Origin of the sequence: Labrys okinawensis (assembly GCF_002982075.1) — a bacterium.
GTDB lineage: Bacteria > Pseudomonadota > Alphaproteobacteria > Rhizobiales > Labraceae > Labrys > Labrys okinawensis_A.
In genome coordinates, this window is record NZ_PUEJ01000001.1 from 449,043 (window position 1) to 505,357 (window position 56,315).

The window sequence follows — 56,315 nt, forward strand, 5'->3', positions numbered from 1 at the left end:
CTCCGCTCCGGATGCGAGTCGCGCCAGAAGGGAAGAGATGATGACTGCCTTGTTGCCGAACGTGGATCCCGACGGTCTCCTCGAATACTCGGTGGTCTTTACCGATCGCGCGCTCAACCACATGTCGCAGGTCTTCCAAGGTGTCATGCGGGACATCTCGCAAACGTTGCGCCGCGTCTACGGCGTGGAAGAAGCAGGGGGCGTGGCCCTGGTGCCCGGCGGCGGCACCTATGCGATGGAGGCGGTGGCACGCCAGCTCGCCCAGGACAAGAAGGTGCTGGTCATCCGCAATGGCTGGTTCTCCTATCGCTGGACGCAGATATTCGAGATGGGCGCCATCCCCACCGAAAGCATCGTGTTGAAGGCGCGCCAGACGCAGGCGGAATCGGGCGCGCGCCAGCAACCCTTCCAGCCCGTGCCGATCGAGGAGGCTGTGGCCGTCATCGAAGCGGAACGCCCGGCTATCGTCTTCGCGCCCCATGTGGAGACCGCCTCCGGCATCATGCTGCCGGACGGGTATTTGAAGGCAATCGCCGATGCGGCGCACAGGGTCGGGGCGCTCTTCGTCCTCGACTGCATCGCTTCGGGCTGTGTCTGGGTCGACATGAAAGAGATCGGCGTCGACGTGCTGATCTCGGCGCCGCAGAAGGGATGGAGCGCCTCTCCCTGCAGCGGCATCGTCATGCTGAGCGAAGCCGCTAAAGCGCAGGTGAAAGCCAGCACCAGCTCGTCCTTCGCCTGCGACTTGAAGAAGTGGCTGGAGATCATGGAGGCCTATGAGAAGGGTGGCCATGCCTATCATGCCACCTTGCCGACCGATGCCTTGCGCGGGTTCCGCGACGCCGTGCTGGAAACCGAGGCGAGGGGCTTCGAGAAGGTGAAGGCGGCGCAGCTCGAACTCGGGGCTCGCGTGCGCCAGCTCTTCGCCCAGCGCGGTTTTGCCAGCGTTGCCGCGCCGGGCTTCGGAGCACCCGGCGTCGTGGTCTGCTACACCGACGACCCCGGTATCAAGTCTGGTGCCAAATTCGTTGCGGTCGGCGTGCAGGCGGCCGCCGGCGTCCCTCTCATGTGCGACGAGCCCGCCGATTTCCAGACCTTCCGTATCGGCCTTTTCGGCCTCGACAAGCTCGCCGACATCCACCGCACAGTGGGCAATCTCGAACGGGCGCTGGGCGAGGTCGTGGGCACCGCGAACATCCGGTAGCCGCCAGGCGGGATTGCCTGCGGCGATCTGTCTCTCGAGGAGATCACGGCGACCGGTGAACGGCGGCAGGCGCGTGCTGAAAGTCGGGCAACTGCTGGCCGCAGCGGCCTCTCAAGAGATCGGCCGCATCCCGGACCACTTTCGAGATCTCGAGGAGTTGTTTGACGAGGGGGCTGGTCTTGCGCCAGATCATACCGATGGTGCGCGAGGGCTGGGGATCGGCGAAACGGGCGATGGAAACCTGCGCCGAGCGCGTTTCCATCGGCACGGCCATTTCCGGGATCAGGGTGACCCCGATGCCCGCCCCGACCATCTGCACGAGGGTCGACAGGGAGCTGCCGTCCAGCAATTCGCGCGTCCGCAGGGAGGGAACATTGCAGAAGGCCAGGGCCTGATCGCGGAAGCAATGGCCTTCCTCCAGCAGGAGCAGCCGCATTTCGCTGAGCATCTCCCGGTTCGGCACAGGCTTTCCCTCCTCTTCGCTCGGCCGCACCAGCACGAAGCTTTCGGTGAACAGGGCGACCTCGTTGAAGGAAGGTTCCGATACCGGCAGGGCGACGATGGCGGTGTCGAGGCGGCCGTCGATGAGCTCCTGGATCAGCCTGGGGGTCACGGTTTCGCGCACATGAATGTCTAGGCCCTCATGCGAGCGGGCGAGGTTGCCGATGAGGGTCGGCAGCAGATAGGGGGCAACGGTGGGAATGACGCCGATGCGCAGCGGCCCGACCAGTTGATCCTGCCAGGCCTGCGCCAAATCTCCCAACGCCTCGACCGCCCGCAGTATGTCGCGGGCCCGTGTGGCGAACTCGGTGCCGAAACTGGTGAGCCGGATCTGACGGGCGCCTCTTTCGAACAGGGCCAGGCCCAGGCCTTCTTCCAACTCCTTGATCTGCATCGACAGGGCCGGCTGGGAAATCGCGCAGGCATCCGCCGCCCGGCCGAAATGGCTGTGCCGGACCAGGGCCTCGACATAGCGCAGCTGCCGCAACGTCAGATTCTTCATAACCCAGCCTTATCACAACTATCGGAAAAGCTGACTTAAACTGATGATCAGACTCTAGTAAAGCTCTAAACGGGGACGGTGATGCGAGTCGAAGGCGACCCGAATCACGCATATGACCCCGCCAATGCCGCCCTGAGGGCGTACAGAATCCGGGTGGCCGCGATTAATGTCGTTTGCAAGATGTTCCTTTGCTGTGAGCGGCTGGCGCAAAGGCCGCGCCGCGCCCGGCATGCCACTCGTCCCGCCGGCCGTGACACGCACTTGTCGTTCTCAGACGTGATAGTTCCCGGCCAGGCATTTTTCATCAGCAAGTACCATTGGAGGCAATGATGGACGGAAGCGATACGCCGAACACGGGCAAGTGCCCGGTAGCGCATGGAGCGCGTCCCGGTTTTGAGGTTCGCTCGAACCGTGACTGGTGGCCGAACCAGCTGAACCTGAAGATCCTGCACCAGCATTCGAGCCTGTCCAATCCGATGGGCCGGGGCTTCAACTATGCCGAGGAGTTCAAGAAGCTCGACCTTGCGGCGGTGAAGCGGGATCTGTTCGCGCTGATGACGGATTCGCAGGAGTGGTGGCCGGCCGATTTCGGCCATTACGGCCCGCTCTTCATCCGCATGGCCTGGCACAGCGCCGGCACCTACCGCACCGGCGACGGTCGCGGTGGCGCGGGTGCGGGCCAGCAGCGCTTCGCTCCGCTCAACTCGTGGCCGGACAACGTCAATCTCGACAAGGCCCGCCGCCTGCTCTGGCCGATCAAGCGCAAATACGGCAACCGGATCTCCTGGGCCGACCTGATGATCCTGGCCGGCAATTGCGCCCTGGAATCGATGGGCTTCAAGACCTTCGGCTTTGCCGGCGGCCGCGAGGACGTGTGGGAGCCGGAAGAGGACGTCTACTGGGGCAGCGAGAATGTCTGGCTCGACGACAAGCGCTACAGCGGCGACCGCGATCTGGAGACCCCGCTCGCCGCCGTGCAGATGGGCCTGATCTATGTCAATCCCGAAGGGCCCAACGGCAATCCCGACCCGCTGGCGGCGGCCCGCGACATCCGCGAGACTTTCGCCCGCATGGCGATGAACGACGAGGAGACGGTGGCGCTGATCGCCGGCGGCCACACTTTCGGCAAGACCCATGGCGCGGGCGACGCCGCCAATGTCGGGCCGGAGCCGGAGGCGGCCGGCATCGAGCTGCAGGGCCTTGGCTGGCACAACCAGTTCGGCACCGGCAAGGGGGGCGACACCATCGGCTCGGGCCTGGAGGTGACCTGGACCTCGACGCCGACCAAATGGAGCAACAATTTCTTCTGGAACCTGTTCGGCTATGACTGGGAGCTGACCAAGAGCCCGGCGGGGGCCCATCAGTGGCAGCCCAAGCACGGCGCCGGTGCCGGCTCGGTGCCGGATGCGCATGACCGCTCCAAGCGCCATGCCCCTGCGATGCTGACCACGGACCTGGCGCTGCGCTTCGACCCGGCCTACGAGAAGATCTCCCGGCATTTCTTCGAGAACCCGGATGCCTTCGCCGACGCCTTCGCCCGGGCCTGGTTCAAGCTGACCCATCGCGACATGGGCCCGCGCGCCCGCTATCTCGGCCCGGAGGTTCCGGCCGAGGAGCTGATCTGGCAGGATCCGCTGCCGGCGGTGGACCATGCCCTGATCGACGAGCAGGACGCGGCCGAGCTCAAGGCCAGGATCCTGGCCTCGGGCCTGTCGACCGCCGAGCTGGTTTCCACCGCCTGGGCCTCGGCCTCGACCTTCCGCGGCTCCGACAAAAGGGGCGGGGCCAATGGCGCCCGCATCCGCCTGGCCCCGCAGAAGGACTGGGAGGTCAACCAGCCGGCGCAGCTGGCCAAGGTGCTCGGCGTGCTGGAGGAGATCCAGCAGGGCTTCAACGCGGCGCAGGCCGGCGGCAAGAAGATCTCGCTGGCCGACCTGATCGTGCTGGGCGGCAATGCCGCGGTCGAGCAGGCGGCCCGCAAGGCCGGCCAGGAGGTGGCGGTGCCCTTCGCGCCCGGCCGCACCGATGCGAGCCAGGAGCAGACCGATGTCGACGCCTTTGCGGTGCTCGAGCCGGTGGCGGACGGCTTCCGCAACTATCTGAAGACGACCTACAGCGTGCCGGCCGAGGGACTGCTGATCGACAAGGCCCAGCTCCTGGGCCTGACGGCGCCGGAGATGACGGTGCTGGTCGGGGGCCTGCGCGTGCTCGAGGCCAATGCCGGGGGCTCCCAGCATGGCGTGCTGACCGACCGGCCGGGCGCGCTGACCACCGACTTCTTCGTCAACCTCACCGACATGGGCACGGCCTGGAAGGCGACCTCGCCGGCCGAGGACGTGTTCGAGGGCCGCGATCGCGCCACGGGCGAGGTGAAGTGGACCGGCACCCGGGCCGACCTGGTGTTCGGCTCCAACTCCCAGCTGCGGGCGCTGGCCGAGGTCTATGCCAGCGACGATGCGAACGCCAAGTTCGTCACCGACTTCGTCGCAGCCTGGACAAAGGTCATGAACGCCGACCGCTTCGATCTGGCGTGACCTTCGGGTAAGGCGTTCGATACTGCGGATATCGCAGGTTTCAATGAGGCGGGGGCGGCGTTGGCCGCCCCCGCTTTCTTTTGCGAGATTGCCGCCTCGCATCCTCCGCCCCGCCACCTCCTGACAAGGAGTGGCGGCTCGTCATGGCTCGGCAGGGCAATTGGCGTCATCCGGGCGGCCAGTCTTTCCACCACCCGAACGAACAGGATTTCTACCCGTCCGGGCGTTTCCAACCGCGGCAAAACGCGGTCTGCTAAGCCAACCAGAAATCCCCAGAACGAAGCATTCGGGGGAAACGGGCGAAAGGCCGGTCTCGGCCTCAGCCTGCAGGATCATGGCTAGAGCGTTTCGCGATTGGAGGGAATTACCTCGAATCGCAAAGACGCATCGAAACAAAGAATTGGAGCAACAAGCGGTCAAACTTGAACGCGTTTGGCTCTGGCGAACGGGGGGGACGCGCCTTGGACGAGAGCAGGCCACTCAGCTTCCGCGAAGATGTTCGCAGCCTCCTGTTCAGGCTGCTCCTGTCGGTCGTCAGCGAACGCGAGCCCTCCCTGGCCGCTGTCCTCGCGGGCACCGAGCCGCTGGACACGCTCGACACGAAGCAGCGTATCTGCGCGCTGCAGGCGACGGGAATCTGGTTCCAGCTGGTCGCCATCGCCAACGAATTGCTGGCCATGCGGGCCCGGCGTGAGCTCGAGCAGGTCGGCGGCGCCGACGAGATCGTCGGCTCCTTTTCCAACGTGATGGGTGAGATCGCTTCGGCCGGCTATCCGGCCGAGGACGTGCAGGCAGCGCTCGACCGGTTGTGGGTGGGGCCGACGATGACGGCCCATCCGACCGAAGCCAAGCGCGTCACCGTTCTGGAGATCCATCGGCGCATTTACCGCAAGCTCACCGAGCTGGAACAGCATCGCTGGGCCCCGCGTGAGCGCGAGCAGCATGTCAACGACCTCGCAAGCGAGATCGAGCTGTTATGGATGTCCGGTGAATTGCGGCTCGAGCGCCCTTCGGTCGAGCGCGAAATTGCCTGGGGCCTCCACTTCTTCCGCGAGGTCATCTTCGAGGCGACACCCCGGATCTATGAGACAGCCCAGGAGGCCCTGGCCCGCCACTATCCCGAATATGATCTCAAGGTGCCGTCCTTCCTGCATTTTGCCTCCTGGATCGGCGGCGACCGCGACGGCAATCCCAACGTCACGGCCAAGACCACGGCCTATGCGCTCGATGCCTGCCGCCAGGCCATCATCGGCTGGTACATCCAGCAGGTCCGCCGCCTGGTGACGGTGCTCAGCGTCAGTGCCAATGTCGTCGACATTCCCGAGGAATTTGGCCAGGCCCTGGAGCGCCTTCTGCGTTCGACGGGCACGGCGTCGGCCGTCATGGCCCGCAATCCGGGCGAGCCCCTGCGCCAGTTCGCGGCGGGCATGCTGGAGCGCCTGCGCGCCATGCGCAGCGAGTCCATGGCAGAGCCCTATGTTCGCGCGGATGCCTTCAGTGCCGATCTCAGCGAGCTTGAAAGCGTTCTCGTCAAGCTCGGCGGCTCGCGGACGGCGCGGCGCCTCATTCGTCCCCTGCGCCAGCAGGTCGAGAGTTTCGGCTTCCGCACCGTTTCCCTCGACATCCGGCAGAATTCCACCGTGGTCAATCGCGTACTGGCCGAGCTGTTCGGCCAGATCGCGGGAAGCGAGGCGCCACAGCCTGAAACCGGCCAATGGAGCGCCCGCCTGCGGTCGGAGCTGCAATCGGGCAGGAGACCGGTTATTGACCGGGCGGCCTTGTCCGACGAAGCCCGGGAACTGCTCGACCTCTTCGATGTCATTCGCGAGGCGTCGTCCGATCCGAGCGCGAGCGCGATCGGCGCCTTCATCCTGTCGATGACACGATCCTGCGACGACCTGCTCGCGGTCTATCTCCTCGCGCAATATAGCGGGCTTGCCACTGTTGCCGACGGCAGCGGTACCATCAATCTGCGCGTGGTGCCGCTGTTCGAGACCATCGCGGATCTGCGGGCCGCCCCCGACATCCTCGACCAGCTGCTCGGGATTTCGATCGTGCGCCGGTCGATCCGCGAATTCGCCAACCGCCAGGAAGTCATGCTCGGCTATTCCGACTCGAACAAGGATGGCGGCTTCCTTGCTTCCAATTGGGAGTTGAGCAAGGCCCAGCGGCGCATCACCGCCCTCGGCCTCAAGCGCAAGGTCAAGATCAGCTTTTTCCATGGCCGCGGCGGCTCGGTCAGCCGCGGCGGGGCGCCCACAGGCCGAGCCATCGCGGCCCAGCCGGCCGGCACCATCGACGGAGTGATGCGGGTCACCGAGCAGGGTGAGGTGGTGTCCTCGAAATTCGCCAACCGCGGCACCGGCCTCTACCAGCTCGAAATCCTCGCCGCCAGCGTGTTCGCGCATTCGGTCAAGTCGCGCAATGAGAGCCAGCTTAAGGACAATCCCGAATTCAACGAGGCGCTGGAAGCCCTGACCGGCATGTCGCAGGCCACCTATTCCGGCCTGATCCGCGAGCCGGGCTTCATCGACTATTTCAACCAGGCGAGCCCGGTGGAGGAATTGTCGCTGCTCAAGATCGGCTCCCGGCCGGCCCGGCGCTTCGGCGCCCGCGACATCTCGGATCTGCGCGCCATCCCCTGGGTCTTCGCCTGGAGCCAGAACCGGCACCTGATCACCAACTGGTATGGCATCGGCAGCGCACTCAACTCTTTTGTCGGGGTGCGCGGCGATGCCGGGCTCGACCTCCTGCGCCAGATGTTCGAACGCTCCCGCTTCTTCCGGCTGATCGTCGACGAGGTCGACAAGGGCCTCTACCAGACGGACATGGAGATCGGGCGCCTCTATGCCGGGCTGGTACAGGACGCCGAGGTGGGGGATCGCATCTATCGCAAGATCGCTGCCGAATATGAGCTCACGCGCAAGATGATCGGGGAGGTCAATGGCGGGCTGATGCTGTCGGAGCGGTTTCCCTCCTTCAAGCGCCATTTCGACCAGACCCGGCCGCAGATGGATGCGATCCACCGCCTGCAGGTCCAGCTCTTGCGCGAAGTCCGCACCCAGAACGGCAAGTCCGCCAGCCCGAAGCGCGCGGTCAATGCCCTGCTTCTTTCGATCAACTGCATCTCGGCCGGGCTCGGTTGGACCGGCTGACGACGGCCATATCAGCGCCTGCGGGCGCCACAAGGGAGGAATTCATGGACAGCCCCATCACATCCGGCAGCACGGATACCGGCCATTTCTTTCACGATAGCCTGGCCAAAGCCGATCCGGCGGTCAGCGGCGCCATCGGCCGCGAGCTTCACCGCCAGCGCGAGGAGATCGAGCTGATCGCCTCGGAGAACATTGTCTCCAGGGCCGTGCTGGAGGCGCAGGGTTCCGTCCTTACCAACAAATATGCCGAGGGCTATCCCGGGCGGCGCTATTATGGCGGCTGCCAGCATGTCGACGAGGTCGAGGAACTTGCCCGCGGGCGGGCGCGACAGTTGTTCAACTGCTCCTTCGCCAATGTGCAGCCCAATTCCGGCAGCCAGGCCAATCAGGCGGTGTTCATGGCCCTGATGCAGCCGGGCGACACTTTCCTCGGCCTCAATCTGGCCGCCGGCGGGCACCTCACCCATGGGGCGCCGGTCAACCAGTCCGGCAAGTGGTTCAACGTGGTTTCCTATGGCGTCGACCCGCAGACGCATCGCATCGACCTCGATCAGGTGCGCGACCTTGCCAGGGCGCACCAGCCCAAGGTGATCCTGGCCGGTGGTTCGGCCTATCCGCGGATCATCGATTTCAAGGCTTTCCGCGAGATCGCCGACGAGATCGGGGCCAAACTGTTCGTCGACATGGCGCATTTCGCGGGCCTGGTCGCCGGCGGCGTTCACCCCAACCCGCTCGACCATGCCCATGTCGTGACCACGACGACCCATAAGACCCTGCGCGGCCCGCGCGGCGGCATGGTGCTGTCGAATGACGAGGAAATCGGCAAGAAGATCAATTCAGCGGTCTTCCCCGGGCTGCAGGGAGGTCCGCTGATGCATGTCATCGCTGCCAAGGCCGTGGCCTTCGGCGAGGCGCTGACGCCTGCGTTCAAGACCTATGCCGCCAATGTCGTCGAGAATGCCAAAGCCCTGGCGGAAGGCCTGTCCAGCGGTGGGGTCGACATCGTGTCGGGCGGTACCGACACCCATCTGATGTTGGTGGACCTGCGCCGCAAGAACCTCACCGGCAAAGCGGTCGAAGCCGCGCTCGGCCGCGCTCACATCACTTGCAACAAGAACGGCATTCCCTTCGATCCCCAGGGGCCGATGATCACCTCCGGCGTACGCCTGGGCACGCCGGCCTGCACGACGCGCGGCTTCATGGTCGAGGAATTCAAGGAGGTCGCCCGCCTCACATTGGCGGTGATCGACGGTCTCGCCACCAATGGCGAAGCGAGCAATGCCGCTGTGGAAGCCAGCGTGCGCGAGGCGGTGCACGGTCTGCTCGCCCGCTTCCCGATCTATGACTGAGCGATAACGTAACGAAAGGCCATGGCGAGTATCAGCGCCATGGCCTTGTCCCGCCGTCTCCGGCTTGGGTTTCTAGCTACGTATCCTCGACCGTGCCTGTGGGCTTCTCATGGCTGCAGCGCGATGTCGTCGGCCTTGGTGACGCGGGCGAGCAGCGGGAAAATGCGCTGGAAGGCGAAGGCGTGCATGTCGGCGGCGCGGCTCGTGCAGGCGTCCTCCACCAGCACGACGGCATAGCCGTGCTCGTGCGCAGCGCGGGCGGTCGACTCGACGCCGATATTGGTGGCGATGCCGCCGATCACCACGGTGGTAATGCCGCGCCTCCTCAGCTGCAGATCGAGCTCGGTACCGTAGAAAGAGCCCCATTGATGTTTGGTGATCCTGAGATCGGAGGGCTCGGCAAGACCCTCGGCCAGATCGGCCCAGCCTTCGGGAAAGCCGCCGGGCGGCATTCTCATGGGCTGGTCGACGGGCGCCTTGAGGGCATCGCCGCGATCGGCGGAAAAGGCGACATTGACGAGAATGACGGGCGCTCCGGCTGCGCGAAAGCGCTGGGCGAGTAGGCGTCCCCGGGCGAGCACGTCCGGGCCGGAATAGGGCTCGGCCGGTGTCGAGACAATTCCTTTCTGCAGATCGATCAGAATGAGGGCCGTGGTGCTGGCAGGCAAAGCAAGCATGGAATCGTCCTTTCGCCGAATTCCCGAGGCTCGCACTGGGTTGCGCGGTGACGGGAAGGCCGCTATCTATTTGAGGAATTACTCAAGCAAAGCATCTATTTGAGGATTGACTCAAATTTGTCAAGCCAGAAACGCAGAACCCTGGCGCCACAGCGTGAGGTCGGCCGCCAACGCGTGGCTGAACTCCTGGAGGCGGCGGCGGAGGTGATCCAGGAGCGTGGCTTCGAGGCGACCACGATGGCGGAGATCGCCCTGCGCGCCGATGCCCGCATCGGTTCGCTCTATCGTTTCTTCCCCAGCAAGGACGCGGTGGCGGACGCCCTGATGGATCGCTATGCGACGGTGCTTGCTGCAGCCTATGACGCTGTGCGCGACCAGGCAGGAAGCGCCACGCCGGAGCAACTGGCGGACATTCTGATCGAGCTCTTGGTGCAACTCCATCCCCAGGCACGCGCTGTCACAGCCTTGCTGGATTCCAGGACGGATTGGACGCAGATCCGCCTGCGCTTTCGCGCCCAGGCGCTCGCCGGCGTACGCGCCGCGCTGAAGGCCAACGCGCCCGGTTTGGCAGAGGCCGAGGCCGACGACATTGCTGCGGTGGTGCTCAACAATATGAAGACCATGGTCGGCATGATGCGCAAGGACGCGCCGACCACGCCGGGCGCGCCCGACCAGCTCAGATTGATGAACCGTCTCTATTTGGGGGCCAAGCTGACGCCGGCTCGGCCCTGACGATCAACAATCAAGACGAGGCAATGAACGGCAGATCTCTCCCGTGACACAAACGCGTCATGCCCATGAAATCTTAAGCGTCTAGCCTGATTTTGCTTGTCAACGCGACGGAACGCGCCGCAAGTACGATCCGGTTTGAGGATGCCGCGTCCATGCGTTCGAGAGTCTTGCCCGTTCTGGCTTTTCTTGGCTTTGCCGCCGGCCTGTCGGTGCTTGGCTCGCCCTCCTATGCCCAGCAGCGCTCCGACTATTCGGTGCTGAACTTCTCCTCGCAGCCAGGCGCCGGTCCTGACTGGATCGTGACCCTGGGCGCAGGGGTTCAGTACGGACCGACCTATGAAGGCGCGTCGAAGACCAGCGTGACCGTACTGCCCTCCGATTTCGACATCAGGCGGGCGGGGGAGGCACCCGGATGGGGCGCGCCTGATGACGCGTTCTCGTTTTCGGTGTTCGAGGGCCACGGCTTTGCCATCGGGCCTGCCGCCGATTTTCGTGGCGGCCGCTCGCGCTCGGATGAACGGGACCTTGCCGGGGTGCATACGGTCCCCGCGACGCTGGATGCGGGCCTCTTCATAGAATATTGGCTGATCGAGAACCAGCTGCGGGCCCGGACGGAAATACGCCAGGCCCTGCGGGCCGGGCAGGGGCTGGTCGCCGATTTCTCGGCCGATTGGGTGCAGCCCTATGACGCCTTCACCTTTTCCATCGGCCCGCGCCTGTCGGTCGGCAACGGGACCTATATGCGCTCTTCCTTCGGCGTGACGGAGCGCGATGCCGTGCGCAATGGGCTGGTGGTGCCCTACGACCCGTCGGCCGGGGTCAAGGCCTATGGCGCCCTGGCTTCGGTTTCCTATCAGTTCTCGCCGGCCTGGAAGGCGACGCTCTACGACAAATACGAGCGCCTGACGGGCGATGCGGCGGACAGCCCGGTCACCAAGCGTTTCGGTTCGCTCAATCAGAACACGGTCGGCCTCAGCCTGAGCTATTCCTTCGGCTTGAAGTTCCGTTAAGGCGCGATCCATGGAAGAGCTGCGCAGGAAGCCCGCCGGCGCGGCAGGCGGATAGGGGAAGCCCTCGACGCAAAGATCCGTATCACCCAGAGAGGGTGATCACTCGCCGGCGCGGGATTGGATCATCGGACTTCCGCCAGTTTGAGACGGGCTTCGAGGGCTGCGTGTGCTTCCTTCCGCTCGCTATAGCGGTTGGTGAGGTAATCGGAGGCATCGCGCGTCAGCAAAGTGAACTTGACCAGTTCTTCCATTACATCGACGACGCGCTCGTAATAAGGCGAGGGCTTCATGCGGCCATCGGGCGTGAACTCCTCATAAGCCTTGGCGACCGAGGACTGGTTGGGGATGGTGATCATCCGCATCCAGCGGCCGAGCACGCGCATCTGGTTGACAGCATTGAAGGATTGCGAGCCGCCAGAGACCTGCATGACGGCGAGCGTCTTGCCCTGGGTCGGGCGTACCGCTCCGATCGACAAGGGAATCCAATCGATCTGCGCCTTCATGATACCGGTCATGGCGCCGTGGCGCTCAGGGCTGCACCAGACCTGCCCCTCCGACCATTCCGACAATTCCCGCAATTCGCGAACCTTGGGATGATCTGCCGGCTCCGTGTCCGGCAGCGGCAAGCCATGGGGATCGAAGATCCGGGTCTCTGCGCCGAAATGCTTGAGCAGCCGTTCCGCTTCCAAGGTCAGCAGCCTGCTGTAGGAGCGGTCCCGCAGCGAGCCATAGAGCATCAGGATGCGTGGCGGATGTGTCGACGCCTTCGGTCGCAGACGATCGAGCGAAGGGGTCTCGACGCAATCAGCGGTGATGTTCGGTAGGTCATTGATCATCAACGGGGTCCTTGTGCGGCTGCCGCTGTGGAACCGCGTTCGTACCAAGCCTTGGACCGGTTCACGATCCAGACGACGGACAGCATGACCGGCACTTCGATCAGCACACCGACGACGGTTGCCAGGGCTGCACCGGAGTCGAAGCCGAACAGGCTGATGGCGGCGGCAACGGCGAGCTCGAAGAAGTTGGAGGCGCCGATCAGGGCCGAGGGGCCGGCGACGCAATGCTGCTCGCCTGCGATGCGATTGAGCAGATAGGCGAGCCCCGCATTGAAATAGACCTGGATCAGGATCGGCACGGCAAGCAGGGCGATCACCAGCGGTTGGGCGATGATCTGCTCGCCCTGGAAACCGAACAGCAAGACCAGCGTGGCGAGGAGCGCCAGCAGGGAGACGGGACCGATGCGCGCGAGAAAGCGCTCGAGCGCTGCCTGCCCTCCGGCCGCCAGCAGACAACGGCGGAGCCATTGCGCCACGATCACGGGAATGACGATGTAGAGCCCGACCGACAGGACGAGCGTGCCCCATGGCACGATGATCGCCGACAGGCCGAGCAGCAGGCCGACGATCGGCGCGAAGGCGACGACCATGATGGCATCGTTGAGCGCCACCTGGCTCAGGGTGAAATGCGGCTCGCCCTTGGTCAGGTTCGACCAGACGAACACCATGGCGGTGCAGGGCGCGGCCGCGAGAATGATCAGTCCGGCAATATAGCTGTCGATCTGGGCTGCCGGCAGGTAGGGCCGGAACAGCCAGCCGATGAACAGCCAGCCGAGCAGCGCCATCGAGAAAGGCTTGATGGCCCAGTTGATGAAAAGGGTGACGCCGATCCCGCGCCAATGCTGGCCGACTTCGCCCAGGACGGCGAAGTCGATCTTCAGAAGCATCGGGACGACCATCAGCCAGATCAGCCCGGCGACCGGCAGATTGACCTTGGCGATCTCGGCGGCGCCGATGGTTTGGAAAGCGGCCGGCATCAAATGGCCGAGCGCGATGCCGGCGAGGATGCAAAGGCCGACCCAGAGCGTCAGGTAGCGTTCGAATGTGGACATCTCAGAAGCTGATTTCGCGGGTCATCAGGACCGCGCTGGCGGGACAAAGGGATGAGGCCTGGCGCGTCGCCAGGATCGAGGCCGGGGCTTCGGTCCGCTCCACCGGCTTGAAACCGGCGCGGGAGAAGAAGTCGGGGGCCGATGTCGTCAGGAGCCAGGCGCGCTTTGCACCCGCCTCGCGGGCCCGGAACAGGAGCAGGGGCAGGATGTTGCGGCCGATCCTCTTTCCCCTGACCTCCGGCAAGACCACGACCGAACGTATAAGGACGTGCTCGCCCTGCAGCTCATAGCCGCCAAATCCGACCGGCCGTCCGCCGAGCGTTTCATAGGCGAAGAAGGTACGGCCGGGCTCGGCGAGATCGTCGGCCGGCAGATTTGCCGCTTGGAGGTTTGCCACCAGGGCCGGATCGGCCGGGGCTACCGGAGCGTCTTTCAGGAAAGGCACGCCCTCTTCCTTCTTGATCTCCGGCGGGGTTGTCATTGGAGGGAGGAGGTCGAGCACGACGTCGGACGGCCGGCAGAGTTTCACGCCAAGTGGGCTCACGACGATCGGGCGGTTGATCAGGATGGGATGGGCGATCATCGCATCCAGGAGCTGATCGTCCGTCAGATCTGGCCCATCCAATCCGAGTTCCGCATAGGGCGTGCCCTTCTGGCGGATGAGGTCCCGCACGTCGAAGCCCATTCGCGCGACGAGCTGCGCCAGCAGGGCGCGCGAAGGAGGCGTTTTCAGATATTCGATGACATGGGGCTCGATTCCCCATTGCCGGATCAAGGCCAGCGTGTTGCGCGAGGTGCCGCAATCCGGGTTGTGATAGACGACGATGTCCATGCTCGCCGTCACGCTGCGCTGTCGCGGGGCGAAGTTACCCCTTCGGATTGGCCGATCTCGATGAGCTGTGCGCGTAGCGAGGCCTTGTCCAGGCCGGCGACCGGCAGCGCAATGAAGGCGTTGATGCGGTTCTTCAGAAAACGCAGCGCCGTGACGAAAGCGGTTTCCTTCTCGATGTCGCTGCCTTCGGTGCGGGCCGGATCCTCGATGCCCCAATGGGCCGACATCGGGTGTCCGGGCCAGACCGGGCAGGTCTCGCCATGAGCGTCGTCGCAGACGGTGAAGATGAAATCCATCTGGGGGGCGTCCAGCCCGGCGAACTCGTCCCAGCTCTTCGAGCGCAGGCCGTCGATCGGATAGCCCGCCCGTTCCAGGCAATGCAGCGCGAAAGGATTGACGCTGCCTCTGGGCTTGCTTCCCGCCGAGAAGGCATTGAATCGACCTGCACCGTCCTTGCGGAGGATGCTTTCAGCCAGAATCGATCGTGCCGAATTGCCGGTGCACAGAAACAGCACATTGTAGACACGCGGGTCAGGCATGGGAGACATCCCTTCGGGGAGCACAGCAGGCGGAGAGCGAGGCAACGGCGGGATTGCAGACTTCCGGATGGCCCTGGCAGCAGTCGCGCATCAGGAACTCGATCAGGCCGGAGAGCGCCGGATAGGCCGCGCTGTAGAGGATCGAGCGCCCCTCGCGGCGTGACTCCACCAGGCCGGCCTGTTCGAGGTGGCCGAGGTGAAACGACATGCGCGAGGAGGAAGCGCCATCCATGGCCTCGCCGATCGCGCCGGCCGCCATGCCGTCCGGGCCAGCCGTCACCAGGAGCTTGACGATCCTCAGCCGGGTTTCCTGGGAGAGGGCGGCGAAGGCATCGAGGGCTTGCTTTTCGTCCATTCTTATCTCAACATCTCAAGACTCATTGAAATGATGGATACATCAAGATGACCGCTTCTGCCAGCCCATTGACGATCGAATTTGACGGCGATGCCTCGCTCGACGGTTTTCTCGCTGCGTTGAAGCCGCATGCCGGCAAGGCGCTGGTGCTGCATTATGGCGGGCGGACGATACGGCCCGGCTATCATGTCACCGAGGTCAAGGCGGGGGCATTCGCCACCCTGGACTGTGGAGGCAACCCGGATGCCTGGCGAGAAACCATCCTGCAGGTGGAGGACATCGAGGCGACCGGCGAGGGGGATTTCATGTCCGTCGCCAAATTCGAACGAATCCTGCAACGGGTCGCGGAAAGGGTGGATCTCCAAGCCGATGCCCGGCTCACCTTCGAGGTGGGCCAGCCCGGCGAACCCATGCGGATATTCGATGTCGGCGCGCTTGAAATCGCCGGCAGCGAGCGGATCGTCCTCAAACTCGAAGCGCGACCGGCCATTTGCAAGCCGCGCCATCGGCACGAGCGACGGGCCCGGGCAGCGGCATGCTGCAATTCGAATGCCACCGGCGCAGGGTGCTGCTAGGCCGAGGCACACCCTGCTTCGCATATCTCAGAAGGAATTGACGATCCGGCCGGCCCGAATGTCCCAGATCACGGTGCGCGCGTGGTCTTGCATGGCGCATTTGATCGCGGAGATCTGCATCACCACGGGCGGATCGCCGGCGCTTGAGCATCGTCCCGGGCGCCGGCGGCAGATCGGCCGCGCCTCCTTCCGAGGCCCGCTCAGGCCGCGCTTTCGAGTTGCTTGTCTACGGACGTATAATTTATGGCCGCCGGCGGATGCCGCTCGGCGATATAGTCGCGTGTCGTCGGCAGGGTCCGGTTGGATTTGGCAAGCTGGATCTGGAACACCACGAGGTCCTCGCAGCGGAAGGCGACCTCGGCGGCGGCAAGGTAATATTCCCACATCCGGCAGAAGCGCGCGTCGTAGAGCGCCTCTGCCTCGTCCCAGCGCGCCAGAAAGCGCTCGCGCCAGGCTTTCAGGGTCTCGGCGTAATGCAGGCGCAGCACCTCGACGTCGGTGACGATCAGACCGGCGCGTTCGATGGCCGGCAGGATCTCCGAAAGCGAGGGAATATAGCCGCCGGGGAAGATGTATTTGTCGAGCCAGGGCGTGGTGAAGCCGGGTTCGGCCGAACAACCGATGGTGTGGAGCAGCATCACGCCGTCATCGGCGAGCAGCCGGGCTGCGGTCCTGAAGAAGGTCTCGTAGTGGGCAAGGCCGACATGCTCGAACATGCCGACGGAGACGATGCGGTCGAAACGGCCCTGGACGCTGCGATAATCGACCAGATCGAAATGCACGCGCCCTTCGGCGGTGCCCTTGGGGCGTTTCCTGGCGAAGGCGAGCTGTTCTTCCGACAGGGTGACGCCCCGCACCTCGCGCGCTCCCGCCTCGGCGATCGAGCAGGCCAGGCCACCCCAGCCCGAGCCGATGTCGAGCACCTTGTGCTGCGGCCCGATCCGCAGCTTGGCGATGATGTGCTGCTTCTTGGCGGCCTGCGCGTCTTCCAGGCTCTGGCCGGGATATTCGAAATAGGCGCAGGAGTATTGCCGGTCGGCATCCAGGAACAGATTGTAGAGGCGCCCGTCGAGATCATAGTGATGGGCGACGTTGCGCTTGGAACGGCCCGGCAGGTTGCGCAGCCGGAACCGGCGCAGGGCGGCGCGGGCCCGGTCGATGAGGCGCGCGGGCAGGGGATGGGTCTGGTTCTGCCCCTCGCGCAGGATGAGATGGATGAAATCGTAGATCGAGCCTTGTTCGACCAGGAAACGCTCGTCCATGTAGAGTTCGCCGAGACGCATATCGGGATCGGTCAACAGGGCGATGACGCCGGCCCGGTCGGTCAGGCGGACGGTGACCGGCTCACCGCTGCCGTCACCGAAGGCGAGCCTGGCTCCCGCCGGCGTCACCACCGTCAGATTGCCGCGGCTGACGATCCTGGCAAAGGCCCAGCGCAGGATGCGGTCCAGAATGAAATCCATTTCGGTGTTCTCCTCTCAGGCAGGCGCTAGGAGCGCGGCCCGACCGTCTTGGAGACGGTGATCTCGTATTTTTTCAGCCGGTGCCAAAGGCTGCGTTCGTTGATGCCGAGCAGTTCGGCCGCACGCACCTGCACGCCGTCGGCCCGTTTCAGAGCTTCGAGAATGAGGCCGCGCTCGAAGGCGGCCGAGGCCTCGTCGAGTTGAATGGGAAAATCCTGCGCCGCGCCGTTGCCGGGCTTTTCGGCGATGTAGGGTGGCAGGTCGGCGGCCGAGATCACCGGGCCCCGCGCCGAGATCAGCGAGCGCTCCACGCAATTCTGCAATTCGCGGATATTGCCGGGCCAGCGATAGGCGGCCAGCACCCGTACGGCATCGGGGCTGAAGCGGATGTCGCGCTTGCCGAGCGTGGGCGCGAGGTCGTCGGCGAAGAGTTCGAGAAACAGCGGAATGTCCTCGGCCCGCTCGCGCAGGGGCGGCAGGGCGATCGGGAACACGGCGAGACGGTAATAGAGATCCTCGCGGAACTTGTTCTCGGCCACCATGGCGGTGAGGTCGCGATTGGTCGCCGCGATGATGCGCACGTCGGCCGTGCGCGAACCGGTGGCGCCCACCGGCTCATATTGGCGTTCCTGTAGCACGCGCAGGATCTTGGCCTGCAGGTTCAGCGGCATGTCGCCGACCTCGTCGAGGAAGAGCGTGCCGCCCTCGGCCTGGGCGAAACGGCCGATGCGGTTGCTGACGGCACCGGTGAAGCTGCCCTTCACGTGGCCGAAGAATTCGCTTTCCAACAGCGCCTCGGGGATGGCGGCGCAATTGACCGCGACGAAGGGCTTGCGCTGGCGCGGGCTGTTGAAATGGATGGCGCGTGCCACCACCTCCTTGCCCGAGCCGCTTTCGCCGGTGAGCAGCACGGTGGTGCGCTGCTCGCACACTTCGCTGACCGCGCGCAGCACCTTCTGGAAGGCGGGAGACTTGCCCACCAGCGTGTCGAACTTGTAGCGCCCCGCCAGTTCCTGGCGCAGGCGCTCATTGTCGCGCAGGGCCTCGTGCAGGCGCAGGGCGTTGGCGAGCGTCGTCGCCAGTTCCTCCTGCTCGATCGGCTTGTCGATATAGTCGAAGGCCCCATCCTTGATGGCCTGGACGGCATCGCGCACGCTCGAATAGGCCGTCATGATCACCACGGGCATCGAGGGATGGCGGCGGCGGATCTCCGCCAGCAATTCCTGGCCGCTCATGCCGGGCATGCGCAAATCGGTGAGTACGAGGTCGACGGGTTCCTGCTCGAGCCGCTCGAGTGCGGCGGCACCGCTGCTGGCGGTAAGCGGGCGGTAGCCCAGCCCCTCCAGCACGCCGCTCAGCACGTCGAGCAGCTTGACCTCGTCGTCAACGAGCAGGATCGTTTGGGACATCGCCTGCCCTCCGTTGGGATGCGGGTATCACGAGTTCGAAAATGGCGCCGCCATGCGCGGCGTTGCGGGCCTCGATCCAGCCGCCATGGCCTTCGGCCACCGCGAAGACACGTGCGAGGCCAAGCCCGGTGCCGCTGTCCTTGGTGGTGACGAAAGGATCGAAGATGCGATCGATCAGGGTTGGCGGGATGCCCGGCCCATTGTCGGCAAAGAGGAAATGCACCTCGTCTCCTTCGCTGGTGATGCGGATGTCGAGGCGCGGGCGAACGGCCTGCCCGGGCGCTGCGGCGGGTTCGTGCACGCTCTCCATGGCCTGCAGGGCGTTGAGCACCAGGTTGAGGCAGGCCTGGATCATCTGGTCGCGATCGACATGGATGCGGGCTCCGCCGCTTTCGTCCTCGACATTGACGAGCACCCGCTGGTGTTCGATCTCGCTCTGGCAACTGCCGAGAACCCGGTCGACCAGATCGATGGGAGCCAGGTCCGTCATGCGTTGCGGCGGCCGGGCAAAGGCCAGGAAGTCGCGGATGAGCTGGTCGATCCGGCGGACTTCGTCGATAACATAGCCCAGGCGCCGCGTTTCCACCTCCGACAGATTGGCGCTGTTCTGCAGGAGTTCGGCGGAGGTCTTGATGATGCCGAGCGGATTGCGCACCTCGTGTGCGAGCCCGGCCGCGACCTCCCCGAGCGTGGTCATGCGCTCGCGCCGTCTGAGCTTGGCCTCCATCTTGCGCAGGCCCTCCAATTGCTGGGCCATCGAGTTGAAGGCGACGGACAACTGGCCGAGCTCGTCATGCCTGCGGGTCGGCACGCGCTGGGTGAAATCCCCCTTGGCGATGGCGTTGACGCCTTCCGCAAGGCGGATGACGGGACTGGTGAGCAGGCGCGACATGATCAGCCCGGCGCCGAGCGACAGCAGCATGCCGAAGGCGAAGATGGCGATGAACAGGTTTTTGCTCGTCACCCAATCGGCGATGCCCGATTCCGAACTGAGGCCGCAAAACAGCACGCCGATGAGATTGTTGCCGTCGCGGATCGGCGCATAGATGCCGATGGACGTATCCTCGCCGTCGATGTCGGCGGATGTATACTCGTCGGCGGCATTGCCGGCGATTTCGGCCAGCGTCGCCGGCGGCAAGGCCACGGACGCCTGCCCGCTGGAGGCGTAGACCTGCGTGAACTGGCCATTGACCTTGTAGTAGAGGCGGACGGTCAGCGACGACAAGGCCCCCATATTGGCGACGAAGCTCTGGTCGACCAGCGTGCCGATCAGCACGTGGTAGCGCTGTCCCTGATAGTCGAAAGTGCTGGAACCCGCCGCCATCAGGGTTGGCGTGCCGTCGATCACGTCGAGATAGAGCTTCTGGCCCTCGCCGAAGGGCACGCTGGTGATGTTCGTGGCCGGCTTGGAGGAGAAGACGATCCTGCCCTCATTGTCGGAGATCAGCAGGAGGTCGTAGCCGAGGGCATTGATCATATGCGACACGGCCGGCGGCATCTCGCGCGACTGTCCGGTGACGAGGGCGGTCAGGCTGCCGTTCTCGGCGAGCACGTCGGCGATGCTGGCGGTTTCCCGGCGCTGGTCGAGGATATTGGCCACGAAGAAGTGCGAGGTCTGGAACAGCCAGGCCTCGACATTGTCCTCGAAGGTGGTGGAGACCACCTGGGTGGCGAATTTGGTCGCGATCAGCATCGGAATGACGCTGATGATCACGAACACGCCGACGAGCTTCCAGCGGATCGACCGGCTCCACCATTGATAGAGAACGGTGAGCATCGTCACCCGTCGCCTCCTCCCATGACGACCACCCCCACCACGATCAGGCCGATGCCCGCCATGCGCCAGGCCGTGAGTTCTTCACCAAAGACATAGTGGGATGCGATGGCAACCACCAGCATCACCATGGCGGTGAGGGGAAAGCCGAAGCTGAGCGGAATGCGATCGAGGATGACCATCCAGGCCGAGAAGGCCCCGAGATAGCCGAAGACCCCGACGATGACCCAGGGATTGCGCGCTGCCTCCATAAGCCAGGCGAGGCCGAAAGGCAGATGTGCCAGCGCTTCGCCGCCGATCTTGAGGGCAAGCTGCGAGGTGGTCTCGAACGCCAGCAGGAACAGCCACGCAAACAGGGTCTTGTGGTAGCCCGGGCGCATGTCGGTTATCGCGTTGGTCATGCCGCTTCCTTCACGAGATTGGCGATCGCGGGATCGAAACGGTCCAACCGCACGAATTTGGCGACGACTTGCAACAGGGTGTTAATTGCCGGGTTGCGATGGCGGAAATATTGCCAATTGGGTTGCAGCCGGCAGCCCAGCCGCAGTTTGGGGCCGTAGAACGCCTGGCCGCTCTGATAGACGGGGATGCCGCGCTCGATGCAATAGCGGACATTGTGCAGCCAGCTGTTGAAATAGAGACTGAATTTCGGAACGACGGCGTAGTTCATGCCGATATATTTGTCGATCAGGCGGTCCGCCGTCTCGATCACGAAATTGAAGGCAACCAGTTCACTGCCGTGCCAGTAGAGGAAGACGCTGGCCTCCGGGGCCAGGAAACGCAGCAGATGCGGGAAATAGTCCGGCGGCAGATATTCGAATTGGAGGTCGCTGTGGGCGACCGTCTGCTCGTAGAGGGCGGACACTTCGCTGACCACGTCGTCGATAGTACGGCGCTGCTCGACGCGGATATCCTTGAAGGCTTTGAGCTTGCGCCGCATGTCCTTGCGGGTGGCCTTGCTCAGGCTCTCCAGATAGGCGTCGAAACTGGCATAGGGCAGGTCTAGCACGGCCGTCGGCAGGCCGGGCAGGCGGGTAAAGCCGTTCGGCGCAAGCGCGCCGCGCCACAGGCCGTCGTCGCGGGAAGGCGCGTCCTTGATGCCGAGCAGGCCGTAGCGCTTGGCCGCGCTGAATTCCTGCAGCGCGGTGACGATGCGCCTGAGCAGCGCCGGGCGGTCATAGGCCGGCACCTCAGGCGCGAAGCCGAGATGGCAGATCTCGGCAACCGGCGAGCCGAAGGCGATCAGGCGCAGCGACAGCAGGGCCGGCAGCAGGCGATGGATCTGGTTGGTGATCCGCTTCAGGACGCCCTGCAGAGTGGTGTCGAGGCGATATTCGGTGCCGAAGACGGGTACGACCGCGATCAGGCGGCCATCGTCGCGGATGGCCGCGTAGTACCAGGTGAAGCCGGGCGGGCCGGCCTCCTCACAGGCGCGATAGAAGGCCCAGTTTTCCGGGTCGGACGGAAAGCAGCGATTCCACTCCGCGCTGTCGAAGGCGGCGATCGAGTTTTCGACGATGGCGGTGAGGGTCATGATCGTCCTCGAGTGAGCGCCAGGCTCAGGCTGGGCGGGGCAAGCCGGCGAGGCTCGGTACGCTTGAGAAAGCCGATGGAATGATCGATCACCAACTCGCGCTCCTGGTCGAGCGTGATCATGTGGTAGCTGTTCTCCAGCAGGATCTTCTCGACATTGCCGCCGAGATGGGCGGCCAGATAATTGGCATTGCGGATGCTGGTGACGTCATCCTCGCGGGCATGCAGGACCAGGACCGGCATCCGCAAGGCTGGCAGGCGCGGCTTCAGGTCCCGGATGAGATAGAGAAGCTGCGCAAGGCTGCGGCCGGGCATATAGAGCAGCCCCGCCTCTTCGCTGCGGCCGGATTCCATGGCGGCCTGCACGCGGGCCCGCAGCCGGTCGTCCTTGATGCCGTAGGGAAAATTCTCGCGGAAGCGGAAGAAGCGCCCGAGCCCGAACAGGATCGCCGCATGCAAGAGCACGCTGCCGCGCGGCACGCTCCAGCCGTCATAGAACATGGTGGGCGAATAGAGCAGGCAGCCCGCCACCCGGTCGGACCGGTGGGACGCCACCAGCAGGGCCAGCAGAGCGCCCATCGACAGGCCGCCGACGAATACGGCGTCGTGATCCTGGCGGATCCGATCGAAGGCCTCGAGGGCGCTGGCGAGCCAGTCCTTCCAGCCGGTCGCGGTGAGGTCGGCTTCGCTGCCGCAATGGCCGGCGAGCTGTACGCCGTAGACCGAATAGCCGGCCCGCGCGAGACCCTTGGCGACCAGTTTCAGCTCGGCCGGCGTTCCGGTCAGCCCGTGGATCAGCAGGATGGCGGTAGGGCCGCCGGCATAGTGAAAGGCATGGGGCTGCGGGGGTGCCGGCAGGTTTGGGACCGCGGGCTTGCCGGTCGGGGGCGTATGGACGTTCATGCCGAGGTCCCCACGATGGCGACGCCTATGGCGATGAGGGCGGTGCCGAGCCAGCGCCGGCGCGATACCGGCTCCTTGAGGATGAAGCGGCTGGCGAGGGCGATGCCGCAATAGGAGAAGCTCGCCAGCGGGAAGGCCAGGCTCAGCGGCATGCGCGACAGCACGAACAGCCAGGCGCCGATCTCGATGGCGTAGGTCGCCACGCCCAGCCAGATCAAGGGCGTGGTCGCGACCTTGAGCCAGACCGGACGGGATGCATCCCCACCCGTGACGCCGTCGAGGCCTGCCTTGAAGCAAAGCTGCCCGACGATGTCGCACAGGATCGTGCCGAAGAGAACGAGGAAGGTGAAACCGTTCATAGGGCAGCCTCGAAGGCAGCAATCAGCCGCTCGTTGGTATGGGCATTGACGGAGAGATCGGGCGAGGCCTCGATGCGCGGCTGGTCGAGCCGGGATTCGATGAGCTTGAAGGGATTGCGGTGGCGGATCGGCGCGTATTCGCCGCAGATATCGGCGCCGACAACGCTGAAATTGGCTGCCAGGCGCCGGATGGCTTCGATCAGGCGTTGCAGCGGCAGTCCGCCCTGGTCCCAATTGGTCACGGCTTCGGTCGGCGGCAGCACGTCCTTGTCGATGGTGATCCAGATCCGCTCGGTCGGCACGCGCTCCATCAGGGCGCAAAGGAAGCCGCCCCAATCCTGATCCACCAGATTGTGCCAGCGGATCAGCCCGTCGCCGGCGACATGCCCGGCGCCGCTGCGCACGGCCTTGCGGGTTTCCGAGGGAGCATGCCACCAAGGGAAGAGTTCCAGCCGTCCGTTCGACAGCGCCTCCAGATTGGCTCCTTTGCGGTCGGGACGCACGAGATCGTCGCTGCAGGGGCCGATGGTGACGACGCGCTGGACATGCGGCAGAGCGAGCGCCTCGTTGACCCAGGAGCCGCAATGGCGGCGGGGCATGGTCCAGCACCAGTCAGGGTGATTGTCGAAATGGACCACGGTGAGCGGTCCGGGGACCGAGGCGATGAAACTGGCGGTGAGGTGGTGGAAATCGCCCGAGCCGACCAGCGTCAGCGCCGGCCGCGGCGAGGCGGGGAGGCCGGCCAAGAAACTCTCGAAGGCGGCATAGGCCTGGCGGCGCGCCCACAGGCGCAGGGCCGGGCCGAGAGAGCGCAGGTCATGCAGGACCGCCTGGCCCGACTGCAGGCGCCGGGCGATCGGCCCCTGGCCAGGCAGGCTGCCGTCGAGATCCAGGATCCTGATCGGCATCATGGCAGCACCGGGCCGGACAAGCGGGCCTCGAACAGAACGGCAGGCTTTTCATGGCCACGGAAGGTTCCATCGCAGGCGCGGGCGGACAGGCCGGACAGCCCCGTGGCGCCGAGGCTTGGCAACCATGCTGCCAGGAGCCGGGTGACCTCGGCGAAGTCCCGGTAAGGCAGGTGCACGATACCATTGGTCCGGCAATGATCCCGAAGGCCAGCCTTGGCAAGGACGAGATCGACGACACCGGCCGCGCAATAGTCGGAACGGCCGTCGCCGATCAGGATGGTGCTATCCGTCTCCGTGCCGCCGGTGGAGCGCACGGCTTCGCATTTGCAGGTTCCCGCCCTCGAATGACAGGCTGGCGAGGCGTGCGGGCTGAGCATGGCATGACGATCCCCGGCCAGGAACATCAGGCGATTGGCGATTACGGGCAGGTCGCCCAGGCCGACGCGTGACAGGATCCGACGGATGGCATAGTCGAGGCCGTCGCTGACGATGGTCGGCTCGATGTCATGGCCCCGGCAGAAGGCAACGAAACCGACAAAACCCGGATCGATATCGACGGCGTCGAGCAGGCGATCGAGAGCGGGGCGGCTGCAGTGGAGCAGCGCGACCTCGCGGGCCATGCAATCGGCGGAGCCGATCAGGCCCGCCTGCCATTGGGCTTCGATGTCGAGCCAGCCGGGAGCCGCGAAAGCCTCGAGCAGCATGTCAGTCACGTCGCGGGTCGCGATCGTTCCGTCGAAGTCGCAATATATCCGATACGCCATTTCACGATCCGCTGGCAGGAGATTTGCCCCTTCATCGCAAGATGCGTGCCAGTCGGCCTTTGCCCAGGATCGCGAACCGGTCAGCCGGTCTTCAGACCCACCCCTTTCAAGGTGTTTGGGCCAAGTCGCGGGAAAAGGCTGGGAAAAGGCATCGAGACCCCTCATCCGCCCCTTCGAGGCACCTTCTCCCGCAAGGGGAGAAGGCAATTTTCGAGCGCGACGCCACGAAAACTGCCCCCTTCTGCCCTTACGGGAGAAGGTGCCAGCAGGAGGATGAGGGGGTTTGGGAGACGAGCTCCCGCCGACGGGAAATGCCGAGCCGAAGATCGGCACACCACCTCGTTTTCCTCGTTTCCTCCAAATTGCGAGCTACAAGTTTTGTAGCTCGCCTCAGGAAATGTCGGGGCGCTGGCTGCCCTCGGGTTCGCGCTTGCAGCACGCAATACGCCAAAAGCCCGGGCGACATGCGGGCATTCCCGGTCTTGGCGATCTTGGCACGTTCCTTGCGGTTGGAGGGCAACCGCTCTGTTGGTTGCCCGACCAGGCGACCGAACCAGGAACGTTCAAGATGCGCATTCTGCAATATTCAAAATGGGACTGGGTGCCCGTCGTGCTCGGCACCGTTCATTTCCTCGCCGTGATCGGGCTGTTTCTCGTCTTCCCGCATTTGTCGTGGTGGAGCTTCATCTGCCTGGCACTGATCTATTCGCTGTCGATATCCTGGAATATCAACAGCATATCGCACAACTTCATTCATAATCCGTTCTTTGCCAGCCGGACCTTGAACGTCGTCTTCAGCTTCATGCTGTCGATCACGCTCGGTTTTTCGCAGGCCATGTACAACTTCGTCCATATGCGCCATCACAGCGGCAATATGGACAGGCCCGACGAGGCCGGGAAAACCATCGACTACCTGTCGATCTACAAGCATGGCCACGACGGCAAGCCCGAAAACGTCTGGTCCTATACCTTCCTCAGCTATTTTCGCGATGACCCGGCCGAGATCCTCCGGGCCATGGCAGTCAGGCGCCCGGGCGAGGCCCGGCAGGCCAAGTTCGAACTCGCCGTGATGATCGGCTTCTACCTGGTGCTGGCGCTGCTCGACTGGCGCTTCATCCTCTGCATGCTGCCCTTCAACTATCTGGGCCAGTGCCTGTCCTCCCTCAACGGCTATTATGAGCATTTCGGCGGCGATCCGGAAAAGCCGCTGGCCTGGGGCGTGAGCACCTATGAAAAGGTCTACAACTGGACCTGGATGAACAACGGCTACCACGCCGAGCATCACTACAGGCCCAAGGTCCATTGGACCAAGATGGCGGAGCTGCATCGCACCATTGCTGCCGAGCAGGAAGAGGCCGGCACGCGGGTGATCCGGCCACCCCATCCGCTCGGCTTCCTCGACGCCGATCTCGCCCAGCACTGAGGCGCGCGCCGATCATACGCCCCGCCTTGCCAAAGCCCTCCTCAATCGAGACAATCCCGTGAATTACATCAGCCCCTCCCTCACGCGTACCGCCACCAGCGCCTCCCTGTTCGAAACGGCGCGCCATGTCATTCCCGGCGGCGTGAATTCGACCGCCCGGGCCCAATGGTCCGGCTGGCTGCCTTATCCCTTGTTCGTCGAGAGAGGCGAGGGATCGCGGCTCGTCGATGCCGACGGCAACCACTATATCGATTATCTCCTCGGGCTTGGCCCGATGATCCTGGGGCATCGCCCGCGCAAGGTGACGCGGGCCGTGGTCGATTTCATCGAGCAGCGCGGCACCGTCTTCGCCTTGCCGACGGCCGACGAGGCGGTCCTGGCCGAAAAGATCGTGGCTGCGGTCCCCGGCGTCGAGCAGGTGCGCCTGTGCAATACCGGCACCGAGGCGGTGCTCTATGCCACCCGCCTGGCGCGGGCCTTCACCGGGAAGCGCAAGATCATCCGTTTCGAGGGCATGTATCATGGCTTTTCCGACGGCGTGTATTGGAGCAAGCACCCGCCGATCGACAAGGCAGGGCCCGATCACAGCCCCAAGGCCGTGCCGCAGGGGCCCGGCATGCCGCGCGGCGTGGAAGAGAACCTGATCATCCTGCCCTGGAACGATGCGCAGGCGCTCGCCGATGTTCTGGCCAAGCATGGCGAGGAGATCGCCGGCATCATCACCGAGCCGGTGATGTGCAACACCGGCTGCATCCTGCCCAGGCATGGCTATCTGGAGGCGATGCGCGATCTCGCCACGCGGCATGACGTCGTGCTGATCTTCGACGAGGTCATCACCGGGTTCCGGCTTGGCCTCGGCGGCGCCCAGGCGCGGTTCGGCATCCGGCCAGATTTGTCGGTGTTCGCCAAGGGGCTCGGCGGTGGTTTCCCGGTGGCGGCGCTCGGCGGCAGGAAGGAGATCATGAGCCTCGTCGCCGACGGCACGGTGTCGATGGCGGGCACCTATACGGCCAACGGTATTGCGGTCGCTGCCGCCAATGCGGCGCTGGACGAACTCGGCCAGGACGGGGTCTATGGCCAGCTGGATGCCGTCTCGGACGAGTTGAGGACCGGGCTCGACCTCGTCCTGAAGCAGGCCGGGCTGCCGGCCTACACAGTCGGCGTGGGACCCCTGATGCAGGTGTGGTTCGCCAGCAAGCCGATCCACAATTATCGTGACGCCGAACGTTACGCGGATCAGGGCCTGTTCCGGCGCTGGTTCGAGGGCATGCTGGAGCGCGGCGTGCTCTTCCATCCCGGCGCCTACGAGAACCTGTTCGTATCGACGGCCCATAGCCGCGAGGACATTGCGGTCACGCTGGCGGCCGCCAAGGATGTCGCCAGCGGCCTCGCGCGGACGGTGTGATCTCTCGGGCCGCCCGGTGGCCTGCATCTGGCGGCCCGCTGTCACGCGCGATCGATCATCCCTGCGCGCCGCCATCGAAGACAAGGGAGCGGTGCGCGGATACGCCCGCCATCACGCCCGCAGCCGAAGCCATCGTCGCATTTGCCATCATGCTGGTGACGTCGCCGGCGGCAAAGACACCCTCGATGCTGGTGCGCTTCTGGTCGTCGACGCTGATGAGGGGGCCGAGAGGCCCGTCCTCGATCCGGCAGCCGAGCTGCTCTGCCAGCGGCGACGTCAAATATGTCCGCGGCGCGGTGAAGACGGCCTCAACCGGCACTGTCAGGCCATTTGCGGATCGGACGGCCTCGATGGCCGTGCCGGTGCCGAGGATCTCGACGGCCGGGCTGTATTCGACCTCGATATTGCGGGCGCGGAACAGCGGGAGGAGGTCCTCGTCGGGCTCGAACCGGCCCTGGGTGAAATAGACCGTCGGGCCCCAATCCGACACCAGCACGGCCTGATGGGCCGACATCGGATGGTTGGCGATGACGCCGAGGCGGCGATCCGCGACCTCGAAGCCGTGACAATAGGGGCAGCTGAAGATGGAGAGGCCCCAGCGCTCGCGCAGGCCGGCGATCTCCGGCAGTGCATCCCCGACGCCGGTCGCCAGGATCAGCCGCCGGCCGCGTGCGACGCCCTTTTCCTTCAGCTCGACCTCGAAGAACGCCCCGTTCCGGCGGGCCTGCTGGGCCTGGCCAGCGAGGAAGCCGAACGTCGGATAGGCGGAGAGCTGGGAAAGCGCGGTGCCGATGATCTCGCGCGGCGCGCGTCCATCCTGGCCGAGAAAGCCATGGGCGCTCTCCACGAAACGGTTTCGCGGCAGGCCGGCGTCGATGAGCAGCACCCGGCGGCGGGCGCGAGCGAGCTGCATCGCCGCGGAAACGCCGGCAAAACTGCCGCCGATGATGATGACGTCGTGGGGAGGGCGGTCGGCATTATCGAGGAGCGACGCGGTCATTGAAGCACCTTTGAGTCGGCTTGAGAAGCGGTTCTCCGGCAGGTCCGCCAGATACGTATCATTGAAAGTTACATGATAGCTTGGCCGAGGAGGAACGCAACTTTTATTGTTACGAGACCCTATTCCGGGTATCTCTGAAGCGGCGGCCGGTCATCGGCCACGACGCCATGGCCGGATTGGGAAGGCTGGAAGGAAGGAACCGAAATGGCTCGCGACAGCCGGTTGTCACGCATGCTCCATGTGCTGCTTCATATTGATCAGGCCGAACGCGGGCTGACCTCGGACGAGATCGGCCGGATGCTCGACACCAATCCCGTCGTGATCCGCCGCACCATGGCGGGCCTGCGCGAGCAGGGCTATGTGACCTCGGAGAAGGGCCATGGCGGTGGCTGGAAACTCGCCCGGCCTCTCGATCAATTCACTTTGCTCGACGTCTATGCCGCGATCGGCGAACCGCCCATATTCGCTCTCGGCCTCTCCGACGACCACCCGCAATGCCTGGTCGAGCAGGCCGTGAATGTCCGTCTCGACGATGCGCTCGGCGAGGCACGCCAGTTGCTGCTCGATCAGTTTGCCAAGGTGACGCTGGCCGACCTCTCCGCCGATTTCCGGGCACGCTTGGCCGCGCATGGCGAACGCCGGTGCGACGCACAGCGGGAGGAGCGCTAGAACAGCCCGCGGCGCGGACGGGGAGGAGCTCAGTCCATCTCCTCTGTCTCCATTCGCCCCGGCGGGCTGCGGACGAACGTATCCTGCGCGCCCAGCACGCGTCCGTCCTGGGCGCGAAGCTCGAGCCTGCGCACGGGGAGGGCGGTCTTCTTGTCCACCAGCAGCACATGGGATTCGTCCGGCTCGAAGAAGAAATCCTCCCCCCATTGCCGCAGGGCCACCAGCACCAGAAACAGGCCGCGGCCCTTCTCGGTCAGGACATATTCGTGATGGGGGCTGCCATCACTGGCAGGCACCAGATCCATGATGCCGTGGCTCACCAGATTGCGCAGCCGCGCCGCGAGGATGTTCTTGGCCAGACCGAGATTCTTCTGAAATTCGCCGAACCGGCGCAGACCGTCGAAGGCGTCGCGCACGATCAGCAGCGACCACCAGTCGCCGATCGCATCCAGCGGCCGGGCGATCCCGCACAGGGATTGCTGGTGGCTTATCCTCTTGGCCATGGCATTGCGTCCATCATCCTCGTCCACATCGGGGAAGGCTCGCCCGACGAAACAAGCTCCGTCTGTTCCTGCTACCCTTGTCTAAAGCATATGGGTTGCAAATTGAAACCACAAGATTTATCGATCCCATGGTTTCAATCTAAAACCGTGGATACAGGATATTCCCATGATCGAAGCAGAGGCCACCTTCGATGGCACTTTTCCATTCGCCCCGCGTTTCAGCAGCGCCCCCGGCTTTCGCATGCACTATGTCGATGAAGGTCCGGATGACGGCGAGCCCGTCTTGTGCCTGCATGGCGAGCCGACCTGGGGCTATCTCTTCCGCCATCTGGTTCCTGTTCTGAGCCAGACGCATCGCGTGATCGTTCCCGATCACATGGGCTTCGGCAAGAGCGAGACCCCGGAAGGACGCAGCTATTGGCTGCAGGATCACATCGACAATCTCGAGCGCTTCGTCCTGGCGCTCGACCTCGGCAATATCACGCTCGTCATGCACGATTTCGGCGGTCCTGCCGGCATGGGGCTTGCCGCACGGCAGCCGCAGCGGATCCGCAGGATCATCTCGGCCAACGGACCGACACCCTTTGGCCATGCCGATCTCCCCGAGCGCCTCAGCGCCAATGCGCAGCTATCGCCCTGGTTCCGGTGGATTGTCCAAGCCCATGCAGGCGGCGTACTGAGAAGCGTGCTCGGCCAACTCGGCTTCAACATTCTGAGCACGTTGAAGCTCAACGGCTTCGAGAACAATGCCGTCATCACCGACGCCTGGCTCTCGGCCTATGGCGCGCCCTTTTCGAATCCGGCTGAATGCCTGGGCGCAATCGGTTGGGCGGAGGGTTTTGCCTTGGGCACCCACCAAGTCGAGCAGCCCAGCCCGGCTGCCATCGAGATCATCCGCGACAAGCCGGCTCTGGCGATCTGGGGAGAGGCGGACCGTACGCTCCACGCCGAGCATTTCCTGCCGATGTCCTCCGAACTCTTCCCGCGGGCGCCTATCGAGCGGCTCAAGGGAGTCGGCCATTATTGCTTTGAAGACACCCCGGACGTCGTTGCCGCCCTGATCCGCGATTTCATTCGCCGGTCGTGAGATCGCTCGGATGTGCCCTGCGGCGACCGTCCTGCTCCCCTGGTGCAGACGCTCTCCGCCGCCCTGCGAAGAAGCCGGAGCTCGCCATATCGAGGCCATGCCGCCAAGCTAAAATGTCGAAATGTTTTCCGAATTCTTAAGATGAAAAGATCTATGTAAGAGTCTGAAAATATACACTCATTGACATTGCCAAGATTGCGCAGGGCGACGATGTCGCCGGGCGCAATCCGCTAGGACAGCGTCAGATGGGTTGTCGCCGATCAAACACCGCCATGAGGAATTCGCCATGCCTGCAGGCCAGTTCAAGCCTTTCCTTCCGTTCCTGCCTGTCGCCATGCTGGCGCTGGCGGCTTGCGCCTCCAATGCCGCGCAGCCAGGGCAGTCTGCGACCTGCGTGGCCGAGGCGGCGCAGCGTCTGGTCGGCCAGCCCAAGCCAACCGACGATGAAGCCAGGAAGCTGACGGGCGCCCCGATCGTCCGCCAGATCAAGCCGGGCCAGGCCGTTACCTTCGATTTTCGCCAGGACCGGGTGACCATCACGACCAACCCCGCTACCGGGCGGGTGGTCAGCGCCGGTTGCGGTTAAAGGGCCCCTTCCATCGCCTCGGACGAGTGTCGATGCAACAACCTGGCTACATCCAGCTCCGACCGTCGCCGCTGGAGCAGCCATAGGGCGGCAGGCGGTCGCCGAAGCGCTTCTGCAACTGGTAGCAGCCCCATTTGCGCAGGGCCATCGGCATGCGGCTGTTGAGCTCGATGCCGACTTCGTCGAGCGGGTCTTTGGCGGCCGTCACATAGTCGTACCAGCGATAGCCGGCCGTGCCGACGATGGCGATGACGGCCACCATCACGATCATGATGAGTTTTCGCAAGATCAGCATATTCGATACCTCAGGCAGGGCGCATTCGGAGCTGGGGGCATGTCTGCCCTAGTTCCCGTTTCGAGCCTCTTTGCGACTGCGGCCGATTCCGTCAAATCGCAAAAGCTCCAGGGCTTGACGAGGCCCTATAGCGACGAGCGGAATTTCTGCTGAAGCGCCATCACGGCCCGCCCTTTTGCGTTGAAATCGTCGAGGAGCGGCTGCAGGGCCGTCAAAGTCTTCTGATCCTTGGCGGTTATCGTCATGCCAGCGACCTCGAGCCTGTCCTTGTTGCCCGCGATGAAGTCGGACAGCCGCAGGGCGGCAGCGGTCATGTCCCGGACCGGCGGCAGCATCTGCTTGACGTTGTCGGCGACCGCCGTCACGTCCCGCTCATAGGCCTTGTCGAAGACGATCTTGAGATCCTCGGGCTGCTTGAGCTGTTCCTTGGCGGCATCGGCCTTGGCAAGGGCCTGGTCGATGGCACCGCCAAGCTCGTCGATGAGATTCTGCACGGCGACCAGATCCTCGCGCCGCGACGCCAGATCGCTCATCGAACGGATGGAGCCCTTGGCCACGATGGCGCCAAAGCGCTGCTGCAGATTGCCCGGCCCACCGGACGGGCCTGCCGCGAAGTCGGTGATGATGGCGTAGTCCTTGACGTAGGGACCGAAGGCGTCCTTCTGATTGCCGCTCAATTGCGGCACATGGGCGCCGGGCTTGTCGAGAATGCGGGTCTGCAGGAATTCGATGAATTCCTTGCGCTGGCTGGACTCCTGGTCACCGCAGGCGGAAAGGGCAAGGCAGAGCAGGATTCCCAGAAGCAGGACAGGACGGGCGAACAAGTTCATACTATCGATTCCAGGCAATTTGAATGGAGTGATTAGATAAGGATCTCTAGATAGAGCATTGAAATCATGTAGATTTCTAATTTTCTTAAGGCGACACGGGAAGAAGCGAAGGAGGAAAACGGGAGGAAAGGCGGGGCAGGTCTACCTAGCATGCCGGATCGTCCGTTCAAGCCCGATGCGCTACCAGGTCGGCCTGGAAATTCCGGCGGCCGGCGCAGTCCGGGGCTCGACATTCCCGGCATTGTTCATTGAAGACGAACATATTGAGGCTTCCATGCGCGACGAACCCGCGGCGCCCTTGCTTTCTTCGACCGTTTCTACGCCTGTCGCGCATTTCCTGCGCGAAATCTGGCAGGCCGTCGGCGGTGACGCAGCGCATCTCAGCCACCTTGCGATAGAAGGTACCGGCGCTCTACCGTCCACATTTCACGTGACCGATCTCGCCGGCGCGGCGGTGGGGGCCGCCAGCCTTGCCATCGCCGAACTGGCATCGCTGCAACAGGGCAAATTCCCCGCCGTGCAAGTCGACCGGCGGCTGGCCTCGTTCTGGTTCCTCACCTCGCTACGGCCGGAGGGCTGGTCGATGCCGCCGCAATGGGATGTGGTGGCCGGCGATTATCGGGCGGCGGATGGCTGGATCCGGCTGCACACGAATGCGCCGCATCACCGCGAGGCGGCCCTGGCTGTGCTCGAGACGCCCATTGACCGTGAGGCGGTGGCTGCGGCCGTGGAGCAATGGCAGGCAGAGGCCCTCGAGACGGCCATCGTGGCCAAGAATGGCTGTGCCGCTGCCATGCGCACGCTCGACCAATGGGCCGATCATGCGCAGGGGCGAGCCGTCAATGCCGAGCCGCTGCTGCACCGCAGCAGCAGCGCCGGCGGTCATCGATCGCACGTGCTGCCGTTGCCGGGCCGACCCTTGCAGGGCGTCCGGGTGCTGGACCTGACGCGCATCCTTGCCGGTCCCGTTGCGACGCGCTTCCTCGCGGGTTTCGGAGCCGAGGTGCTGCGCATCGATCCTCCCGGGTGGGAAGAGCCGGCCACCGTGCCGGAGGTGGTGCTTGGCAAACGCTGTGCCCGGCTCGACCTGAGGAATTCCGACGATCTCCATGTGCTGGAACGACTGCTCGCACAAGCGGACGTGTTCGTTCACGGCTATCGGCCTGATGCCCTGACCCGCCTCGGGCTCGATTCCGCGCGCCGCCGCCAACTCAATCCGGGGCTGATCGATGTCTGCCTGGACGCCTATGGCTGGAGCGGCCCCTGGCATGGGCGGCGGGGCTATGACAGCCTGATCCAGATGAGCACGGGGATCGCCGACGCCGGCATGCGGGCGGCGGGGCGCGATCGTCCGACACCACTGCCCGGACAGGCGATCGACCATGCCACGGGCTATCTCCTCGCCGCGGCGGCCATTCGGGGGCTGGTGGAACGGTTGCAGACGGGGCGGGGATACGAAATACGTGGATCTCTGGCGCGAACCGCTCATCTTTTAGTTTCAACTAGAAACCAATTGCGTGAAGCGGAAGCATTGGCACCTGAGCAACCCTCCGATTGGTCGGCTTCCATCGAGCAGACCGGCTGGGGGCCGGCCCGCCGCCTTCGTCCGCCGGTTGCGATTGCGGACATTCCCATGAGGTGGGATTGTGCTGCTTCGAAACTGGGATCGTCAGCTGCCGCCTGGCTGACAGGTTGAAGCCTAATGCACTGGCGGCAGCAACGCTTCCCTCGAGTGACCAGGGAATGTCGGTCGCGCGATCGATATTCCTTGGCTATTCCACCAAATTGCAAAACGCTTCAGGACTTGGCCAGGGAAGCACGTTTTTGGGCCGGATGGTTCCAATAGGTCGTCTGGCCGCGATAGGCCGAGACCCCGGCAATGGCCGTGGTCACGAGGGCGACCGCAAGTGTCGCCACGATACAGGTGGCTAAGCAATGCTGGTGCCGGGCAATCCCCCGGCCGGCCTTTCCGGATCGGTTTTTTCCCTCGATGAGGTCCAGCAACGTCTCTTTCCGCACCAAGATTTCGCCCTCGAAAATGTCGACATGACGTAACGACAAGCCAGGACGCTGGAGGGCTCGTCAGTGCGATTTCGCACATCGCGATCTTCGTACGGCCGTAATGGCTGGAAAGGCGGTCGAGAGCGGGCTGCTGGTGACGTTATGACACAGCCCTGAGCCGGGAAGTTCGGGACCTGGGCGCGATGGGCCGGGTTCGATGGCGCAACCCTCAGAAGCCCTTGCCGCCAGTCCCCGGTATGGCGGCAGGCGGTTCTCTGCCAGGAATCCGAGTTATCGCCGGCGGAGAAACCTCGCACATCGCGAAAGAACGGTTTGCGGGACGCAGCGGCGCTTTGGCTGCAGTTCGAGAAGCTAGCGTGGCCCTCGTGCAATTCGACGGGAGAATGCCGCCGTTTCGCGGACCGGTCCCGAAGCGCGATCAAGAGGTGCAATGATCCTGCAGGAGTTCCGGCTTTACGACTTGGCGTGGGGAGAAGGAGCGATATTTCGTATTTCGTCGCATCTGGCGGTTTGCCAAGCACGGTCGAGGGTGTAATGCTGCCCGCGTTCCACGACTCGCAAACAACATACATTCCCGAATGAAGCCCCCGTCCAAGCCTTTCTTCGTCGAGGTCAGGCGTTCGCGATCGATTCCGGCCCAGGCCTCTCCACCCCCGCGACCGACGTCGTCCTGGGAGGATGCACCTGAGCCTGCCGGTGCGCGATCCAAGGCCTGGCAACATGCTGAGCAGTTCTTTCAGCCCCGAGCCGCCGACTCGGCGCCGGAGGCCGAACGCCCGATATCCGCTCCTGTGGAGCCCGCGCCCGTTCCTGTCCAGGCAGCGCTTGAGCGGAAGGGTAGGGCTGTCGCTTCAGGACAGGCCGAAGCGCGCGACGAGGAGGGTGACAAGACTGTCGCCAAGAATACCGCTAAGCGCAGCCGGAAGGTGGCGAAAGCCCCGGTGCCCGAGCCGGATGAGGCGAAAATCGTTCCGGTAAAGAAGGCGCGCAACAAGAAGGTATTGCCCGAAAAGCGTCTTTCCGTGCAGTCGCAGTCGGCACCTTACGCGGAGTTTCTGAACGGTCAGGAGCCGTCGCTCTCTTCCAGCCAGCCCGAGAAAGCGAGGGCAGCCTCGCGTAGCAGGACGGCTGACGCTTCGACCGCATTTCTGGATGCTGCCTCCGCCGGGGATGCGATGGAAGAGCCTGGGCGCAAGCCCCTGTCGGCACGGGCCGCCCGTTCCGCAGCCAAGCCTGGGGAACGCTGGACGTGCCGGTTGCGGCATGTACGCCGCAATCTCGGCTCGGGCCGTCCTGGACAGTTGCGGCCGTAGCTTCGTCTGCCAGGCCTCAAGCACGTCATCTGTCGACCGGTGCAGTTGATGCCATTCATCAGCCTGCTAGGCTGCGCAACGGGTTAGGAATACGGCTCGTCGGCGTGGGGGAGGATGGTGGATACGGAACAAGGCATTCTCAAGGTCTCCATTGCCGCCACTCTTTTCGTTGCTCTTTTCGGCGTGCTGTTCGGTCTTCTTTCCGGCTCCTTCTCCATCGTGTTCGACGGCGTATATGCGTTGCTCGATGCCAGCATGAGCGGCCTCGCGCTTGTGGTGGCCCGCTTGATCGCCGCCAATTCGGCCCCTGCCACCGCCGTGGGAAAGTTGCATGAGCGTTTCACCATGGGCTTTTGGCATCTGGAGCCGATGGTTCTCGGCCTCAACGGTGCCATGCTCATCGGGGCGGCCATCTATGCGATGATCAATGCCATCGGCAGCCTGATGGTCGGCGGCAGAGACCTCGAATTCGGATATGCCATTCTCTATGCCGCCGTGGCCCTGGCCGCCTGCATCGCCATGGCGGTGATCGAAACCCGCGTGAACCGGACCATACGCTTCGATTTCGTGGCGCTCGATGCCAAGGCCTGGATCATGTCGGCTTCGATCACCGGCGCGCTTCTTCTTGCTTTCTGCATCGGCCATGCCATCGAGGGTACGCGCTTCGACTGGCTTACGCCCTATGTCGACCCCGTGGTTCTGCTTCTCCTCTGTCTGGTCATCGTCCCTCTGCCGATTTCGACCGTAAGGCAGGCCCTGTCCGAAATCCTTCTGGTGACGCCAGCCTCCCTCAAGGACCATGTCGACGCCGTTGCCAGGACCTTCGTCGCCAAATACGGCTTCCTGACCCACAAAGCCTATGTCGCAAAAGTCGGCCGGGGTCGCCAGATCGAACTCTATTTCATCGTGCCGCCCGGTCGGCCCGCCATGCGCCTGGAAGAATGGGACCGGATTCGCGACGAAATCGGCGAAGCGATCGGTGGCGAGAGCCGGGATCGCTGGCTGACCATCGCCTTCACCACCGATGTCGAGTGGGCGGTGTAAGACCACGAGAACGGCAGGTCCATGTGGCTGACATGAACATCCACGATTATCGATTTACATCAATAAGTTAAGTTTATAGTTTGATGCTCTGGACTAGGAAATAGTTGGCCGATTTGCGTCACTGCAGGCGCACGCCAATTGAGGCAGTCAGTCCAAATCCATCGCAGCCGGCTTGCGGCGTCGCCAGTGGCGCCACGAAATTGCTTGCGAACATGTCTGCGCATGCGCAAGGACATCGCGAAACGACCGGCAGTCACGTACTCCACGACGCAGCTCTTGGTCATGAATCAGGTCTTGGTCGTGAATTGGCTCTTGGCCCACGAAATGTTTGGAGGCGGCGGTCCATGCTTCAAGTCGTCAGGCAATCGGGCGATGTGCTGGTGCTTGGTGCCGGCATCGTCGGTGTCTCGGTTGCCCTGCATCTTCAGAAATTGGGACGATCCGTCGTTCTTATCGACCGTCGCCCCCCGGGGGAGGAAACCAGCTACGGCAACGCCGGTCTGATCGAGCGAGCCAGCGTCATTCCCTATGGCTTTCCACGGGAGCTCTCGACGCTTGTCCACTATGGGCTGAACCTTTCCGCCGACGTGCGCTATCACTGGCGCTTCCTGCCCAAGGCCCTGCCGTGGCTCGTGCGCTTCTGGTGGGAGTCCTCGCCCAAGCGCCTGCGCCGGGCAGCCCTCGACATGCTGCCCCTGATCGAGCATTCGGTCGAGGAACATGCCAGGCTGATGGCCGATGCGGGCATTTCCGACCAATTGCGGCTGACCGGCTGGATGGAGGCCTATCGCAGCACCGCGGCCTTCGAAAAGGCCTGCTCCGCAGCCAGGCAACTCGACGAGTTCGGCCTGAACTATGATCTGCTCGGAGCCCCTGCGCTGCGCGAAAGGGAACCGAGCCTGGCGGGTGTGTTCGCGGGCGCGGTCCATTGGCGTGATCCGGCCACCATTGCCGATCCCGGCCGGCTGGTGAAGGAATATGCCGCGCTTTTCAGCCGCAATGGCGGCAGCTTCGTCGAGGCCGACGCCAGCGCCCTGCGGCAGGAGGAGGATGGCTGGAGCCTGGAAACGCCCGACCGGCATTATCACGCCCGCGAAGCGGTCGTGGCCCTCGGACCGTGGTCGGACCGGCTCTACACGAAATTCGGCTATCGGGTGCCGCTGGCGGTCAAGCGCGGCTATCACGTGCATTTCAAGCCCGCGGCCGGCGCCGTGCTCAATCGCCCCATCGTCGACATCGAGCGCGGCTATCTGCTGGCGCCGATGACCCGAGGTATCCGGCTGACGACGGGAATCGAGTTCGCCTCCCGCGATCACGCGCCGACGCCGGTTCAGCTCGACCGCACCGAGCCGCATGCCCGTGAGGTGTTTCCGCTCGCTCAGCGTGTCGAGGCAGCGCCCTGGATGGGATCGCGCCCCTGCCTGCCGGACATGCGCCCCGTGATCGGCCCGGCGCCGCGCCACAAGGGCCTCTGGTTCGCCTTCGGTCATAACCATCACGGTTTGACGCTCGGCCCGGCCACGGGACGGCTGCTATCGGAAATGATGGCGGGGTTGCCGACTTTTGCCAATCCCGCGCCTTTTGCGATGGACCGGTTCGGCTGAGAAACAAGGCGGCTCTGGCGCTGCCAGGTTCAGCCGTGAGCGCGCTTTTCCCCAGCTGGCAAGGTGCTGCGGATCTTGGCGAAGAGGGCGGCCGGCAGAACCGGCTTGTGCAACAGGGGAATGCCGCTGGCTTCTGCTTCGCGCAGCCGTTCGGGTGCGGTGTCACCGGTGATCAGAATGGCCGGCAGGCCCGGAATCTGCTCCCGCAGGATGGCAATCGCCTCGGCGCCGGTACGCTGCTCGCGCAGGCGGTAGTCGCAGATCACCAGGTCCGGCGGCAGGCGGCCGAGGCAAAGCCGCGCCTGCTCGATGCCTTCCACCGCCTCGCACTGCGCGCCCCAGGTCGTCAGCAGGCGTAACATGCCTTCGCGGACGGCTTCGTCGTCGTCGATGACGAGGATCCGGCAGGGTGCACCCAAAGTCGTATGGTCGTTGGCGGGTGCGGCCGGCACGGGCTCGGCCTGCCTGTCCGGCTGCCTGGCTGCGAGCGGCAGGATGAGAGCGAATTTGCTGCCGCGGCCAACCACCGAGCGCAGTCGCAATTCGTGATTGGCGGCCCGGGCGAGACGCTCGGTGATGGCCAACCCCAAGCCAAGCCCCTTGCGGCGGTCGCGTTCTGGATTGCCGAGCTGATGAAACTCGCGAAAGATCTCCTGCTGGTTGTCGGCGGCGATGCCGATGCCGCTGTCCCAGACCTCGACATGCACCTGATCGGAACGGCGGCGACAGCCGATCAGCACGCCGCCGCGTTCGGTGTAGCGAACGGCGTTGGAGATCAGGTTGCGGAGGATCAGCTCCACCAGTGCCGGATCCGATTCCACCACGACATCGGTATCGCGCTGGCGGTAGACGATGCCCTTTTCATCCGCCGATGGAGCAAGCTCGGTGCTGATCCTGTTGAGCAGGGGCTGAAGCTCGAAGCTGCGCTTGCTCACCGTGACGACGCCGGCTTCCAGACGCGAGAAATCGAGCAGGGTGTTGAGCATGTCGCCCGAGGCACTCGAGGCGGCGCGGGCATTGTCCAGGATCGCACGCTGCTGTGCCGTCAACGGGCTGCGAGCGAGCACTTCCAGGAACAGGCCCTGGGCATGGATGGGTTGGCGCAGATCGTGGCTGGCGGCGGCCAGGAATTTCGATTTGGCCTGATTGGCCGTTTCGGCCTCGAGACGGGCAGCCTGGGCGATGGCCGTCTCCTGGCGCAGGCGCTCCACCAATTCGTTGTTCTCGAACCTTAGCTCCACCATTTTTTGGAAGGTCTGCGAAGCGCTTCGCGCCGAAGCGATGATGGCGATGCAAAATAAGACGCTGCCGATCGCCATGCCCCAATACATCGGATCGCCGAGCGTGACCAATTTGAGGGCCAGCATGGCGATGAACGCAATCGAATAGCCGACAAAGGCCGGCAATACGGGGGCCATGAAGGTGAGCGAGCCGGCCTGGATGCCGGCCATGAAGCACAGGAGCAGCGCGATGGCGAGAGGGGAAGCCTGGTCGAAGGCGATCCAGGGCAATATGCCCCGCAAGACACCGATCGACGTGGCGAGCACGATGGTATAGCGCTGGTAGCGGCCGGCCTCTGCAACGGGATCCGGACTGTCGCGAAAGCGGCTGGCGAGCAAGCGCAGAAACGGTACGGGCAGAAAAGAGCAGACGGCCCAGATTGCCAAGGGGAGCACCGGGGCATTCAGGGCGAAGATGACGGCCATCGCCGCGTTGCCGATGCCACCGATGATGAAGGCAAACGGAGCGGTGCCCAGCATGAAGCGAAGCTGCTCCGCGGCGATGCGGGCGGGAACAGGCCTGAACCAGTGCACCGCCATTCAGCGTATCAGGCCGCGGTCGCGTGCAACAGCCACGGCCTCCGCCCGGCTTGCCACATCGAAGGCGGCCAGCAGCGCCTGCACATGCACACGCACCGTATTTTCCGAGAGGTTGAGATGCCGCCCGATCACCTTGTTGGAATAACCCCGGCTCAATTGGTCGAGAACCTCGTATTGGCGCGGCGTGAGCTGGGCCTGGGTCCTGGCGACCGACTGGACCGTCTCGCCAGGGATGGTCTCGCCCCGCAGGGCGCCCTCCACGGTGGCGACGATACGATCGGTCGGCTCCGCCTTGGACAGGAAGGCGGCGGCGCCTTTGGCGAGGGCTTCCGCCCGGGTGCCGACATCGTCATGCGAGGTGAGGATGATCACTGGCGCGCCGGGCCAGCGCCGCCTGAATACGGCCAGCCCTTCCATGCCGCTGAGGCCGGGCATCTCGATATCCAGCAGCACCGCATGAGGCCGCACCTGATCCTCCGCAATGGCCTGGGCGATCGAACCGGCTTCACGGATCATGGCATGCGGCAGCCCCTGCTCCAGCACGAGGCGCAGACCTGCGCGCAGGAGCGAATGATCGTCGATCAGGAGCAAGTGCAGCGGTGATGAAGCGTGCATGACACTTCACTTTAGGCCAGTTGCCGGGCTTAGACCATTAGTCCATGCAGACTAGTCCAAGACAGACTATGGAAAAGGGGCCAGGAAGTTCCTAAAGTCATTTTGACCAACGGGTTGGAGTTGAGTGGAGCAACTTGGCGGGATTGGTCTCACGACGAGTTTGCAAGCCTGCTCAGGCTGGAGCGCTTGGCGCAAGAGAATTTCGGATAGGCGGGGTTTTTTGCCTCGCTGATCTATTGCCTATCCCACTCAAACGAGCTGCGCTTTCAAGGGTAGCCGGCGGGAGGTGGCGCACTATGTGCTTGGGCAATTCGCTGCCGAAGTTCTCATGGCCCATTATTCTTGCGGAAAGATCCCTTTCGTGGAACCGATACCCACTCCCAATCTTCCCGAACAGAGCCGGCAGGGCGCGCCGTGGGCGATTGCCGTCATCGATGAAAAACAGCTCACCCGTAGCTGCCTGACGCACAGCCTCATCGCCGCTGCCCCGGCCTTTACTGTGGTCGGATATGCGAGCCTGCAGGATTGGCACCAGAATGGGGGAGGGCACGCACCCTGCATCGCCCTGCTTTGCGGCACGGGCCAGAAGGCAACCGAGGCGATCGTCGACCTCGATCTGGCCTTTGTGGCGGAGCATTGCGATGATGTCCGGGTGATCGTCGTTTCCGATGTCGAGGATCCCCGGCTGATCGTGGCGGCTCTCGGCAAGGGGGCCAGGGGCTATATCGGCATGAGTTCCAGCCTCGATGTCGCCCTGGCGGCCATACGTCTGGTGGCGGCGGGAGGTGTATTCGTTCCGGCAAGCGGCTTGTTGCCTTTGAAGTCACGCGCCGGATTCGCCGGTGAAGAGAGCCCGGATGAGGGCCTGTTGCGACAGGCCGCCTTTACGCCCAAGCAACTGGCGGTGATCCAGCGTCTGCGGCAGGGGGAATCCAACAAGATCATTGCCTACAAGCTGAATATGGAAGAATGCACCGTCAAAGTGCATATCCGCAACATCATGCAGAAGATCCGCGCGCGCAACCGCACGGAAATCGCCTACATGACCAACAATCTTTTTGAGGGCGATGCCAACTGATCCGATCGGAGACGACGGCGGAATTCCGGCGCTGTCGCGATAACCGGGAACCCGCGCCGTGGGCTTTACGGCGTATCCGTTTCAACGATGCGGACGCCGGATCGCCGGGCCCGTGCGACCAGGTCTGCGCAATCCTTTCCGCCCGGAAAGGCAACCACCAGGAAGGGCTCGTAGCAGTTGAGCATATGCTCGTTGCGCAGCGGCCCGGCGCACACGCCATATCTCAGCCAGGAGGCACGCTCGACGATCGACTTCATCCGATGGGCGACGGCCCATCTGGCCGCCAGCAGGTCGGCGCCGCGCTTGCCGGCATGAACGATACGAAACTCTCCCTCATCCGCGAGCAGGCGGTCCAGGATGGCGAAGACGCGCTGCTCGTCGACGGCACCATCATCCCCACAGACGAGGACGGTCCTGGGCTTGGCCGGCGGGTTCGCGGCCTCCTGGTTGGAACCCTGCGCTGGGGTGGGAGATCTGTCGTGCCTATCGAGCGTCATGGCTGCCACCGGCGGGACCAGCGACCGCATTGAGGTGCGGTTCTTCTGGATGTCTTCATGTCGACGTGTTTTCTTGAACCGAACGCCTATCGCCCCCCAATGCCGGCTAGGTGTCGGATCGGGTCGTGGCTGCAGGCCTTCTGTGCTTGCCATTAGATCTGCAACCCGCGTGACAGGGATGTGATCCGGTGGCCCCGTGCCACGTCCACTATCGTCTGCAGAGGCGGAACGGGCGCGGCGGGGCTCGTTGCGGGCAAGTGCCCCATCAACGCCCAACTCTCATGCCATCTTCGAAGGGACGTCATCGCTTTCCTTGCCCATTGGTACGCGCCGCCCTTGTTGAGTATCGCCGACGCCCTCATCCATGCCCTGACCTCCATTATCCTCGCCTTGGCAGCCATCCGGGTGACGGGCATCCTTGCCCTGACGGTGGCAGGCCTGCTGGTGGCGGGTGCGGTGGCGGCCAAGATCCGGCGAAGAAAACGCAGTTGAGGAGGCCGGCGGCGTTTCAGATTGCGCGCGGACGAGCTATCGGATCCGATCTTCCGCCGTCGGCTCATGATAGGTTGCCAGAACCTGCCGCAGCTTGCGGCCCAGCAGGAAAAGGGCCGTCAAGCCTGCGCACAGGCCCGAGCCGAACGTGACGATCTGCAGGGTGGACAGGTGACCATCGAGGCTGGCGCGCAGTCCGGCACCGGCGGCCACCTGCAAGGCGATGCCGGGCAGGATGCCGAGCCCGGTCGCAGCCAGAAAGGGGCCGAAGGCGGTCGACGTCGAACCGAACACGAAGCTCACGAGGCTCGAAGGCGCGATTGGCGCGAAACGGCATAAGAGCACGATACGCCAGCCACCCAGGCGAACGGCTTCGCGAAGCGGGGCCAGCAGGCGCCAGCGCCGGCTAAGGCGATGCCCATAGCGGCGGCCTACCGCAAGGCCGAGCCAGTAAGCCACGGACGCACCGAGGATGGATCCGGTTAAGGCGAGCGGGATGCCGTAGAGACCATAGGCGGAGCCGGCAACGATGCAGAGCGCGGGCCGGGGCAGCAGGGAGACGGCACTGACGAAGAAGAGCAGCAGCATCAAGGCCGCGCCCCACTCGCCGGCAAAACTCAATAGATCCGCCTGCATGCCCAAACCAGTCCCGGTGCCGTTTATCGTTCATACCGTGTCACCGGCAGGATGCAACCTCGAGGGCGCTTGCTCAAGGGCCATTCACCCCGCCTGCGGCTGGATGCGGACGCGAACCTGTCAGAGGATGGTTTCGAGAATACTGGCTGCGTCGCCGATATCGGCCTGGACGGCGCGAACCGCGCCGGCTTGGTCGCCTTTTTTCAGCGCCTCCACCAGGACGCGATGGTGCTTGTTCGAGACGACGAAATTGCCGCGTTCCTGCAGCAGGTTGAAATAGGGACTGACCTGGAGCCAGAGGCTTTCGATGATGCCGATCAGGGTTTCCGAGCCGCTCGCCTGATAGATCTCGAAATGAAGAGCCCGATTGGCGCGCAGATAGATCTTCCGGGCTTCCTTGTTCGGCTTGATGTTGTCCATTTCTGCGACGAGTTCATCCAGCCGGGCGAGCGTTGCGGGCTGGAGATTGGGCACGGCCCAGGATACGGCCAGTCCCTCGATCTCCAGGCGGGTCCGCGTCAGGTCCGCCAGTCGCTCCCGGGTCAGATGGGGAATGCCGAGGCTCCGCCCCGCCACCACGGTGAGCGCCTTTTCTGCCGTGAGGCGCAGAATCGCTTCGCGTACCGGCATGGCACTGACGCCGAAAGCATCCGCCAGCCACTGGATGGTGATCGACTGGCCCGGTGCCAGGTCACCATTGAGGATCAGTTCCTTGGCCTGGCGATAGACGTCCTCCTGCATGGTGGCGCGCTGCACGCGCACGACCGAGAGCGGCTCTCGTGCCTTGGACCTCGTTTCGCTCATGGAACCTCCGCATTGCAATCCCGGGGCGGGATTCTCGTCTTGTAGGTCGGTTCGGCGTTTGGAGAAAGCGCCGGCAGGCTTGCTAAAATTCTGATCTTTGATTTATGATCAAAAGTAGCTCACAGAAGCTGACTTATCAACGAGTCGAAGTGCCCGCCGCAACGAAGCGGGCTGACAGGGAGGGAAGAATGGGATTGGCAAAGCGCAGCGCTGCCCTGCTGGGCGCGGGATTGTTCGGCCTATGCGCCCTTGGGGGGCAGGCGGAGGCCAAGGACAAATACAAGATCTATCTGTCGATGAGCTATATCGGCAATGACTGGCAGGGCGAGGCCGCCAACATGGTCAAGGCCATGGCCGCCAGCAAGGAGATGGCCGACAAGGTCGACCTCCAGGTTCAGGTCGCCGGGCCCAATGCCCAGCGCCAGATCCAGCAGATCAACGCCATGGTGCAGGCGGGCGCCAAGGCGATCGTGGTCTTCCCGATTTCGCCCACCGCCCTGAACGCGGCCGTGAAGAACGCCTGCGGCAAGGGCGTGGTGGTGATCGCCTATGACGGCGAGATCACCGAGCCATGCGCCTACAACGTCACGATCGACCAGAGCGAGGCAGGGCGGGTCACGGCCGAATGGCTGGCCAAGAAACTGAACGGCAAGGGCAACATCATCGCCATCACCGGCGTGCCCGGCACCTCTGTCGATACGCTACGCACCAAGGCGGCCAAGGAAGTCTTCGCCAAATATCCCGGCATCAAGATCGTCAACGAAGCCGTCGGCATGTGGAGCCAGGCGGTGGCCCGCACCGAATTGTCCAAAATCATGGCCACGCGCAAATGGGACGAGATCGACGGGCTGTGGATGCAGGTGGGTTGCTATACCGCCAACACCATGCAGATCGAAGCGGGCGCCACCCCCGACAAGCTCAAGCCCTGCGCCGGCGAGGGCTCGAACGGCGGCCGCATCCAGATGCTGCCGGTGGGTACCGAGGTGGAGGGCGCCAACGGCACCTATACGCCGATGGCCGCTCCCCGAATTTCCTATGCCTCGCCGCCTTATTCGGGGGGCCTTGCCCTGAAGCTCGCCGTTGCCAAGCTCGACGGCAAGGACATTCCCAAGCACACCGTGCTGCCCTTGCCGATCGTGACGAACGAGACGATCAAGCTTTGCCAGGAAGGCAGCTGGGCTGAGATGAAGGCCGGCTGCAATGCCTTCAAGCCTTCGCTGGTCTCCAATCCCGGCTGGTTCGCCTCGATCTATTCGGCAGAGACGCCGGAGCTCGGCCTGTCGGCGGCGCTGGTCGGTCAGCCCGAGAATTGAGGGTGGGCAGTGGCGGATGAGCGGCCGCGATTCAGGCAAGCACTCGCCGCCAAGTTCAGTCGCCGTCGCGCCGCCCCTCACCCTTACCCTCTCCCCGCAAGAGCGGGGCGAGGGAGACTTCGACCGACGGCCTCATACTGAAAGCATCCGGCCTCGCCCAACCGGCGGGCGCTTTGAGTGGCTAAAGGATGGATCGCAACGCCTGAGCCCCCTCGCCCCGCCACTTGCGGGGAGAGGGTAAGGGTGAGGGGCGGCGCGACCTCATGGATAAGACATCAATTTGCACGGACCGCTTCCTATGTCATCCCCATCCGTTCAGATAGCCTCGCCGAAAGCGGCGGTCGCGGCCTGCGACATCAGTCGTTCCTTCGGGCCGACCATCGCCGTCGACGGCGTCTCCTTCGAGATCCGGGCGGGCGAGACCCACGCGCTTCTGGGTGAGAACGGGGCGGGGAAGTCGACCCTCGTCAAGCTGCTGTCCGGCCTGATAACGCCGACCGCAGGGCATTTCGAGATCTTCGGCCAGCAGGCCGTGCTCGCCAGCCCGCGCACGGCCCATCGGCTCGGCATCCAGACGGCCTTCCAGGAGTTGACCATCGTCAAGGACCTGACGGTGCTCGACAACATGCTGCTCCCTTATCCACCGACTCTGCTCGGCCAGATCCGCCGCTCCGAGGCGCGCCGGCAGGTGGCCGATCATCTGGACGCGCTCGGCCTGGCGGCGATCGACCTCGACACCGATCTGCGCGATCTCGATCTCAATCTGCGCCAGAAGATCGAGATCGCGCGCGCTTTGTTCCGCCGCCCCAGCATCCTCCTTCTCGACGAGCCGACCTCCACCCTGTCCGGCCGCGACATCGATTGGCTGGGTGGGCTGATCGACGGCCTGAAGCGCGATGGTGTGACAGTCGTCTTCATTTCCCACCGCATGGCGGAGGTGAGGGCCTTTTGCGATCGGGTCACGGTCCTGCGTGGCGGCAGGCACATCGCCACCGCCAGCCTTGCCGATGTGGCCGACGAAGACCTGATCGGCATGATCGCCGGCAGGGAACTGGGCCGCTCCTTCCCACCCAAGCCGCCGGTGCCTTCGCTGACCGGTGATCCCGTGCTGTCGGTAAATGGCCTCGGCACGCATAAGAGGCTCGAACGTGTCGGCTTCGATCTGCGCGCGGGCGAGATTCTCGGCGTCGCCGGCCTCCAGGGCATGGGTCAGCTCGAACTTTTCTCCGCCCTGTTCGGCATGGAGGAATATCGCGGCGAGATCCGCATCGATGGGCAGCCGGTGACGCTGACCTCCCCGCGCGATGCCATCGAGGCGCGTATCGGCATCAGCCTGGTCCCCGAGGACCGCAAGACCGAGGCGCTCTTCCTCAAGCTCGATGGGCAGCGCAACGTCTCCCTGCCGGTGGTCGAGCGCTATACCAGGTTCGGCCTGATCGATGAAGACAGCGAGGAGAGGGATGTCGCCCGGGTCTTCGGCCGGCTCAACGTGCAGATGCGCGCTTTGTGGACCAGCGTGAAATCCTTCTCCGGCGGCAACCAGCAAAAGATCGCCATCGCCAAATGGCTGTTCGCGCAAAGCCGCGTGCTGCTGCTATTCGATCCGACCCGCGGCATCGATGTCGGCACCAAGCACGAGATCTATGCACTGATCCAGCAATATGCCGCCGCCGGCGGCGCCGTCCTGTTCCATTCCACCGAGATCGCGGAACTCGACCATCTCGCCCATCGCGTCCTCGTGCTCTATCGTGGCAGGGTTGCGGCCGATCTCTCCGGTCCCGCGATCTGCGAGGATGCCATTCTGCGCGCCACGCTGGGCAGCGCTTCCACCATCCAGGAGGCATCATGAGCGCGGCCCATGCCGATATGTCCCTCAAGCCGTCGCCGCTCAAGCGCGTAGGCCTGCGCTGGTCTCGCCACCGGGGCACGCTGATCGCCGTTGCGGCCTTCCTGGTCTGTCTCGGCCTGATCCGCCTCGTCAGCGGATCCCTCAATTATTACGACATCTCGACCATCGCCACCGGCGGGGCCACGCTGGCGACCGCCGCGATCGGCCAGACCATCGTGGTCCTGTCGGGCGGGTTCGACCTGTCGGCCGCTGCCGTGATTTCGCTGGTCAACGTCACGCTGGCAAGCCACATGCAGGACGATCCTTCCAGCATCCTCCTGTGGTCTTGCGCCGGCATCGCCATCGGGGCTGCGGCAGGCGCCTTCAACGGCTTTTTCATCGCCTTTCTGCGCCTTCAGCCGATCGTCGTGACGCTCGCGACCATGTTCATCCTGCAGGGCGTGACGCTGCTGGTCATGGACAAGCCGGGTGGGCAGCTTCCCGCCGGGTTCAGCGCCTTCTTCACCGCCGACGCGATCCCCGAATGGCTGCCTGGCCCGGTTCTCATGCTCGTCCTCCTGGTGCTGGGCTGGCTCCTCCTCAAGAACACGGTCTTCGGCAAGGCGATCTATGCCGTCGGCTCCGACCGGGATGCGGCACGCGCCGCCGGCCTCAATACCCGCCTATGCGAATTCTTCGTCTATGTCCTCGCCGGCGGGCTCTACGGGCTGGCCGGCGTGTTCATCAGCGCGCAGACCGGCTCGGGTGATCCGCTGGTCGGCAATCCCATGCTGCTGCAGATGTTCGCGGCGGTGGTCGTCGGCGGCACGCTGCTCGGCGGCGGGCGCGGCGGGCCGGTCGGCACCATCTTCGGCGCCTATGTGCTGATGATGGTGGTCAATATCCTGCTCGTTCTCAACGTGCCGGCCTTCTATTCGTCCGTGGTCGAGGGCACTATCCTGATCCTGGCGGTGCTCGGCGCTTCGATCACCCGCACGTCGGTGCTCGCCTCGACCCTGCGCCTGAGCGGCCGGCGCCTGGCAGCCTGGCGCCAGGGGCGTCTGCCCCGCCAGCTGTCCCTTCCGGAAACGCGGTTGCGGCTGCCGGCCGATCAGCCTCAATTGGCACGGCCGGGTTTCTGGACCCGCCGCCAGGAAGATTTGCGCACCGTCCTGCCGGCCTTCGCCTGCTTTGCGATCGTTCTCGTCGTCAGCCAGTTCGTACTCGGCAGCACGCTGGCCTCTTGGGGCTACTACAATTCCCTGATCGTGCTGGCGAGTTTCCTGGCCATTCTCGCGCTGGGGCAGGGGAGCGTGATCCTCACCGGCGGGCTCGATCTCTCCCTGCCTTGGACGATCGCCTTTTGCGGCATCGTCAGCGCCGGCCTGATGAAGGGATCGGACAGTGCCATGCTCTATGCCCTGCCGCTCGCTTTGGCGATCGGCACGTTTATCGGCCTTTTGAACGGTCTCGGTATCGTTGCCCTCGGCCTGTCGCCGATCGTGATGACCTTGGCGATGAACGGCATTCTGCAGGGCTTCGCGCTCGTCTATTCCGGCGGGACGCCCGACGGTTTTTCGGCCCCGGGGCTGCGCTGGATCATGACCGGCCAGGTGATGGGCGTGACGCCGATCGTGCCCCTCGTCATCCTGTTCGTGCTCTTTGCTGCCATCCTGCTTGGCCGGACGGCCTTCGGCCGGCGTGTCTACGCCATCGGCAACAGCGTGCGTGCCGCCGAGCTTTCGGGCGTTCCCGTCGGGGCGACCCTCGTCAAGGTCTATATGCTGTCGGGCTTCTGCGCGGCGCTCGTAGGCTGCCTCCTCGCCGGCTTCTCCGGTCAGGCGAGCCTGGGCATGGGCGATGACTATCTCCTGCCCTCCATCGCGGTTGCCGTAGTGGGCGGAACGCTGATCACCGGCGGGCGGGGGCGCTATATCGGCATGATCGGCGGCGTGCTGTTGCTGACGGCCCTGCAGACCCTGCTGGCCGGCACCACGCTACCCTATGCGACCCGCGCCATTCTCTATGGGGTAGTGGTGCTCTGCGCCGTCATCACATTGCGCGAGAAAAGTTCCTGAACATATTGCTTTATAAGGAAATACCATGGCTGGAATTGCCCTCAAGCCCGGGCTTCGGGTTCTCATCACCGCCGGAGCTTCCGGCATCGGCCGCGCCATCGCCGACCTGCTGATCGACAATGGCGCCAGGGTGCATGTGTGCGATGTCGCCGAGCAGCACCTGGCCGATTTCAGCGCTGCTTATCCCGGACATGGCGCGAGCCTGTGCGACGTGTCGGACGAAGAGGCGGTGGCCAGGCTGTTCGAGGAGGTGAAGGCCGGGCTCGGCGGCCTCGATGCTCTGATCAACAATGCCGGCATTGCCGGACCGACCGGCGGGGTCGAGGAGATCGCGCCCGCCGATTGGCGCCGCACCATCGATGTCTGCCTCACCGGCCAGTTCCTGTGCACGCATCATGGCGTGCCGCTGCTCAAGCAGGCCGGCGACGGTGCCATCATCAACCTGTCCTCGGCGGCTGGGCGCTACGGCTATGCCTATCGCACCCCCTATTCGGCCGCCAAATGGGGGGTGATCGGCTTCACCCAGAGCCTGGCCAAGGAACTCGGCCCCTCGGGCATCCGCGTCAATGCCATCCTGCCCGGCATCATCCGGGGCCCGCGCATGGAGGCAGTGATCCGTGATCGCGCCGCGCAGGTGGGCGTGCCCTATCAGGCGATGGAAAAGCAGTATCTCGATCGCATCTCGCTACGCCGCATGACGGGCCCTGAGGATGTGGCGGCGATGGTCCTCTTCCTGCTGTCGCCCGCCGGGATCAACATCTCCGGCCAGTCCCTGGGCGTCGACGGCAACGTCGAATCCCTGTGAGCGAACACCCTCTCGGACGGGAGCACCCCATGAAGACAGCCATCATCGGATCCGGTTTCATCGGCCGTGCCTGGGCCATCACCTTCGCCAGGGCCGGCCACGAGGTCAGGCTCTGGGACAAGAACGCCGATGCCTTGCCCAAGGCCTTGGCCTTCATCGACGAGATGCTGCCGGATCTTGCTGACAACGATCTGTTGGGCGGATTCGCACCAGCCGAGGTCAGGGCGCGCATCCATCTCGAGGCCGATCTCGCCGCGGCGCTCGATGACGTCGATCATGTCCAGGAGAATGCGCCCGAGCAGGTCGAGCTGAAACGCGCTTTGTTCGCCGATCTCGACAGGCTGGCGCCGGCCAAGGCGGTGCTGGCGAGCTCGACCTCGGCGATCCTGCCCTCCGCCTTCATGGAGCATCTTCCCGGGCGCCAGCGCGGGCTGGTCTGCCACCCCATCAATCCGCCCTATCTGGTGCCGGCGGTGGAGGTCTGTCCCTCGCCCTGGACCTCGCAGGAAGCCATGGGCAAGGCGGCGGATTTCATGCGCAGCTGCGGCCAGTCACCTTTGGTGATGAAGCGCGAGATCGACGGCTTCATCATGAACCGCCTGCAGGGCGCCCTGCTCGAAGAGGCGTTCCGCCTGGTGGCCGACGATATCGCCAGCGTCGAGGACATCGATGTCGGCTTGCGCGACGGGTTGGCCTTGCGCTGGTCCTTCATGGGGCCGTTCGAGACGATCGACCTCAACGCGCCCGGTGGCGTGCGCGACTATGCCGAGCGCTATCAGGGCATCTACGCCAACATCTTCCCCTCGGTGCAGCACCGCGTCGACTGGGCCGGCCCCGTGATGGAGCGGGTGGAAGCCGAGCGCAGCGCCCTTCTGCCGCGCGACAAGCTCGGTGAGCGCCAGATGTGGCGCGACCGCCGGCTGATGGCCTTGCTCGCTCACAAGCGCAAGGCCGCCAAGGACATCGGAAAGTGAGAAGACATCATGGCCCGCAATAAAGTCATCATCACCTGCGCCGTAACCGGCGCCATCCACACGCCCTCGATGTCGCCGCATCTGCCGGTGACGCCGGAAGAGATCGCCGATGCGGCCGTCGGCGCCGCCGAAGCCGGCGCGGCGATCGTGCACCTGCATGCCCGCAATCCGCTGACCGGCGAGCCGGACCAGACGCCGGAGGCCTTCGCCAGGTTCCTGCCCCAGATCAAGCAGCGTTCGAACTGCGTCATCAACCTGACCACCGGCGGCGCCCCGACCATGAGCATCGAGGAGCGTGTGCGGCCGGCGGCGACCTTCGCGCCGGAAGTCGCCTCGCTCAATCTCGGCTCCATGAATTTCGGCCTGTTCGGCATGCTCGATCGCTTCACCGATCTCAAGCACGAATGGGAACGCACCTATCTGGCCAATAAGGACATCATTTTCCGCAATACTTTCGGACAGATCGAGCACATCCTCACGACCTGCGCCGGCAATGACACGCGCTTCGAGTTCGAGTGCTACGACACGGCCCATCTCTACAATCTCAAATATTTCTTCGATCGCGGCCTGGTGAAGGCTCCGCTGTTCATCCAGACCGTGTTCGGCCTGCAGGGGGGCATAGGCGGCCATCCCGACGACGTCCTGCATATGAAGCGCACGGCCGACCGCCTGTTCGGCGACCAGTATCGCTGGTCCGTCCTCGGGGCCGGGCGCAACCAGTTCAACATTGCGGCGATGGCGGCGGCGATGGGCGGCAATGTCCGCGTCGGGCTGGAGGATTCGCTCTGGAACGGCCCCGGCGTGCTCGCTCGTTCCAACGCGGAGCAGGTCGCAAGGGTCCGCCAGATCATCGAGGGGCTCGGCCTCGCTGTGGCCACACCGGACGAGGCCCGCGAAATGCTGGGCCTGAAAGGCGGCCATGCCGTGAATTTTTGAGCCCTCGCTCAGGGCGGCAGCCGCGAGGCTGAAAACAAGAACGGTTGAAGGAGAGGGAACGAGCATGCGCATCGAAGTCTTGCTGGATGTGAAGACCACCTTGGGGGAGGGGCCGCTCTGGGATGTCGACCAGCAGCGCCTCTACTGGATCGACAGTTTCGACGGGCGCGTCTTCCGCGCCACCGCGGACGGCCGGGAGCTTCGGGCTTGGGACGTGCCGCAGAAGATCGGCTCCATGGCGTTGCGCAAGGACGGCTCGGGCGCCGTCGTCTCGCTGGCGCGCGGCTTCCACCTCCTCGACTTCAAGACGGGGAACGTCGAACTCATCCACGATCCCGAACCGGACCTACCCAACAACCGCATCAATGACGGCAAGGTCGACAAGCGCGGCCGCTTCGTCGCCGGCTCTATGGACACGATGGAGGAGGGGCCGAACGGGGCGCTCTACAGCCTGTCGACCGATTTCAAGGTGACAAAGCTTGATTCCGGCATCATCTGCTCGAACGGGCCATGCTGGAGCCCTGATGGTAACATCTTCTATTTCACCGACACCTGGTCCGGCGAAATCTCGGCCTATGACTATGACCAGGATACGGGCAGCGTGTCGAACAAGCGGACCTTCGCCAAGGTCGACGGCTCGGGGGGCGGTGCGGCCGACGGCTCGACGGTGGACGCCGAGGGCTGCCTGTGGAATGCCCTGGTCTATAACGGCAAACTTGTGCGCTACCGCCCCGACGGCTCCGTCGACCGGGTGATCGAGATGCCCGTCAAAAAGGTGACCAGCGTGATGTTCGGCGGGCCCGATCTCGATGTGCTCTATGTGACTTCGATGGCGAAACCCCCGCTGCCACGCTTCCCCGGTGATGGCGTGCTGCGAGGAAGCCTCTTCGCAATCCATGATCTCGGCATCCGGGGCGTTCCGGAGCCTCGTTTCGGCGGATGAGAAAGCTAAAGAAACGGCAAGGCACCAGAGTACTTCCTGAAATTTCCATCGCAGGAATTGCCGGAGCCCCCGCCGCCGGCTGAAGTTAAGGATGAGAATGATCTCGTGCCGCCAAGTGGCCGAATGGGTCGCCCACCCTGCCGCGCCGGCCACTCATTGCGCGGGAGCTGTGGTCCGTTCGGCGTTCAGGTGAGAAAATGCCCCCTTCTTGATATTTTGCAAAAAATATTTCATATCAATAAGTTATTTAATATTCTTAGATCAATAATTTATCGATCTAAGCTGCTTTGTCAGGAAGAGCTCGCGATCCGCTCACCCTTCGTGCCGTAAGCGGGCCCCCTGTCTCTTCCGGCCGCAAATCGCCGCAGCCGGAAGAGTCTGTTGCATGGACGGGTGCGCGGATAGTTCGCGTGAAAACGCGAACTATCCGCTGATCAGGGTCCTATTCCACGATCTGGACGATCCGCCGGGTACCGGGATCGACCAGCACCACCTCGTCATTGACGACCGTATATTTGTAGCGGACTTCTCCGTAGGCCGCTGGTACGTCGTAATATTCGACACCTTCCTCGGGCAGGACGACGCCTACATTGAGGGGCTCCTCATAACGGTAGGAAGGAATATGCCGCTCGATCACATATTTACGGAAGCGGGGGCGCTGCTCGATCCCAAGCAATCCGTTGATACCGCCTGTCACCGCGCCGACCGTGCCGCCGACGATACCGCCGACCGGGCCAGCTTTCTCATTGCCGCTTTCCGCCCCTTCCTGGGCTCCACCCATCACGCCTTGCGCGTGGGCAGCGGCCGGCAGCCACAGCGCCACCAAAGATATGCCAACCAAGTTCATTACCCTGCTTTTCATGGCCTTTCTCCGTGGTTGTCGAGTGTACCCACTCCAGATATGAGCGATACAACAACCCATGGATGCAATTGTTCCACGGTAGTTTGCTGAAAATAGGAATTACGGCAATTGCCTTCAAATTATCCCTGAGTTCGCATTAAGGACACATTTGTGATCAATCTGTGATGCTTCCGATATGCCGATAATTTGTGAATATACTGAGATATATAGGTAGATAATTCTTATTCTGACATCGGCGGGCCGTGTCCCAATTGCCGTTCGGATTCGCTATGGCGCAGACGACGGATCCCTCGTTTCGTATGTGCGAAATCGCACATTCTCCGCATAAAATTACCTCTATGGCTTCAGGAATTTTTAGAGACCGGCGATAAAGGCGGTCTGATATAAGGTAATATGGTAATGGGCGCTGCAACTCTTCCCCACATCTATCGTAGCGTCGACATCGATCGCTTTCCGAAGCCGCCGCGCAATGAGGCGCAGCGCCCGGAGGCTCTCGCCGTCACCGCCCGGGTCGCGACAATCCCGGTCGTCCTCATCAGCGCCGCCGCGCTGATCCGAGATTGCCTGGCACGCTGCCTCGCCGCCCCCGATTTGAACTACACCTTGCACGGCTATGCCTCGGTTGACGAATGGCATCCGGCGGACCTTGCCGTTCCGATGACGATATTGCTGTGTGCAACCGGGGACAGGGCGACGGAACGGGCTATCTGCGACGACATCGCCAAATTGAAAGCCAAGGCTCCCGCCAGCCGGATCATCGTACTCTCCGATGCCGAGGACGCCGTTCTGGTCCGCCGGGCTGTCGAACAGGGAGCTCAGGGCTTCGTCGGCATGACTTTCAATCTCGACATGGCTGCTGCCGCCATCCGCCTGGTTCAGGCGGGGGAGAGGTTCGTCCCCGTCACCAGCCTCCTGGCCGCACAGGCTGCTCCTATGCCGGCTTCCGACAAGGGGGCGCTCTGCCAGGCTCTCACCCAGAGGCAGATCGACGTCATCGATCGTTTGCGCCGCGGCGAGTCCAACAAGATCATCGCCTACAAGCTCGATATGAGCGAGAGCACGGTGAAGATTCACATCCGCAACATCATGCGTAAGATCAAGGCGCGCAATCGTACGGAAGTGGCGATCCTGACCAAGGACCTGTTCGACTGAGCGCGCAGCGGAACTTGAGGCAGCACGCATTCATGCCTGCTTGCCTCGGCATCAGCTTCGACAGCCGGTGGTCCCGGCGACCGCGTCAAATCGCAAAACGTCGAGCCTCTCCTAGGCGAGCCTTTTATGTGTCGCCGCGTGCCGGGAACATGGCGCCGCCATCGGGCGTTATGGCCCTGTGTGGTGAAGGGTATCTACCATCACCCTCACGGATGACCAGAACGGAGAATATGATGGCCGACTCGATCTCCCCGGACGATGTGCGCAAGGAACTGGAAAAGCAGATTGCCGACCTTCGGAAGGAAATCAGTGCGCTCGGCAAATCGATCGCGGATCGCAGCGCCGAGACGTTGGAGCGTACACGCGAAGCAGCCTCCGAGGCCGTGGATCGGGCCAAGGGACAGACGAGAGCATCCTTCCAGCAAGCCCGCGAGCAGGCGTACGCCGTGAGCGACGCGGTGAGGGAACATCCCGGTACGGCCGCGACGATATTGTCTTCGGCGGGTGTTGTCGGATTCGTAATTGGGCTCTTCGTCGGTGCAAACCTGCTCGGGAACGAGCGGCGCTAGCTCTGTCGAGCAGGCGCTGACACCGACACGGTGTTCCGAGGTGGTTTCCAGCCGGGTGCGCTCACTTGTCGACCAAGGCAAAGCGCAGCCTGGCTGGTTCGCCTGCAGCATCCGGCCAGCCCAGGGTCGAACTGGCAAAGGCGTACAGAAGAGCCGCCAGCCG

Annotated in this window: 53 protein-coding genes (1 of these 53 only partly in view); 26 read left to right on the forward strand and 27 right to left on the reverse strand. The window is 64.0% G+C overall.

Annotated elements, in window-relative coordinates; genetic code table 11:
• Nucleotides 1–37 precede the first annotated feature (37 nt).
• A complete protein-coding gene (locus C5L14_RS02090; protein ID WP_245443181.1) occupies nt 38–1,204 on the forward strand; it encodes an aminotransferase class V-fold PLP-dependent enzyme in 1,167 nt (388 codons plus the stop codon).
• Between the two features lie 43 nt (nt 1,205–1,247).
• On the opposite strand, the gene C5L14_RS02095 is transcribed toward C5L14_RS02090, so the two are convergent.
• Complete coding sequence (locus tag C5L14_RS02095) at nt 1,248–2,207, reverse strand: hydrogen peroxide-inducible genes activator (protein ID WP_105860360.1); 960 nt, start codon at nt 2,205–2,207, stop codon at nt 1,248–1,250.
• A gap of 326 nt (nt 2,208–2,533) precedes the next feature.
• Between C5L14_RS02095 and katG the strand changes: the two genes are divergently transcribed.
• From katG to glyA, 3 genes are all read left to right on the forward strand, one after another.
• Nucleotides 2,534–4,741: a catalase/peroxidase HPI gene (gene katG / locus C5L14_RS02105; protein ID WP_428832592.1), complete on the forward strand. Its 2,208-nt coding sequence runs from the start codon at nt 2,534–2,536 to the stop codon at nt 4,739–4,741.
• 461 nt (nt 4,742–5,202) lie between these two features.
• Nucleotides 5,203–7,896, forward strand: a complete 2,694-nt coding sequence (locus C5L14_RS02110) for a phosphoenolpyruvate carboxylase (protein WP_105860363.1) — start codon at nt 5,203–5,205, stop codon at nt 7,894–7,896.
• A gap of 44 nt (nt 7,897–7,940) precedes the next feature.
• The gene (glyA, locus tag C5L14_RS02115) at nt 7,941–9,245 is read left to right on the forward strand and encodes a serine hydroxymethyltransferase (protein ID WP_105860364.1); all 1,305 of its coding nucleotides are present in this window, start codon (nt 7,941–7,943) and stop codon (nt 9,243–9,245) included.
• 107 nt (nt 9,246–9,352) lie between these two features.
• Here the strand turns inward: glyA and C5L14_RS02120 are convergent, their stop codons facing one another.
• Nucleotides 9,353–9,922 (reverse strand): hydrolase, encoded by a 570-nt coding sequence (locus C5L14_RS02120; protein ID WP_105860365.1) that lies wholly within the window; start codon nt 9,920–9,922, stop codon nt 9,353–9,355.
• Between the two features lie 174 nt (nt 9,923–10,096).
• Here C5L14_RS02120 and C5L14_RS02125 point away from each other — a divergent pair, with 174 nt between their 5' ends.
• Together C5L14_RS02125 and C5L14_RS02130 are read left to right on the forward strand one after the other, a co-directional pair.
• Nucleotides 10,097–10,654: a TetR/AcrR family transcriptional regulator gene (locus C5L14_RS02125; RefSeq protein ID WP_210203193.1), complete on the forward strand. Its 558-nt coding sequence runs from the start codon at nt 10,097–10,099 to the stop codon at nt 10,652–10,654.
• Nucleotides 10,655–10,806: 152 nt separating this feature from the next.
• Nucleotides 10,807–11,664, forward strand: a complete 858-nt coding sequence (locus C5L14_RS02130) for a MipA/OmpV family protein (protein ID WP_105860366.1) — start codon at nt 10,807–10,809, stop codon at nt 11,662–11,664.
• A gap of 122 nt (nt 11,665–11,786) precedes the next feature.
• On the opposite strand, the gene arsH is transcribed toward C5L14_RS02130, so the two are convergent.
• Genes arsH through C5L14_RS02155 form a run of 5 tightly spaced genes read right to left on the reverse strand, consistent with a single transcriptional unit; the run spans nt 11,787 to nt 15,278 of the window.
• The gene (arsH, locus tag C5L14_RS02135; protein ID WP_105860367.1) at nt 11,787–12,500 is read right to left on the reverse strand and encodes an arsenical resistance protein ArsH; all 714 of its coding nucleotides are present in this window, start codon (nt 12,498–12,500) and stop codon (nt 11,787–11,789) included.
• Complete coding sequence (gene arsB / locus C5L14_RS02140; protein WP_105860368.1) at nt 12,500–13,552, reverse strand: ACR3 family arsenite efflux transporter; 1,053 nt, start codon at nt 13,550–13,552, stop codon at nt 12,500–12,502. Before arsB ends, arsH begins: the two co-directional genes overlap by 1 nt.
• A gap of 1 nt (nt 13,553) precedes the next feature.
• A complete protein-coding gene (gene arsN2 / locus C5L14_RS30935; protein WP_105860369.1) occupies nt 13,554–14,384 on the reverse strand; it encodes an arsenic resistance N-acetyltransferase ArsN2 in 831 nt (276 codons plus the stop codon).
• An 8-nt stretch (nt 14,385–14,392) separates the two neighbouring features.
• Nucleotides 14,393–14,923, reverse strand: coding sequence for an arsenate reductase ArsC (locus C5L14_RS02150; RefSeq protein ID WP_105860370.1), 531 nt, complete (start codon nt 14,921–14,923; stop codon nt 14,393–14,395).
• Complete coding sequence (locus C5L14_RS02155) at nt 14,916–15,278, reverse strand: ArsR/SmtB family transcription factor (RefSeq protein ID WP_105860371.1); 363 nt, start codon at nt 15,276–15,278, stop codon at nt 14,916–14,918. The genes C5L14_RS02150 and C5L14_RS02155 overlap by 8 nt, the downstream gene beginning before the upstream one ends.
• A 47-nt stretch (nt 15,279–15,325) precedes the next feature.
• Here C5L14_RS02155 and C5L14_RS02160 point away from each other — a divergent pair, with 47 nt between their 5' ends.
• Nucleotides 15,326–15,853 carry a DUF6428 family protein gene (locus tag C5L14_RS02160; protein WP_105860372.1) on the forward strand — a complete coding sequence of 176 codons (528 nt, stop codon included), beginning with the start codon at nt 15,326–15,328 and terminating at the stop codon, nt 15,851–15,853.
• 200 nt (nt 15,854–16,053) lie between these two features.
• Here the strand turns inward: C5L14_RS02160 and C5L14_RS02165 are convergent, their stop codons facing one another.
• The 9 genes from C5L14_RS02165 to C5L14_RS02205 are packed head-to-tail and all read right to left on the reverse strand — an operon-like array spanning nt 16,054 to nt 24,969.
• On the reverse strand, nt 16,054–17,316 hold the full coding sequence (locus C5L14_RS02165) for an SAM-dependent methyltransferase (RefSeq protein WP_105860373.1): 1,263 nt from the start codon (nt 17,314–17,316) through the stop codon (nt 16,054–16,056).
• Nucleotides 17,317–17,342: 26 nt separating this feature from the next.
• Nucleotides 17,343–18,725: a sigma-54-dependent transcriptional regulator gene (locus C5L14_RS02170; RefSeq protein WP_105860374.1), complete on the reverse strand. Its 1,383-nt coding sequence runs from the start codon at nt 18,723–18,725 to the stop codon at nt 17,343–17,345.
• Entirely contained in the window at nt 18,700–20,502 is a 1,803-nt protein-coding gene (locus C5L14_RS02175) for a sensor histidine kinase (protein WP_105860375.1), read from the reverse strand. Before C5L14_RS02175 ends, C5L14_RS02170 begins: the two co-directional genes overlap by 26 nt.
• 2 nt (nt 20,503–20,504) lie before the next feature.
• Nucleotides 20,505–20,900: an EamA family transporter gene (locus C5L14_RS02180; RefSeq protein WP_105860376.1), complete on the reverse strand. Its 396-nt coding sequence runs from the start codon at nt 20,898–20,900 to the stop codon at nt 20,505–20,507.
• Complete coding sequence (locus C5L14_RS02185; protein ID WP_105860377.1) at nt 20,897–22,033, reverse strand: GNAT family N-acetyltransferase; 1,137 nt, start codon at nt 22,031–22,033, stop codon at nt 20,897–20,899. Before C5L14_RS02185 ends, C5L14_RS02180 begins: the two co-directional genes overlap by 4 nt.
• Entirely contained in the window at nt 22,030–22,935 is a 906-nt protein-coding gene (locus C5L14_RS02190) for an alpha/beta hydrolase (RefSeq protein WP_105860378.1), read from the reverse strand. Before C5L14_RS02190 ends, C5L14_RS02185 begins: the two co-directional genes overlap by 4 nt.
• On the reverse strand, nt 22,932–23,294 hold the full coding sequence (locus C5L14_RS02195) for an EamA family transporter (RefSeq protein ID WP_105860379.1): 363 nt from the start codon (nt 23,292–23,294) through the stop codon (nt 22,932–22,934). The genes C5L14_RS02190 and C5L14_RS02195 overlap by 4 nt, the downstream gene beginning before the upstream one ends.
• Nucleotides 23,291–24,205, reverse strand: a complete 915-nt coding sequence (locus C5L14_RS02200) for an arginase family protein (protein ID WP_210203194.1) — start codon at nt 24,203–24,205, stop codon at nt 23,291–23,293. Before C5L14_RS02200 ends, C5L14_RS02195 begins: the two co-directional genes overlap by 4 nt.
• Nucleotides 24,202–24,969, reverse strand: a complete 768-nt coding sequence (locus C5L14_RS02205) for an MtnX-like HAD-IB family phosphatase (protein WP_181160980.1) — start codon at nt 24,967–24,969, stop codon at nt 24,202–24,204. Before C5L14_RS02205 ends, C5L14_RS02200 begins: the two co-directional genes overlap by 4 nt.
• Before the next feature lie 568 nt (nt 24,970–25,537).
• Between C5L14_RS02205 and C5L14_RS02210 the strand changes: the two genes are divergently transcribed.
• Both C5L14_RS02210 and C5L14_RS02215 read left to right on the forward strand, forming a co-directional pair.
• Nucleotides 25,538–26,392 carry a fatty acid desaturase family protein gene (locus C5L14_RS02210; protein WP_105860381.1) on the forward strand — a complete coding sequence of 285 codons (855 nt, stop codon included), beginning with the start codon at nt 25,538–25,540 and terminating at the stop codon, nt 26,390–26,392.
• Between the two features lie 58 nt (nt 26,393–26,450).
• The gene (locus C5L14_RS02215) at nt 26,451–27,797 is read left to right on the forward strand and encodes an aspartate aminotransferase family protein (RefSeq protein WP_105860382.1); all 1,347 of its coding nucleotides are present in this window, start codon (nt 26,451–26,453) and stop codon (nt 27,795–27,797) included.
• Between the two features lie 55 nt (nt 27,798–27,852).
• Here C5L14_RS02215 and C5L14_RS02220 read toward each other — a convergent pair whose 3' ends face one another.
• A complete protein-coding gene (locus tag C5L14_RS02220) occupies nt 27,853–28,797 on the reverse strand; it encodes an NAD(P)/FAD-dependent oxidoreductase (RefSeq protein ID WP_105860383.1) in 945 nt (314 codons plus the stop codon).
• A 204-nt stretch (nt 28,798–29,001) separates the two neighbouring features.
• Here C5L14_RS02220 and C5L14_RS02225 point away from each other — a divergent pair, with 204 nt between their 5' ends.
• Nucleotides 29,002–29,466 carry an Rrf2 family transcriptional regulator gene (locus C5L14_RS02225; RefSeq protein ID WP_105860384.1) on the forward strand — a complete coding sequence of 155 codons (465 nt, stop codon included), beginning with the start codon at nt 29,002–29,004 and terminating at the stop codon, nt 29,464–29,466.
• Between the two features lie 29 nt (nt 29,467–29,495).
• Here the strand turns inward: C5L14_RS02225 and C5L14_RS02230 are convergent, their stop codons facing one another.
• Nucleotides 29,496–29,969, reverse strand: a complete 474-nt coding sequence (locus C5L14_RS02230; RefSeq protein WP_105860658.1) for a winged helix-turn-helix transcriptional regulator — start codon at nt 29,967–29,969, stop codon at nt 29,496–29,498.
• A gap of 166 nt (nt 29,970–30,135) precedes the next feature.
• Between C5L14_RS02230 and C5L14_RS02235 the strand changes: the two genes are divergently transcribed.
• Nucleotides 30,136–31,056 carry an alpha/beta fold hydrolase gene (locus tag C5L14_RS02235; RefSeq protein ID WP_105860385.1) on the forward strand — a complete coding sequence of 307 codons (921 nt, stop codon included), beginning with the start codon at nt 30,136–30,138 and terminating at the stop codon, nt 31,054–31,056.
• A gap of 286 nt (nt 31,057–31,342) precedes the next feature.
• Entirely contained in the window at nt 31,343–31,642 is a 300-nt protein-coding gene (locus tag C5L14_RS02240; RefSeq protein ID WP_105860659.1) for an I78 family peptidase inhibitor, read from the forward strand.
• A gap of 46 nt (nt 31,643–31,688) precedes the next feature.
• Here the strand turns inward: C5L14_RS02240 and C5L14_RS02245 are convergent, their stop codons facing one another.
• Together C5L14_RS02245 and C5L14_RS02250 are read right to left on the reverse strand one after the other, a co-directional pair.
• A complete protein-coding gene (locus C5L14_RS02245) occupies nt 31,689–31,937 on the reverse strand; it encodes a hypothetical protein (RefSeq protein WP_245443183.1) in 249 nt (82 codons plus the stop codon).
• 125 nt (nt 31,938–32,062) lie between these two features.
• On the reverse strand, nt 32,063–32,767 hold the full coding sequence (locus C5L14_RS02250; RefSeq protein ID WP_105860386.1) for a DUF3053 family protein: 705 nt from the start codon (nt 32,765–32,767) through the stop codon (nt 32,063–32,065).
• Nucleotides 32,768–32,942: 175 nt separating this feature from the next.
• On the opposite strand from C5L14_RS02250, the gene C5L14_RS02255 reads away from it, so the two are divergent.
• The 3 genes from C5L14_RS02255 to C5L14_RS02270 all read left to right on the forward strand — a co-directional run bounded on the left by C5L14_RS02255 (nt 32,943) and on the right by C5L14_RS02270 (nt 38,750).
• The gene (locus C5L14_RS02255) at nt 32,943–34,463 is read left to right on the forward strand and encodes a CoA transferase (protein ID WP_245443185.1); all 1,521 of its coding nucleotides are present in this window, start codon (nt 32,943–32,945) and stop codon (nt 34,461–34,463) included.
• Nucleotides 34,464–36,219: 1,756 nt separating this feature from the next.
• A complete protein-coding gene (locus C5L14_RS02265) occupies nt 36,220–37,146 on the forward strand; it encodes a cation diffusion facilitator family transporter (RefSeq protein WP_105860662.1) in 927 nt (308 codons plus the stop codon).
• A gap of 344 nt (nt 37,147–37,490) precedes the next feature.
• On the forward strand, nt 37,491–38,750 hold the full coding sequence (locus C5L14_RS02270) for an NAD(P)/FAD-dependent oxidoreductase (protein ID WP_105860388.1): 1,260 nt from the start codon (nt 37,491–37,493) through the stop codon (nt 38,748–38,750).
• Nucleotides 38,751–38,779: 29 nt separating this feature from the next.
• Here C5L14_RS02270 and C5L14_RS02275 read toward each other — a convergent pair whose 3' ends face one another.
• Nucleotides 38,780–40,570: an ATP-binding response regulator gene (locus tag C5L14_RS02275; protein ID WP_245443187.1), complete on the reverse strand. Its 1,791-nt coding sequence runs from the start codon at nt 40,568–40,570 to the stop codon at nt 38,780–38,782.
• A complete protein-coding gene (locus C5L14_RS02280) occupies nt 40,571–41,185 on the reverse strand; it encodes a response regulator (RefSeq protein WP_105860389.1) in 615 nt (204 codons plus the stop codon).
• Nucleotides 41,186–41,546: 361 nt separating this feature from the next.
• Here C5L14_RS02280 and C5L14_RS02285 point away from each other — a divergent pair, with 361 nt between their 5' ends.
• Nucleotides 41,547–42,263, forward strand: a complete 717-nt coding sequence (locus C5L14_RS02285) for a LuxR C-terminal-related transcriptional regulator (protein ID WP_181160981.1) — start codon at nt 41,547–41,549, stop codon at nt 42,261–42,263.
• A gap of 65 nt (nt 42,264–42,328) precedes the next feature.
• Here the strand turns inward: C5L14_RS02285 and C5L14_RS02290 are convergent, their stop codons facing one another.
• On the reverse strand, nt 42,329–42,790 hold the full coding sequence (locus C5L14_RS02290; RefSeq protein ID WP_181160982.1) for an SLOG family protein: 462 nt from the start codon (nt 42,788–42,790) through the stop codon (nt 42,329–42,331).
• A 309-nt stretch (nt 42,791–43,099) separates the two neighbouring features.
• Between C5L14_RS02290 and C5L14_RS30235 the strand changes: the two genes are divergently transcribed.
• The gene (locus C5L14_RS30235; RefSeq protein WP_181160983.1) at nt 43,100–43,252 is read left to right on the forward strand and encodes a hypothetical protein; all 153 of its coding nucleotides are present in this window, start codon (nt 43,100–43,102) and stop codon (nt 43,250–43,252) included.
• Between the two features lie 36 nt (nt 43,253–43,288).
• Here C5L14_RS30235 and C5L14_RS02300 read toward each other — a convergent pair whose 3' ends face one another.
• Nucleotides 43,289–43,888, reverse strand: a complete 600-nt coding sequence (locus tag C5L14_RS02300; RefSeq protein ID WP_105860393.1) for a TVP38/TMEM64 family protein — start codon at nt 43,886–43,888, stop codon at nt 43,289–43,291.
• A gap of 120 nt (nt 43,889–44,008) precedes the next feature.
• Nucleotides 44,009–44,692: a GntR family transcriptional regulator gene (locus C5L14_RS02305; protein WP_105860394.1), complete on the reverse strand. Its 684-nt coding sequence runs from the start codon at nt 44,690–44,692 to the stop codon at nt 44,009–44,011.
• A gap of 188 nt (nt 44,693–44,880) precedes the next feature.
• Here C5L14_RS02305 and C5L14_RS02310 point away from each other — a divergent pair, with 188 nt between their 5' ends.
• From C5L14_RS02310 to C5L14_RS02340, 7 genes are all read left to right on the forward strand, one after another.
• Nucleotides 44,881–46,005, forward strand: coding sequence for a sugar ABC transporter substrate-binding protein (locus C5L14_RS02310; protein WP_105860395.1), 1,125 nt, complete (start codon nt 44,881–44,883; stop codon nt 46,003–46,005).
• A 298-nt stretch (nt 46,006–46,303) separates the two neighbouring features.
• Nucleotides 46,304–47,854: a sugar ABC transporter ATP-binding protein gene (locus C5L14_RS02315; RefSeq protein WP_105860396.1), complete on the forward strand. Its 1,551-nt coding sequence runs from the start codon at nt 46,304–46,306 to the stop codon at nt 47,852–47,854.
• Nucleotides 47,851–49,911 carry an ABC transporter permease gene (locus C5L14_RS02320; protein ID WP_245443189.1) on the forward strand — a complete coding sequence of 687 codons (2,061 nt, stop codon included), beginning with the start codon at nt 47,851–47,853 and terminating at the stop codon, nt 49,909–49,911. Before C5L14_RS02315 ends, C5L14_RS02320 begins: the two co-directional genes overlap by 4 nt.
• Before the next feature lie 25 nt (nt 49,912–49,936).
• A complete protein-coding gene (locus C5L14_RS02325) occupies nt 49,937–50,716 on the forward strand; it encodes an SDR family oxidoreductase (protein WP_105860397.1) in 780 nt (259 codons plus the stop codon).
• A gap of 29 nt (nt 50,717–50,745) precedes the next feature.
• Nucleotides 50,746–51,690, forward strand: a complete 945-nt coding sequence (locus C5L14_RS02330) for a 3-hydroxyacyl-CoA dehydrogenase (protein ID WP_105860398.1) — start codon at nt 50,746–50,748, stop codon at nt 51,688–51,690.
• A 9-nt stretch (nt 51,691–51,699) separates the two neighbouring features.
• Entirely contained in the window at nt 51,700–52,626 is a 927-nt protein-coding gene (locus C5L14_RS02335) for a 3-keto-5-aminohexanoate cleavage protein (protein ID WP_105860399.1), read from the forward strand.
• 64 nt (nt 52,627–52,690) lie between these two features.
• Complete coding sequence (locus C5L14_RS02340; RefSeq protein ID WP_105860400.1) at nt 52,691–53,569, forward strand: SMP-30/gluconolactonase/LRE family protein; 879 nt, start codon at nt 52,691–52,693, stop codon at nt 53,567–53,569.
• A 442-nt stretch (nt 53,570–54,011) separates the two neighbouring features.
• Here C5L14_RS02340 and C5L14_RS02345 read toward each other — a convergent pair whose 3' ends face one another.
• Nucleotides 54,012–54,416 (reverse strand): DUF1236 domain-containing protein, encoded by a 405-nt coding sequence (locus C5L14_RS02345; RefSeq protein WP_428832597.1) that lies wholly within the window; start codon nt 54,414–54,416, stop codon nt 54,012–54,014.
• Nucleotides 54,417–54,830: 414 nt separating this feature from the next.
• Between C5L14_RS02345 and C5L14_RS02350 the strand changes: the two genes are divergently transcribed.
• Entirely contained in the window at nt 54,831–55,583 is a 753-nt protein-coding gene (locus tag C5L14_RS02350; RefSeq protein WP_181160984.1) for a LuxR C-terminal-related transcriptional regulator, read from the forward strand.
• Between the two features lie 233 nt (nt 55,584–55,816).
• Nucleotides 55,817–56,152, forward strand: a complete 336-nt coding sequence (locus C5L14_RS30240) for a DUF883 family protein (protein ID WP_181160985.1) — start codon at nt 55,817–55,819, stop codon at nt 56,150–56,152.
• A 61-nt stretch (nt 56,153–56,213) separates the two neighbouring features.
• Here C5L14_RS30240 and C5L14_RS02360 read toward each other — a convergent pair whose 3' ends face one another.
• Nucleotides 56,214–56,315 carry the 3' end of a hypothetical protein gene (locus tag C5L14_RS02360; RefSeq protein ID WP_105860404.1) on the reverse strand. It continues 489 nt past the right edge of the window, so 102 of the gene's 591 nt are visible here — the last part of the coding sequence; the start codon falls outside the window, past its right edge — the gene reads right to left on this strand; the stop codon is at nt 56,214–56,216.

Bases quoted from the DNA above. Each gene is read 5' to 3' on its own strand.
- C5L14_RS02195 (WP_105860379.1), bottom strand. From the start codon at position 23,294: ATGAACGGTTTCACCTTCCTCGTTCTCTTCGGCACGATCCTGTGCGAC.
- C5L14_RS02210 (WP_105860381.1), top strand. From the start codon at position 25,538: ATGCGCATTCTGCAATATTCAAAATGGGACTGGGTGCCCGTCGTGCTC.
- C5L14_RS02300 (WP_105860393.1), bottom strand. From the start codon at position 43,888: ATGCAGGCGGATCTATTGAGTTTTGCCGGCGAGTGGGGCGCGGCCTTG.
- C5L14_RS02345 (WP_428832597.1), bottom strand. From the start codon at position 54,416: ATGAACTTGGTTGGCATATCTTTGGTGGCGCTGTGGCTGCCGGCCGCT.
- C5L14_RS02335 (WP_105860399.1), top strand. From the start codon at position 51,700: ATGGCCCGCAATAAAGTCATCATCACCTGCGCCGTAACCGGCGCCATC.
- C5L14_RS02190 (WP_105860378.1), bottom strand. From the start codon at position 22,935: ATGAACGTCCATACGCCCCCGACCGGCAAGCCCGCGGTCCCAAACCTG.
- C5L14_RS02180 (WP_105860376.1), bottom strand. From the start codon at position 20,900: ATGACCAACGCGATAACCGACATGCGCCCGGGCTACCACAAGACCCTG.
- arsN2 (WP_105860369.1), bottom strand. From the start codon at position 14,384: ATGGACATCGTCGTCTATCACAACCCGGATTGCGGCACCTCGCGCAAC.
- C5L14_RS02170 (WP_105860374.1), bottom strand. From the start codon at position 18,725: ATGTCCCAAACGATCCTGCTCGTTGACGACGAGGTCAAGCTGCTCGAC.
- C5L14_RS02245 (WP_245443183.1), bottom strand. From the start codon at position 31,937: ATGCTGATCTTGCGAAAACTCATCATGATCGTGATGGTGGCCGTCATC.
- C5L14_RS02160 (WP_105860372.1), top strand. From the start codon at position 15,326: ATGACCGCTTCTGCCAGCCCATTGACGATCGAATTTGACGGCGATGCC.
- C5L14_RS02205 (WP_181160980.1), bottom strand. From the start codon at position 24,969: ATGGCGTATCGGATATATTGCGACTTCGACGGAACGATCGCGACCCGC.
- C5L14_RS02275 (WP_245443187.1), bottom strand. From the start codon at position 40,570: ATGGCGGTGCACTGGTTCAGGCCTGTTCCCGCCCGCATCGCCGCGGAG.
- C5L14_RS02130 (WP_105860366.1), top strand. From the start codon at position 10,807: ATGCGTTCGAGAGTCTTGCCCGTTCTGGCTTTTCTTGGCTTTGCCGCC.
- C5L14_RS02120 (WP_105860365.1), bottom strand. From the start codon at position 9,922: ATGCTTGCTTTGCCTGCCAGCACCACGGCCCTCATTCTGATCGATCTG.
- C5L14_RS02250 (WP_105860386.1), bottom strand. From the start codon at position 32,767: ATGAACTTGTTCGCCCGTCCTGTCCTGCTTCTGGGAATCCTGCTCTGC.
- katG (WP_428832592.1), top strand. From the start codon at position 2,534: ATGATGGACGGAAGCGATACGCCGAACACGGGCAAGTGCCCGGTAGCG.
- C5L14_RS02320 (WP_245443189.1), top strand. From the start codon at position 47,851: ATGAGCGCGGCCCATGCCGATATGTCCCTCAAGCCGTCGCCGCTCAAG.
- C5L14_RS02255 (WP_245443185.1), top strand. From the start codon at position 32,943: ATGCGCTACCAGGTCGGCCTGGAAATTCCGGCGGCCGGCGCAGTCCGG.
- C5L14_RS30240 (WP_181160985.1), top strand. From the start codon at position 55,817: ATGGCCGACTCGATCTCCCCGGACGATGTGCGCAAGGAACTGGAAAAG.
- arsB (WP_105860368.1), bottom strand. From the start codon at position 13,552: ATGTCCACATTCGAACGCTACCTGACGCTCTGGGTCGGCCTTTGCATC.
- C5L14_RS02325 (WP_105860397.1), top strand. From the start codon at position 49,937: ATGGCTGGAATTGCCCTCAAGCCCGGGCTTCGGGTTCTCATCACCGCC.
- C5L14_RS02155 (WP_105860371.1), bottom strand. From the start codon at position 15,278: ATGGACGAAAAGCAAGCCCTCGATGCCTTCGCCGCCCTCTCCCAGGAA.
- C5L14_RS02350 (WP_181160984.1), top strand. From the start codon at position 54,831: ATGGGCGCTGCAACTCTTCCCCACATCTATCGTAGCGTCGACATCGAT.
- C5L14_RS02305 (WP_105860394.1), bottom strand. From the start codon at position 44,692: ATGAGCGAAACGAGGTCCAAGGCACGAGAGCCGCTCTCGGTCGTGCGC.
- C5L14_RS02330 (WP_105860398.1), top strand. From the start codon at position 50,746: ATGAAGACAGCCATCATCGGATCCGGTTTCATCGGCCGTGCCTGGGCC.
- C5L14_RS02175 (WP_105860375.1), bottom strand. From the start codon at position 20,502: ATGCTCACCGTTCTCTATCAATGGTGGAGCCGGTCGATCCGCTGGAAG.
- C5L14_RS02240 (WP_105860659.1), top strand. From the start codon at position 31,343: ATGCCTGCAGGCCAGTTCAAGCCTTTCCTTCCGTTCCTGCCTGTCGCC.
- C5L14_RS02230 (WP_105860658.1), bottom strand. From the start codon at position 29,969: ATGGCCAAGAGGATAAGCCACCAGCAATCCCTGTGCGGGATCGCCCGG.
- C5L14_RS02225 (WP_105860384.1), top strand. From the start codon at position 29,002: ATGGCTCGCGACAGCCGGTTGTCACGCATGCTCCATGTGCTGCTTCAT.
- C5L14_RS02095 (WP_105860360.1), bottom strand. From the start codon at position 2,207: ATGAAGAATCTGACGTTGCGGCAGCTGCGCTATGTCGAGGCCCTGGTC.
- C5L14_RS02270 (WP_105860388.1), top strand. From the start codon at position 37,491: ATGCTTCAAGTCGTCAGGCAATCGGGCGATGTGCTGGTGCTTGGTGCC.
- C5L14_RS02315 (WP_105860396.1), top strand. From the start codon at position 46,304: ATGTCATCCCCATCCGTTCAGATAGCCTCGCCGAAAGCGGCGGTCGCG.
- glyA (WP_105860364.1), top strand. From the start codon at position 7,941: ATGGACAGCCCCATCACATCCGGCAGCACGGATACCGGCCATTTCTTT.
- C5L14_RS02340 (WP_105860400.1), top strand. From the start codon at position 52,691: ATGCGCATCGAAGTCTTGCTGGATGTGAAGACCACCTTGGGGGAGGGG.
- C5L14_RS02310 (WP_105860395.1), top strand. From the start codon at position 44,881: ATGGGATTGGCAAAGCGCAGCGCTGCCCTGCTGGGCGCGGGATTGTTC.
- C5L14_RS02165 (WP_105860373.1), bottom strand. From the start codon at position 17,316: ATGGATTTCATTCTGGACCGCATCCTGCGCTGGGCCTTTGCCAGGATC.
- C5L14_RS02290 (WP_181160982.1), bottom strand. From the start codon at position 42,790: ATGCGGTCGCTGGTCCCGCCGGTGGCAGCCATGACGCTCGATAGGCAC.
- arsH (WP_105860367.1), bottom strand. From the start codon at position 12,500: ATGATCAATGACCTACCGAACATCACCGCTGATTGCGTCGAGACCCCT.
- C5L14_RS02185 (WP_105860377.1), bottom strand. From the start codon at position 22,033: ATGACCCTCACCGCCATCGTCGAAAACTCGATCGCCGCCTTCGACAGC.
- C5L14_RS02280 (WP_105860389.1), bottom strand. From the start codon at position 41,185: ATGCACGCTTCATCACCGCTGCACTTGCTCCTGATCGACGATCATTCG.
- C5L14_RS02090 (WP_245443181.1), top strand. From the start codon at position 38: ATGATGACTGCCTTGTTGCCGAACGTGGATCCCGACGGTCTCCTCGAA.
- C5L14_RS02200 (WP_210203194.1), bottom strand. From the start codon at position 24,205: ATGATGCCGATCAGGATCCTGGATCTCGACGGCAGCCTGCCTGGCCAG.
- C5L14_RS02235 (WP_105860385.1), top strand. From the start codon at position 30,136: ATGATCGAAGCAGAGGCCACCTTCGATGGCACTTTTCCATTCGCCCCG.
- C5L14_RS02150 (WP_105860370.1), bottom strand. From the start codon at position 14,923: ATGCCTGACCCGCGTGTCTACAATGTGCTGTTTCTGTGCACCGGCAAT.
- C5L14_RS02220 (WP_105860383.1), bottom strand. From the start codon at position 28,797: ATGACCGCGTCGCTCCTCGATAATGCCGACCGCCCTCCCCACGACGTC.